Genomic DNA, 57,671 nt, shown 5'->3' with positions numbered 1-57,671 from the left:
CCGCCCTCTGGGGCGGCTGAATTTATGGTGAGCCGCGTACGACCGGCCGGATAGCAGCATGGCAGATAACGACAGCGACCAGGAAAAAACCGAAGAGGCCACCCCCAGGCGCTTGGATAAAGCGCGTGAAGAGGGCCAGGTTCCCCGCTCCCGAGAGCTGACCACTTTTATGCTGCTACTGGGAGGCGTGATAGGGCTTTGGAGCATGGGGCAGATGCTCTATGACCAGTTGGGAATGGTCATGGAGAGGGCGTTTTTGTTTGAGCGTCGTCAGGTAATGGAAAGCACTCCCATGCTGGTGAATGCCCTGGATCTTGGTCAGCGTACGCTGTTTGCCATGATTCCGCTGTTTTTACTCCTCGTGGTGGTGGCGTTGGTAGCGCCTGCGCTGCTGGGGGGGTGGCTGGTATCGGCAAAATCGATGCAGCCCAAACTTTCAAAGCTCAACCCTGTTAAAGGGGTGAAGCGCATATTCGGGCCTCAGGCACTGGTGGAGCTAGCCAAAGCGATTGCTAAATCGGTGCTGGTGGGAAGCGTCGCGGCAACCTTTTTGTACGTTAATATCGGCACGTTTATGGGGCTGATGGACCTGCCTATTCAGCAGGCGCTGGTCACTGCACTAAATATGGCCGCGTTAGCCGCTGGGTTAATTGTGTTATCGCTGATTGTGGTCATCCTCATCGATGTGCCTTTCCAGCTGTGGAGCAATGCTAAAAAGCTGCGCATGAGCAAGGAAGAGGTAAAGCGAGAGCATAAAGAGTCAGAGGGCGACCCCCATGTAAAAGGCCGCATTCGTCAGCAACAGCAGGCGATGGCGCGTGGCCGCATGATGAGTAAAGTACCAGATGCTGACGTTATCATTACCAACCCTACCCATTATGCGATCGCGCTCAGTTACCAGGAAGGCAGTATGGGCGCGCCTCGGCTAGTCGCCAAAGGGGCCGATGCGGTAGCGGCACGTATCCGTGAGATTGGTTTAGAAGCGGGCGTGCCACGATTGGAGGCAGCGCCCTTGGCCCGCGCCCTGTATCATCACGTGGACTTAGAAGCTGAGGTGCCTGCGGAACTGTATACCGCCGTGGCAGAAGTGATGGCCTGGGCGTATCGCCTAAAGCATGTTGCACAACAAGGAGGCGAGGTGCCCCCCACCCCTGATAATTTGCCGGTTCCCCCGGAAATGGATAGTCCCGGCCCCAAGGCCGGTGGCAGTGAGGCGCAGTCATGAAGGGCTTAGGCCAGTTGATCAATCAGCGCGATTGGATGGGCGACGTGCGCATGAAGCTGCTCGCTGGGCCGCTGCTGATTCTAATGATTTTGGGCATGATGATCCTGCCCTTGCCGCCCTTCGCGCTAGATTTGCTCTTCACCTTCAACATTGCCCTGGCCATTATGGTGCTGTTGGTCAGCATGTTTGCGCAAAAGCCGCTGGACTTCGCGGCGTTTCCGGCAGTGTTGCTGTTCACCACGTTGCTGCGCTTATCGCTCAATGTTGCCTCCACCCGGGTGGTACTCATGGAAGGGCATCAAGGGGGCGATGCCGCAGGTAAAGTTATCGAAGCGTTCGGCACCTTCCTGGTAGGCGGCAACTTTGCGGTTGGCTTAGTGGTCTTCCTGATCTTGGTTATTATCAACTTCATGGTTATTACCAAGGGCGCCGGGCGGATTGCCGAGGTTGGCGCGCGCTTTATGCTGGACGCCATGCCCGGCAAGCAGATGGCCATTGATGCGGACTTAAACGCGGGGCTAATTGGTGAAGAAGACGCTAAAAAGCGTCGAGCAGAAGTCGCCCAAGAGGCCGATTTTTACGGCTCAATGGATGGCGCAAGTAAGTTTGTGCGCGGCGACGCCATGGCCGGCTTGGTTATCATGGTGGTTAATATTATCGGTGGCCTGCTGATCGGCATGATGCAGCACGGCATGGACTTCAGCGATGCTGCCCGTACCTACACACTATTAACCATTGGGGATGGCTTGGTCGCCCAGATTCCAGCGCTGGTGATCTCAACTGCAGCGGGTGTCACAGTGTCGCGGGTAAATACCGACCAGGACGTTGGTCAGCAAATGATCAGCCAGCTGTTCGTTAACCCCCAGGTTATGATTTTAGCCGCCATCGTTATGGGGCTATTGGGCATGGTGCCCGGTATGCCCAACCTGGTTTTCCTGATTTTTACGGCGCTGCTTGCTGGGCTTGCATGGCTGTTGATCCGTCAAAAAGACCGGGCGCTGGTCAAGGAGGAGATTGCCGCGGCCCCTCCACCGCTTCAAGAAACCCCTGAAGCGAGCTGGGAGGATGTCCAGTTAGTGGATACCTTGGGTCTCGAAGTCGGACATCGCTTAATCCCGCTAGTGGATTCGCGCCAGAAAGGTGAGTTGTTGGGCCGGATTAAAAGCGTGCGCAAAAAGTTTGCCCAGGAGGTCGGCTTTTTGCCCCCTGTTGTACATATCCGCGATAACTTGGAGCTTTCCCCCAATACCTACGTGCTTTCGATGAAGGGCGCAGAGATTGGGCGTGCCGAGGCACAGCCAGGCAAGTGGCTGGCCATCGACCCAGGGCAGGTATCTGGTGAGCTGCAGGGGACGCCCACTCAAGAGCCCGCCTTCGGCCTTCCGGCTATCTGGATTGATGCCAGTCAGCGTGAACACGCCCAGGTGTATGGCTATACGGTAGTGGATGCGAGTACGGTCATTGCCACCCACTTAAATCACCTGTTGCACCGCCACTCGCCGGAAATGCTCGGTCGCCAGGAAGTGCAGAAGCTGCTGGATAAGCTCGGTGATGATCAAAAATCGCTGGTGGAAGAAGTCGTGCCAAAAGCGATCTCCCTGACGGTGCTTCAGCGCATCCTGCAGAACCTGTTGGATGAAGATGTTTCCATTCGCGATATGCGCACTGTGCTGGATACCCTGGCGGAGTTCGCGGGTCAGCAGAAAGACCCTAATGAGCTCACTGCGTTAGTGCGCATTGCGCTGGGCCGCGCTATCACTCAGCAATGGTTTGCCGGGCAAGAAACACTTAACGTGATGGGGCTGGATGCTCAGTTAGAACAAGTGCTTATTCAGGCGATGAACGGCAACGGCGCTATGGAGCCAGGCTTAGCAGATACCCTGATGAATCAGGCCCAGCAGGCGCTAGAGCAGCACGAAGCCAGTGGCGAAGCCCCAGTGCTGGTGGTGCAGCATTCGTTACGCGCTGTGTTGTCGCGCTTCCTGCGTCGCCGCATGCGTCATATGGTGGTGATGTCTCAGGCCGAAGTGCCCGATGACCGTACGCTGCGGGTGACCACCGTCGTGGGTGGGCGCTAGCCAGCGGACATAGCCATCAACGCCGATAAAGCAGTGGCAGCCATTCAAGCAGAGGCAAAAGGTAAAGCATGAGTGTTAGACGTTTTGTCGGAGCAAATAGCCGTGATGTGATGCGCCAGGTGCGCGAGACGTTGGGTGATGACGCCCTGATTCTTGCTAACCGGCGTACCGAGGGCGGCGTTGAGATTCTGGCGATGGCGGATGAAGCGGTCGATCATTTTGACCCAGCCCCCACGCCAGAGCCGCCACCCGCTTCTCCCCTCGCTTTTTCACTGCCTGCCTCCGACCCTCTTCAGGCCATGAGCGAGCGCTTGCTGCGTGAAATGCAGGATATGCGTGAGCTGCTGACCCGCCAACAGCAAGCACCTGCCGCTGCCGCAGCGGCGGATACGTCCACGCGGCTGCGCCAACTGCTAGCGCGCGTTGGTTTTAGCGATGAGTTAAGCAGCGAAGTACTGGCGGGCCTGCCGGAGTCACTGGTACTAGCCCCCGCCGACAGTAACCAGCCACTATTGTGGCTGCGCGAACAACTGATGGCGCGCTTACCGGTGCTTACTCAGGAAAACAGTTTTTTTGACCAAACGGGCATTGTCGCGCTGGTGGGCCCAACGGGCGTAGGTAAAACCACCACCACCGCGAAGCTTGCAGCACGTTTTGTGATGCGCCACGGTACGCGGCCGGTGGCGCTTGTCACCACCGATAGCTTCCGTATCGGCGCCCATGAGCAGCTGCGGATATATGCGCGTTTGCTCGATACGCCGATGTATGCCCTCGATGCGGAGCAGCCTATTGATGATCTGCTAGGCCGGCTACAGGGTAAACAGTGGGTAATCATTGATACGGTCGGTATGAGCCAGCGTGACCAGCGGGTCATTGAACAAATCGCTCACCTGCAGGGGGGGCAATCGACCGTGCGGTTAGTGCTGCTGTTAAATGCCGCCAGCCAACCGGAAACGCTCGAAGAAGTCGTACTACGCTATCGGCAAGCCGCCCGCGCGGCGGGCGCCGAGCTAGACGACTGTATTATCACCAAGCAGGACGAAGCCGGACGCTTAGCGCCGGTGCTTGATATTGTCATGCGCCATGGAATGCGTGTGCTGTTTGGCTCTCATGGGCAGCAAGTGCCTGAAGATATGGCCGTGGCGAACCCCGCGGCGCTGATTGACCAGGCGCTGGACGGCCAATCCACATTAGCCAGCCAGCCTGCTTCCGCGCCGGTAAGTCTGCCCCGCTGGTCAAGGGATGTGCTTGGCCAAGGGCGTCGTCTCTCATCGGTACTGACGCGCCTGCGCCAGCGAGTGGCGGGTTTTGCCCGCTTAGAGGCGGTATGGGATATCGCCGCCCTGCCTAGCGCAGTGCAGGATGGGCGGCTTGATCGTTTACTCGCTGATGCGCCCCCGACAGACAACCTACTAGGAATGGCATGGTCGCCCCGCCGCAATGAACGCGGCTGTGACTGGTCAATGCCAGATATTGGGCTAGACGCTAACGGGGCTTGGTCGGCGCTGCCCCGCCTGCAGCATCGCCAGCCCGCCGGTTGGCAGCCCCGTTTGGCAACACAAAGTGATGAACACGGCATCGCCGTCCATTTGCTGCCTACGCTCCCCGACACCGAAGCGCTGGCATGGTTGGAAGCCCAACACCTGACCTGGGTCAGCTTGGTGCCTGCCAGCCAGCGGGTATACTTCCAGGGCACGCGTTGTGCCCAGCGCCAGTTATTTATTGATAGCACGCTTACGCACCATATAAGCGTGCGTTTTCGTGGGCAGCCTATGCAGCTGTGGAGTGCCTATGCAGAAGTGACTGACGCGTCTGGCACTGCTCTATTGGCATGGTACGGAGAGGTTCGTGACCCCGAAAGCGCTAAGCGTATTGCTCGGCGTTACTGGTTAAGCCCTGCTCGATTAGGCGCTGATGCGCTCTCTTTACTGGCGACCCAGCTGCAAAGCGAAGGGGTCACCGCGCTGACGAAGCGGGCATGGCAGCAGCTTAAAGAAGCCGACAGTGGTGATGTCAGTGCTGAAATACGCCTGCTCATGGCCAGCGGCGTTGCCGCCGTAGCAGGGCATTTGGACAGTGCCGACGATGCTGCTGCCCTGGCCCTGCGCACCGACCTGATGCTGCTGCTAGGCACCCAGCGAAAACGGCGCGATACCGCCTTGCTCGACGGATTAGTGCATGCCTTTATGGCCCGCGATGCGATTCGTCAGCTAGGTAGCGTGAGCCGAGAGGGCATGCTATGAGCAGCCAAGACCAGGCAGCGGGGCTGCGAAAATGGGCGGATTTACAGCGTCAGCAGCGCGGAGACATACCCGAAGATACGCTACCGGATGAGCCAGCTCCCACAGAGCCAGTCTCAAAAAAAGCGGCTTCTGTTTATGCTGCATCCGCCATGGTGCCAACCGTAGAGGCGCCGCCCACGCCGAAACAGCCGCTGGTGGTGGTGGGCCTACCCACCCATCAGCACCAGGTTAACAAGGTAAGAAGCCGCCTCAGCCAGTGGTCGGCATTGGGGCGCCGCTGGGCAGGCGACCCAGATGACTGGGACATTCACCTGGTTGACCCTGCTACAGCTAATCTGCCATTACTGGTGGCGCGCTACCCGCGCTGGGCGTTGTGGGTAAGTAGCGATGCGGATGCGTTTATGCCGATGTACCGAGTTTTGCGGCAAGTGCATGACAACAAAGGTCCAAAGCGCCTGTTGGCGCTGCATGAGCCCCACTTGCCACGCCAAGGATTACTCGATAACTTGCGAGAAGCTGCCGCAGGTTATTTAGACACAGAACTGCTGCTGCTTGCCCGATAAGGGCTGCAGCGTTTACAAGCAAGCGGGTATTGGCAGAGAAGTACTGGCCACTATCTAGTAGCGTTACTGGGAGCACCCATGCAGCGACAAAGCAGGCAGGGCAGGAGCATCTTAAAGGTGGTCACGGTGAGCATTACGGTGTCGCTCATCGCGATGGGGTTGGCAAGTAGCGTACAGGCAGCACCTGGCAGTTGGAGCAGCCAAGTTCCCAGTGTCATGGTCGCCATGAGCGACCGGGTCAGCAGCAGCCAGCCCATCGTAGCGCCCAGCGCAGCGCAAGTGGGAAACGCAGTGATTGATCGGATACAGTGGCGGTATGAGGCGCCACCGGCGTCGCCAGTCAATGCTTGGCTATGTCACCCTGAACAGTGCATCCCACTTAACAGCATGCGGGGTTCCACTATGGCATTAGCCGGAAAGCACGCCGATGCGCCGCTGTACTTTCGTTTTGCCTTAACGCCCGGCCAGCGGCCGGTACGGGTACAGGGGCTGCAAGCCATCGTGAATTACCAGTAAAAAGTGTTTTAGCCGCGAGGCACGAGGATGTATACAGCACAAGGCAGGATCAAACAGAGTGAGCTGTTAACCCAATACATGCCACTGGTGAGACGTCAGGCCTTAACGCTGCAGGTGAGGTTGCCCGCGAGCATCGAGCTAGATGATCTTATCCAGGCGGGCATGGTGGGGTTGTTAGAAGCCCTTGGGCGCTTTGATGCGGCCCAAGGCGCGACATTTGCCACCTTTGCCAGCCAGCGAATCCGTGGCGCGATGATGGATGAGCTACGCACGCGCGACTGGCTACCTCGTAGCGTGCGACGTTCGGCCAGGGCGATGGATGAGACGGTGCGGCGGCTGGAGCAACAGCTAGGCCGCGCTCCCGAAGAGGGGGAAATCGCCCGTGATTTAGAAATGCCGCTAAGCGACTATCAGCAGCTACTCAATGACACCAACAGCGGCCAACTGCTGCCGTTTGAAGAGCTGGTGACAGAGGGTGGTGAGCCTAGTAGCGGCGCTGGCAATTTGCTCTTCGACCAGTTGTTGGACGCTCAGCAACGTCAAACCTTGATTGAGGCGATTGAGGCGCTGCCAGAGCGAGAAAAGCTGTTAATGGCGCTGTACTACCAAGAAGAGATGAACTTAAAAGAGGTGGGTGCTGTGCTGGGGGTTACCGAGTCCCGTGTCTCCCAGCTGCATAGTCAGGCCGTTAGCCGTTTACGCGCCCGTTTGCACGACGCCAATTAATCTCTCACTCACTTATTTGAACCCGGCGAGGAGCCGTTGATGAATCCATCTACGCTGATCGGTATATCTGCCAGCATTCTACTGCTGGTAAGCGTGCTGTTTTTTACCGCAGAGTCCCCAGAAAGCTTTCTTAACTTACCGGGGTTAGCGATTGTCATTACCGGTACGCTGGCCGCTACGTTTATCAGTTACCCGCTGAAAGAAGTACTTCGGGTAGTGCGCTTGGTAGGCTTAGTGTTTCGCCGTGAAAATACCTATGTTCGAGATGACATTAACGAACTCGTGTCGATGTCTCGGCTATGGTTTAAAGGCGATGTTCGGGCGGTGGAAAAAGAGCTTGAGCACACCCGTAACCCGTTTCTACGCACGGGCATTCAACTGGTCATTGCCAATACCAAAGAGGATGAAATCTTCGACATGCTGCGCTGGCGCATAGCGCGGTTAAAAGCGCGCGAGCATGCAGAAGCACAAATTTTCCGCACGATGGCCACTTACGCGCCTGCCTTTGGCATGATTGGTACGTTGGTGGGGTTGGTTAACATGCTTGAAGTCATGGATGCGGGTGACCTAGAAGTCATTGGCCCGCGCATGGCCGTTGCCCTGCTCACCACGTTTTACGGTATTTTGCTCGCCAACCTAGTGTTTAAGCCTATTGCCGTTAAGCTTGAGCGTCGTACCGAAGAGCGCCTCATTACCATGAACATGGTGCTTGAAGGTATATCGCTCATCACCAAACGTCGCCTACCGTCGTTTATTGAAGAAACACTCAACTCCTTTGTTGCCAACTACCACGACGAAATACGCGATGCTACTGTAAAGCCACGCACCACGCCTAGCCCCGCGACAAAAGGGTAGCGACATGCTGAACAGTGAAGCCCGTCATGCGCTGGAAATGCCCAATGCCGAAGGCGAGGGGGATGAGAGCTGGTTAACGAGCTATCTGGATGTATTGACGCTACTAATCACCCTGTTTGTCCTCCTGCTGGCGTTAACGCCGCCAGGCGGGGGAGAAGCGGCAGATAGCGATAGAATGCGCTCGGCCAGTGCGATTACTGCGCTGCCCCTGGCAACCTTAGCCACTGGTATTCAGCCTCGTCACCAGGGGCTAAGGCCGCAGATGGCGGGGCTAAATATTCCCGGGGTCAGTGTTTCCCAAGGCCGTGAAGGCCTTACCCTGCGTATTGATGATAGCCTTTTGTTTCCCAGTGGCGATGCCGTGCTAACGCCCCAAGGGCAGAATGTGCTAGAAAACCTGATAACGGCGCTTGAGGCCTTTGAAGGTCAAATTTCGGTAGAGGGGCATACCGATAATATACCCATTGCTACTCCTCGGTTCCCCTCGAATTGGGAGCTCTCGGTAGGACGCGCGATTGCGGTTGTGCGCCACCTTGAACGCCAGGGAGTCGCTGTTTCACGAATGCGGGCGGTCGGATATGCCGACACCCAACCCATGGAAAGTAACGCGACCGCAGAAGGGCGAGCAGCCAATCGTCGCGTTGAGCTGTTGCTAAAGCAGCAGTTTGAGGGTGAATAGATTTTTTTTCGAGGCTATTTCGTGCCGAAGCAACACCCTTTACTTCAGTCGTTTGGCGCTTTGCTGGTGTTGGATGCTGACAGTCGGCGCATTCAAGCTTTCAGTAGCAACCTCGCCGCACTGGTTGGCATGACCGTTACCGACGGGCGTGATCAGACGCTGTCGGAAGTGCTGGGCAAACGCCTAAGCCAGCGGCTACGTCACGAGCTACAGGGCCAGCAGCGCTTGGCCGGGCCGCTAACCTTTACCCGCCCGGCGAGCTCAACGCGCTTTCAGCTTTATGCCTACCGTTCAGGCGCCTACGTTGTGGTAGAAATTGAACCACTGACACCGGTTGGTAAACGGCGCTTGTTAGGCACGGTGAATGAGCGCTTGCTCAGGCTGACGGAAGCGAGTCATCAAGAGGAGTTGCTTGACTACCTAGTGCGGGCTGTTCAAGAGTTGACCGGTCACGATCGCGTCTCGATCTGCCACCTTGACAGCGACTGGCACGGGCTGATCGTCGCCGAAGCATGCGGCAGCGGCTTACCGTCACTGTTAGGTCAGCGTTTTCCCTCCAGCGACTTTCCCCTTTCCTTACGCCTCGCCTACGAGCGCCATCCGGTGCGCTTAATTGAGGATGTGGCAGCGCCCAGTGAATACTTAGTCCCCCGTGATTTCCCTGTGGCACTTAACGATAGTTTTCTGCGTGCCCCTGCCCCAGAGCGTCAACGCTATCTGCACCGTCTTGGCGTTCGCGGGGCGTTAAGCGTTGCTATGCAGAGCGATACTGGCCTTTGGGGGCTGCTGTTTTGTTATTCGGCGAAATCACACCCGGTGGCCCCTCCGGTGCGTGACGCAGTGCGCATGCTGGTGCAAATGGCGACTCAGCGCCTGCTGCTGCTGCGGGCACGCCAAGAAGCGCGCTATCTACAGCGCGTGCAGGATAGCTTGGCGCTTTCAACCAAAGCACGCGAAGAACCGCAAAGCCCCCAGCAACTTTTGGCTGAACAGGCGGATACCTGGATGGCACTGTTTCGTTCCCACGGCGTGGCACTATGGGCGAAGGGCAGCGTTTTTCAGTCTGGTAATACGCCGGCCCCAGAGGCGATTAGCCAGCTGGCTAGGCGCTTGGATAAAGCCCATGGTCATAGCGGGCCGTGGTGTACTCGGGATATCTCTAAGGAGCCGTTAACCACATCGCTGTCCATGCCCGAGCAGTGTGGTGTGCTAGCAGTGCCCCTGCCCGTGAACCTCGCTCAGCGCGGTTGGCTGCTGTTTTTCCGTCCTGAGCAGGTAGAAAGCTTCTATTGGGCGATGCAGCCTAAAGCTTTCCCTCAGGGGGCCGTCATAGCCACTCCTCCAGCGGCATGGCATGAAGAAGTGGTGGGTAAAAGCGAGGCGTGGCAGCGGGTCGAGCGCCTAGCAGCCGTGGACTTGGGGGAAGACCTAACATTGGCGATTTCAGCGTACGAAATCAGCACGCTCAATATGTACCTAGAGTGCGAGCGCAAAGCCCTGGCCGAAGCAAATCAGCGCTTAGAGCAGCTGGCGCATTTCGACCCGCTGACCCAAGTATGGAACCGCTACCGCATTGAGCAAGCCATCGACGCTGAGCTGGTGGCCGCTAAACGCTATGGCGCGGTCTTTGCAGTGTTGCTGTTCGATGTAGACCACTTTAAGCAGATCAACGATAGCTACGGGCATAGCTTGGGTGACGACGTGTTGGTATCGCTAGCGCGCTTGGTGGAAAGTTCTCTACGCGGTTGTGACCACCTGGGCCGCTGGGGCGGAGAAGAATTTGTGGTGCTAGCGACTCACTCCGACATAGAGGCGGCCGCTGGTCTGGCGGAGCGGCTGCGCCATCTTGTTGCCTCGCTGGAGGTAAATAAATTGCCACAGCCCATCACCGTCAGCGTTGGGGTCGCGGCATGGCGGCCCGGAGATAGCTGCAAAACGTTAGTCGCCCGCGCGGATATGGCGATGTACCAGGCAAAGCGGAGTGGGCGTAACCGTGTTGAAGTCGCCATCAAGGAACCATCTTGAGATATCAGAGTGAGAAATGGCGCCACCTCTCCCCTCGATGGGTAGGGCTCTTTGGCAGCTTATTACTGGCAGGTATCGTCATGCTGGTGGTGTGGGAGATGCGCACCTTCTATCTCAACCAGCAAACCTCTGCGCAGTCGCGCACGGGCGCTAGTGCTGATGTAGTAGCAGAGTGGTTAGGAAGTGCGCTGGAGACCTCACGTCACGCCCTTGAGAGCGTTGAGGCGCTCTATCAACTCACCTATGACGAGCGTATTGATACGACGTTGCTGGCGCACTATTTAGCGCAGCAGCGCGACCAGGTCGCACTTTGGGATGAAGTTGGCCTGCTTGATCCACAAGGCAATGTATTGGCATCAACACTACCGCTTCAGAGCACGCGGTTTGATGTTGGCGTGCAGGACGTTTTGTCTGGGTTAGTTGGTCAACGTGACCGCCGCGATGCCGTCTCGCGCCTTTACTGGTCAGAGCGCGCGGATGGGCTGCGCCTGCTCCACCTATTACGCGTAGAAAACAGCGTTGGTGAGCCGGAGGCATATATCGTTGCACGGTTAAATCCTGCTTATTTTGTGCAGCTGATGGGGCGTTTAACCCTAAATGAAGGCGCAAGTCTTGCGCTGTTAGATGCTACGCCCCGTGTCATCATGCAGCGCTCCCAGGGGGGCGTCGAAGAGCCTGCCGTGCTGGGCCGCGAGGTTAGTACCCCCGAACTGGCGCATTTTTTAGCAAGTGATCAACTTGCGGCTACGTGGGAGCGCGTCTCGCCAGTCGATGATACGCAGCGGCTGTTTAGCGCGCGGCGGTTGAGTGATGCTCCCTGGCTAGTCATCAGTGGTGAAGACACCACCTTTTATTTGCACGACTGGTGGCGGCGGTTTTGGATTATCTTGGTGGGGATAGTGCTGCTGGCGGCGTTAGGAGCGACGGCCTTTTATCACTACCGACGCCTCTATGCGGCGGAAAAAGTCCTGCGTGAGCACCGCCAACAGCTGACTCAAGAGGTGGCGGCCCGAAAAACAGCGCAGCAAGCCACTGAGCTTGAAGCCGCGCAGCTCAAAATTGCTGCAATGGCGTTTGAAACGCACCTGGGCATGTTTATTGCCGATGCGGATAACCGCATTGTGCAGGTTAACCACACCTTTAGTGAGATCACCGGCTACGACGAAAAAGAAGTAGTGGGCCTTACACCGGCGATGTTGAATTCTGGCCGCCACGATGCCACGTTTTATCGACAGATGTGGCTATCTCTCAATGAGCAGGATCGCTGGCAAGGCGAGGTGTGGAATCGGCGTAAAAATGGTGAGGTTTATCCTCAATGGCTGACCATTAGCGTTGTTCGTAATGATAACGGCGCCGTTACCCACTATGTGGCTACGTTAAGTGATATCACCCAGCGCAAAGCCGCTGAGCAGGAAATTCATCAGCTGGCGTTTTTTGATGCCCTGACCGGGCTTCCCAACCGTCGCCTCTTGATTGACCGCATTGAGGCCCGCCAGCGGGAGGCACGTCAGGAGAGTCACTACAGCGCGGTGATGTTTATTGACCTGGACAACTTTAAAACCATTAACGACAGCCTGGGCCACTACTTAGGCGATGCGTTACTGGTCTCCGTTGCCAAACGGCTCGCGGGTATTGTGCGTGATAGTGATACCGCTGCCCGGCTGGGAGGCGATGAATTTGTCGTTATGCTTCACGAGCTAGGGGACGATATCGCGGTGGCTGCGCAGCATGCAGAAGGTGTTGCTTATAAGCTACTGACTGCTCTCAGAGAGCCGTTGGTCATTGATGACCACCCACTCCAGATCTCTGGCAGTATTGGTGTGACGCTATTTGCTGGGGAGTCGGTAGGCGTAAGCGAAATTTTACAGCAGGCAGATTTGGCGATGTATCAAGCCAAAGCCTCTGGGCGCAATGCGCTGTGCTTTTTTGACCCCTTTATGCAAGCTGCGGTGAAGGAGCGTGCCCAGCTAGAGTCTGACCTACGCCACGTGATTGAACGACAGCAGCTATCGCTCTACTACCAAACCCAGGTGAATGAGCGTGGTCAGGTCGTGGGCGTTGAGGCGCTTGTGCGTTGGTTGCATCCCGAGCGCGGTATCGTGTCTCCGGGTGTCTTTATTCCGCTAGCGGAGGAAACGCACCTCATCGGGATGATTGGTGAGTGGGTGCTGGAAACGGCCTGTCGGCAGCTAGTGGTCTGGTCGCAGCAGCCGCATACCGCAGCGTTGAGTGCTGCGGTTAACGTTAGCCCTAACCAGTTCCGACAAGTAGGTTTTGTTGAACAAATAAAAGCTGTCTTAGCACGTACCGGGGCTAATCCGCAGCGGCTAAAGCTTGAAGTGACTGAGTCGCTGCTCATGGAGGACATTGCCGAGGTGCGTTGCCGCATGGAGGCGTTGCGGCAGTTAGGCATTCGTTTCTCCCTGGATGATTTCGGTACCGGCTATTCGTCGCTGGCCTACCTCAAACAGCTTCCTCTAGATCAGCTTAAAATTGATCAATCCTTTGTTCGAGACGTGTTGGAAGATCCGGCAGATGCCGCGATTGTGCGGACGGTGATTGCGTTGGCCCATAGCCTAGAACTAGAGGTTATTGCCGAAGGGGTCGAGACCCAGGCGCATCGCGACTGGCTCAATGCGCAAGGGTGTCTTGTCTATCAGGGCTACTTCTTTTCACGGCCTCAGCCGATTGAAAACTTACAGCTACCAGACACCGTATAGGGATTAATAGCCTGTCTCGGCAGCTAAGGGCGGTTCACACAGTGACTGCATGCGCCCAATGGCGCCATCAGCGCCTTCCAGACTAAACGTCATATACCACGGCGCATTCGCTTCCTGATCAAAGCCGATAAATAGCTGCTCGCCCTGGCGCATGTCGTCTATTAATGCAGACATTTCGCTGAGATAGAAGTGTGCGTAAAAGCCATCGTCGCCGCGCTCGGTAATAAATTCGGCCATGGTATCCACGATGGGTTGCTCATCAATACGCAGCCTAGCCGGTACGAGATTGACCGCTTTGCTTTCCCCTTGCTGCTGCTCAAGGGTAACGCGCATTTCCAGCCAAGGTAGATCACAAACGCCCTGAGTCGCGTTAAGGCTTAAGGTCGCATCTGAGTAGCTGTGAGTCTCCACTGCGCGCACGTGACGTTCGTCACCCAGAACAAGCATCATCGACTGCCAATGGCCATGGGCTTCGGGCTGCTCAATGTTAAACGTAGCCGCTGCGGCGAAGGGCGCGGCAACCCAAAGGGTGGCGCCCGCCATGGTGCTAATCACAAGCGTTGAGAGAGAGGTGTACGTTTGCATGATCAATTTCGCACAAGAAAAACCCTAGCCTATAGCGTGTTGGCGACCAACAAAAGCTAACGCGCTGATTTTCCTATATCTAGTAGTAGATGAGAAAATTAAGTGGCGTATATAGTGTGAAGTCAAGTCTATACTTCATTTCGATGCCACGTATAATCGCCGCATTTGAGTACTGTATTCACCCCGTTGTGAAGGAGTTTTGTCACATGAGCACCGCTGCTAAGGCTATGAAGACCTCTAATGATGTTCCGATGCAGGCGCCCTCGCGGGAGATCTGGGACGCTAAGTATCGCCTTAAAGATCGTCATAGCCGCCCTGTTGACCAGGATGTGGGGGCTACCTTTGAGCGGGTCGCGCGGGCGCTAGCGGCGGTGGAAGGTGATAAAGCGAACGAATGGCTGCCGAAATTCCGGTGGGCGTTGGAAAATGGCGCCATTCCTGCCGGGCGGATTCTGTCTAACGCCGGTGCGGAAGCTTACAAGCCAGCGGTGAGCCTGATTAACTGTACGGTATCGCGCACCATTCGCGACTCCATGCGAGATATCCTTGATTCCGTAGTGGATGCTGGCATGACGCTGAAGTCCGGCGCTGGCATTGGTTACGACTTTTCGACGCTGCGCCATAAGGGCGCCTTTGTATTTGGCGCAGGCGCCGGTACCAACGGCCCGCTGGCGTTCATGGATATCTATGACAAAATGTGTTTCACCGTCGCCTCTGCCGGTGGGCGTCGTGGTGCGCAGATGGGCACCTTCGATGTCGGTCATCCAGATGTGCGTGAGTTTATCCAAGCCAAGCGGGAAGCGGGCCGCCTGCGTCAGTTCAACCTTAGCCTGCTGATAACCGATGAGTTTATGGAAGCGGTGAAAAACAACGCCGACTGGCCGCTGGCGTTTCCGCTCCATCCCGGTGAAAAAGAGGACGTTAAGGCCGAGGACCTGATCTACCGCGACTGGCCCGTTATCGAAGAGGGGTATACGGTGGATGAGCAGGGCCGTGTGGCCTGCCGCATTGTTGAAGTGATCAAAGCCCGCGAGCTGTGGGATACGATCATGTCCTCCACCTATGACTACGCTGAGCCGGGTTTCATACTGATTGACCAAGTGAATCGTATGAACAATAACTGGTTCTGTGAAGATATCCGCGCCACAAACCCCTGTGGTGAACAGCCGCTACCACCGGAAGGCGCCTGCCTGTTGGGGTCTATCAACCTCACTCAGTTTGTTATCGAACCGTTCAGCGATAAGCCGCGTTTTGACTGGGAGCGCTACCGTAACGTGGTGGCTATTTTTACCCGCATGCTGGATAACGTTGTGGAGATCGCTGGGCTGCCGCTTCCCCAGCAGCAGCGTGAAATTGAAGCTAAGCGTCGCCACGGGATGGGCTTTTTAGGGCTGGGGTCTACGATGACGATGCTCAAAATCCCCTATGGCTCAAACGCGTCGCTAGCCTTCACTGAAGAGGTCAGCCGTCACCTTGCCCTGGAGGGTTGGAAACAAGCGTTAGAGCTTTCCAAAGAGAAAGGCATGGCACCGGTGCTAGCGCAGGAGCACACCATTACGCCGAAAATGATGCGTGAGCGCCCCCAGCTTGCAAGCGATGGTTACGAAGTAGGCGACAAGGTGCCGGGGCGTATTTTGCATGCCCGCTACAGCCAATATATGGCGAAAGTCGCCGAGTTAGAGCCTGAGCTGGTAGCGGCACTGGCCGAACACGGTGCGCGGTTCACCCACCACAGCTCGATTGCGCCCACTGGGACTATTTCGCTTTCCATGGGTAACAATGCCTCTAACGGCATTGAGCCGTCGTTCTCGCACCGCTACTTCCGTAACATTATCCAGTCGGGCAAGAAAACCAAAGAGCAGGTCGAAGTGCTGTCGTTTGAGCTGGCGGCCTACCGCCACTTTATCGCCGCTGATGCGGTGGAGAGCGATCTACCCGACTACTTTATTACTGCTGACTCGGTGTCGCCGGAGCAGCACGTGGCCGTGCAGGCAGCCGCTCAGCAGTGGATTGATTCGGCCATTTCTAAAACGGTGAACGTGCCTACCGATTTTCCGTTTGAAAAATTTCAGAACCTCTACCTGCAAGCCTACGAAAGCCGCTTGAAAGGCTGTACCACTTTCCGTTTTAACCCTGAAGCCTTCCAAGGTGTGCTGGTACGCGAAGACGACCTTAAAAACACCACCTATGTGTTCGAACTGGAAAATGGTGAAACCCTAGAGCTTACCGGCGATGAAACGGTGATTTACGACGGTGAAGAGCATAATGCCGCTAACCTGTTTGATGGCTTGAAAGAGGGCACCTACGGCAAATGGTAAGTGCGGGCAGCATCTTACTGACTAAACCACGCACACCTTTGCTAAGTGGAGAACGATATGGCTGTTGAAATTACTTCAAAAATAGTTGGTTATCGCATTAAGCAGCAGGAGCAGGCCGCGCCTGCCCCTGAGCTACCCGAAGAAGATCCGCTGACGGTTCGGATTCCCTCTCGCCCGGAAGGAACGCTGGAAGCCGTCTCTGAAAAGATTTCTTACGTAGGTGCTGAAGGGCGTAAAAAAGTCTACTTGCTGGTTTCCTTTATGCCCGTAGAGGGCGTGATGGGCGGTCGGCGAGTTGTGATTGAACGGCCCGTTGAGTTTTTCTTTCCCTCTGGCCAGCTCTCCAGCGAACACCAGTGGATCACGGCGACTATGCGCAGCCTGTCACTGGCCGCCCGTGGTGGCTACGTGACCCAGGCAGTTGCCGACCTTCGCAAGGTGGCCTGGGATAAAGGCTTGGTGCGCTGTGGAATGAACCGTTGGAACAAGCCGGTGTTTCACGACTCAGAAGTCGCGGCAATTGCCTGGTCGATTCAGCAAATTCTTTATCGCCGTGGCTTTCTTGATCAGGATGGCAACCAAGTGCCGGTAGAAACGCTGGTGGAGCGCTATGCGCACCGTATGCAGCACGGCCATGCCTGGCAGCCTGAAGAAGCAGAAGCCGCCTCGGTAGAGCAGGGCGCCGTAGAACCGATTGGCGGGTCAGGTGCATCGGTAAAAAAGCCTGAAGGCAGTGGCCCCCCCAGCGTAGGCAACTGCCCGGAGTGTCGCGGTGAGCTAATCATGATGGACGGTTGCCCCACCTGCTATGCAGGCTGCGGCTGGTCTAAGTGTGGTTAATAAAGGTGGGTGATTAAAAATAGGCAACTAACAAGCCGCGTGCCCTAGGCGCGCGGCTTTTTTATGCGGACTGCTCCAGCAGTGGCCTAACGCTATCGGTTAAGTAGCAGTCGTCAAACTCGCCTTCAGTGGCTAGGGCATCCAAGTCAGGGATTGTGACATGGTGACGGTCTCGGAAAACCAGCCCCTCTTCACTTAATGCACTAAAGGTACGGCTAACATGTACCGGGCTTAGCCCCAAAATATCAGCTAGCTGCTCCTGTGAAAGAGGGAGACGAAACTGCCCGCCAATATCACGGTTAGTTTGGCGCAGGCGAAGATACATTTCGTGGAGAAAGTGCGCCATTTTTTGCCTAGCAGTACGTCTGGCTATGTTGACGAGTCGTTCAGTCAGCAGAGCCTGTTGGCGGCTGCTGATGGCGAAAAGCACAGACGTCAAGGTGAGCGACTGGCGAAATATTTCAAGCATACGCCTATGGGGGAAGTGACACACCACGCCATCAGAAATCATGCGGACGCTATCTAACCGCTGTGAAAAAGCAAATTCACGCAGGCCAATAATATCGCCAGGCAGAAAGACCTCTAAAATCTGCCGGTCACCGTTCTCAAGATGGCGAAAAGAGTAGGCCCAGCCGCTTCTAATCGTGCAGAATTCGTCTGCTGACGCGCCCGCTTCCCACAGTAAGTCGCCAGCCTTGATAGTGGTCGGACTCTGCTCAAGGGAGTCTAACAACTGCTTCTCCTCTTCAGTCAGCGAGCAGTAGTGACTAAAGTGACGAATAATACAGCTTTTATCTTCGTCCACGGCTTACGTTCTCCTCAAGAGCTAACCATTGTAGTTAAGCTAGGTGCTACACAATATAAACATAACGTGCCAATGTTGCTCGCCCTTTTGGCTGGCTTAAACGTTGGCAGGGCAAGCGCTGGCGTGCCCTGTTTCATGGGGTTAGGCGGATTTAGCGGTACCTTTACCCCGGGCCAGTAGCGGGGCCAAGAAGCGCCCTGTGTGAGAAACTTTCTGCTTGGCGATTTGTTCGGGGGTGCCTTCGGCGATGATTTTTCCACCACCAGAGCCGCCTTCAGGCCCAAGGTCGATAATCCAGTCAGCGGTTTTAATGACGTCTAAATTGTGCTCAATCACCACAATGGTGTTGCCGTGATCGCGCAGCCGGTGGAGTACGGTCAGTAGTTGGCGAATATCTTCAAAGTGCAGGCCAGTGGTCGGCTCATCTAAAATATACAGCGTTTTGCCGGTATCGCGCTTAGCCAGTTCTCGGGCAAGTTTGACGCGCTGGGCTTCACCGCCGGATAGGGTGGTAGCGCTTTGCCCCAGGCGGATATAGGAAAGGCCTACATCCAGAAGGGTTTGTAAGCGGCGGGCAATAGCGGGTACTGGGCTGAAAAATGCTAAGGCGTCTTCCACCGTCATGTTTAGCACTTCATGGATGGTTTTGCCTTTGTAATGAATATCGAGCGTTTCGCGGTTGTAGCGCTTGCCCTTACACACGTCACAGGGCACGTAAATATCCGGCAGAAAGTGCATCTCTACCTTGATCATGCCTTCGCCCTGGCAAGCTTCGCAGCGCCCACCCTTCACGTTAAAGCTGAAACGGCCCGGCTTATAGCCCCGGGAACGCGCTTCTTGAGTGCCCGCAAACAGTTCCCGAATAGGGGTGAAAATCCCAGTGTACGTCGCGGGGTTAGAGCGTGGCGTACGGCCAATCGGGCTTTGATCAATATCGATCACTTTATCAAGTTGATCCAGGCCTTCAATTTTCTCATAAGGCGCAGCGGTCAGCGTGGTCGCGCGGTTTAATTCCCGGGCCGCAATCGGCATCAGCGTGCCGTTGATCAGGGTGGACTTACCCGAGCCGGAAACGCCCGTAATCGCGATAAACAGCCCCAGTGGCAGGCTTAAAGTGACGTCTTGCAAGTTGTTGCCCGTAGCACCGCGCAGCACCAGCTGCTTTTCCGGGTTGCCGGGAATCCGGTAGGGCGGTACTGCAATTGCCCGCGTGCCCGAAAGGTACTGGCCGGTGAGCGAGTTGGGGTTGTCCATCACGTCTTGGGGGGTGCCCTGGGCGACGATTTCACCGCCGTGAACACCGGCGCCAGGGCCAATATCCAGCACGTGGTCCGCGGCGCGAATGGCGTCTTCGTCGTGCTCCACAACGATCACCGTATTGCCTAAGTCGCGCAGCCGTTCCAGGGTTTTCAGCAGGCGGTCGTTATCACGCTGGTGAAGGCCGATGGAAGGCTCATCCAAAATGTACATCACGCCGACCAGCCCCGCGCCAATTTGGCTGGCCAAACGAATTCGCTGGGCTTCACCGCCGGAGAGCGTGTCGGCACTGCGTTCAAGGTTCAGATAATCAAGCCCCACGTTGACCAAAAATTCCAAACGGGCATGGATTTCACTGACGATTTTATCGGCAATTTCGCCTTTACGGCCCGGTAGGCTTAGGTCTGCAAAGTAGCGCCACGCCTCACCAATGGGCAGGCGCACAATATCGGCGATAGTGTGGTCATCGACATAAACGTGGCGGGACTCTTTGCGCAGCCGCGAACCGCTGCAGGTGGCACAGGGCTGCACGGCGATATACTTGGCTAGGTCGTCGCGCACCATGTTGGATTCGGTTTCTCGGTAGCGGCGCTGCATATTAGGCAGGACGCCCTCAAAAGCGTGTTCGCGGGTTACCTTGCGGCCACGGTCGCCTACATAGGTAAACGGAATTTGTTCGTCACCACTGCCGTTGAGGATAATCTCCTGCTCGTGGCGGGCAAGCTCGCTCCACGGCGTTTCCAACTCAAACCGGTAGTGATTGGCCAGCGCCTGTAATTGGGTAAAGTAGTAAATATTGCGCCGATCCCAGCCTTTAATAACGCCTTCGGCCAGCGAAAGTTCTGGATGGCTGATCAGCTTTTCAGGATCAAAATATTGCTGCACGCCTAGTCCGTCGCAGGTAGGGCAGGCGCCCGCAGGGTTGTTAAACGAGAACATACGCGGCTCAAGCTCAGAGAGCGAGTAGCCGCACACCGGGCAGGCAAAGCGCGATGAAAAGGCGAGATCTTCTTGCTCGCCATCCATAAAGTGAATCATTGCCGTGCCATCGGCGAGGTTGATGGCGGTTTCAAATGACTCGGCCAAACGCTGGGCGATGTCGTCGCGCACTTTAAAGCGGTCAACGACGACGCTGATATCATGCTTCTTGCGTTTATCCAGCGGTGCAATATCGTCTAATTCAAGCACTTGGCCGTCAATTTGCACGCGCACAAAGCCTTGGGCGCGAAGCTCGGCCAACAGCTGCAGGTGTTCCCCTTTACGGCCCTTCACCACCGGCGCCAATAGCATTAGTTTGGTGCCTTCGGCCAGGTTCATTACCTGGTCGACCATTTGCGAAATCGTTTGCGCTTCAAGGTCTTCGCCGTGTTCTGGGCAGCGCGGCGTACCGGCGCGGGCAAACATCAGGCGTAGGTAATCGTAAATCTCAGTAATAGTGCCAACGGTGGAGCGAGGATTGTGGGAGGTGGACTTCTGTTCAATGGAAATCGCAGGCGATAACCCTTCGATGTGGTCCACATCGGGCTTTTCCATCATCGAAAGAAATTGGCGCGCGTAGGTAGAGAGTGACTCCACATAGCGTCGCTGCCCTTCGGCGTAGAGCGTGTCAAACGCTAGCGATGATTTGCCTGAGCCTGAAAGCCCTGTAATAACAATCAGTTTATCGCGTGGCAGCTCCACATCGATCTGCTTGAGGTTGTGGGTGCGGGCACCCCTGACCAGAATGCTGTCCATCAACACCTCGAATCGCGTGGCAAAAGCGCAATTATACGTTTCCTGTACCCCTCCCGGCAAAACTGCCTGCAGCGAAACGGCGGCGCTGGGCGTTTCCAGCCTGGGTACAAAGCGCTAGAATGGGCGGTTATCTTAGGCCGTTCGGCCCATCCACCATACACAAGGGCATTATGCGCAAGGTTTCTGCACTGCTGATGGCCACTGAACGCCGTGCAATCAGCGGCTTGGCTGGCCTCTATGCGTCTCGTATGTTGGGGCTTTTCATGGTGTTGCCGGTATTGGCGCTGTATGCCGATACGCTTACAGGGTCGACACCGCTCTTAATAGGCGTGGCCTTGGGTATTTATGGATTAACCCAAGCGACGCTGCAAATACCGTTTGGTCTGCTCTCTGACCGTATTGGCCGTAAGCGTGTTATTGCCATGGGGTTAGTCATTTTTGCGCTAGGTAGCGTTGTAGCGGCGCTGGCGGACACCATTTGGGGGGTGATTTTTGGCCGTGCGCTGCAGGGCAGCGGGGCCATAGCGGCGGCGATTATGGCGCTTCTGGCTGACCAAACGCGGGAGCAGGTGCGCACTGTGGCGATGGCCACCATTGGTTTATCGATTGGCGTGTCGTTTGCGATCGCCATGGTAATAGGGCCGCTGCTAGCGTCTTGGGCAGGGTTATCGGCGGTATTTTGGTTTACGGCCCTACTGACCTTAGTGAGCTTGTTAGTGCTTTGGCGCTGGGTGCCTCCCGCGCCGCGGCGTCTACGTCACCGCGACGTAGGCATGGATCGTCAGCAGTTGAAAAGTGTCATTACCCGCCCTGATCTTTGGCGCTTAGATGTATCCATTTTTGCCCTGCATTTGGTGCTGATGGCCATTTTTGTGGCGATACCGTTTCGGCTACTCAGTGCTGGGGTGGCGGTTGAGTACCATGGTTTGGCCTATTTAGTGGTCATGGCGCTCTCTTTTGTGGCCATGGTGCCGCTGGTGATTGTGGCTGAGAAGCGCCAGCGGATGAAGCTGATGTGCCTGCTCGCCATCGGCGCTATTGTGGTTAGTCTGGCTAGCTTGGGGTTAACGCTCTCTCAGGGACACTGGCTGTTTGTATGGCTGTTTGTGTTTTTTACCGGCTTTAATTTGCTGGAAGCGACGCTGCCTTCGATGCTCAGTAAGCTAGCCCCTGCCGGTGCTAAAGGTACTGCGATGGGAGTGTACTCCACCAGCCAGTTTTTAGGAGCATTCTTGGGCGGCACGCTTGGCGGTGTGTTGGCGCATAACTGGGGCCTTAATGCGGTGTTTATCGGCTGCGCGTGCTTGGCACTGTTATGGTGGTTGGCCATGCTGCGTATGCCATCGCCGCCGCCGTTATCCAGCGAGGTCGTTGCGCTACACGACACGCAGCCCGACGCGTTAGACCTCTTAATGGAGCATCTGGCCGACGTCGTGGGGGTTGAAGATGTAATGGTGGTGCCTGAAGAGCGCCTGATGTACCTAAAAGTGAATCGACAGCAGCTTGATCGGGCGGCCTTAATAAAGCTGATTTCGCCGCCTAAGACTTAACCCTGCTAAGCTGCTCAAGTCGGGGCAGCCGGCAGTGACGCCGATGATACCGTCGTATCGTTGGTTGATTATTTTTATGACCGATTATTAAAGGAGCGAGCTATGGCGCGCGGAATTAACAAAGTCATTTTGATTGGTAACCTGGGGCAAGACCCAGAAGTACGTTTTACCCCGTCGGGCACCGCCGTGGCTAACTTGAACCTTGCGACCTCCGACACCTGGATGGACCGTCAGAGTGGTCAGCGACAAGAGCGTACCGAGTGGCACCGCATTGTGCTGTTCAATAAAACTGCCGAGATTGCCCAGCAGTATTTGAAAAAAGGCGCCAAGGTCTACATTGAAGGCCGCCTGCAAACCCGTAAGTGGCAAGACCAGAATGGTCAGGACCGTTACAGCACTGAAATTGTTGCCAATGACATGCAGATGCTTGATGGCCGCAGTGGCGACTTCCAAGGCGGCGGTGCGCCACAGGGTAATTACTCTCAAGGGAATAATCCCCAGAATAATTATGCTCAGAATAACTATGCCCAGAATAACGCCGCACAGGGTGGGCAGCCCCAAAACGCCCCGGCTCAACATGCCCCTGCGCAAAACAGCTATGGGCAAGGCAACCCAGGTCAGACGCCGCCTGCTCAAAACGCGCCTCAGCAGCCGGGTGGTTACCCACAGCAGGGCGGCGCCCAGCGTAGCCCGCAGCCTGCTCCGCAGCAAAATCAGCCTGCCCCCGCCAACCAGAACAGCAACTACGGCGCGCCTGATCCAGGTAACTTCGACGATTTTGACGACGAAATCCCGTTTTAAGCTGGTAAGTTACTAGCACGTTCTTGGGTTGAGGGAGAGGGTCTGCCGTGAAGCTGCTGATATTAGATGCCGGGCACTGCCTAAGCTTGGCACTGGCCCGCGAGGCGAGCCGCCGCACCGACGCGGAGCTTGTTATCGAACAAGGCACGACGGTAACGGCGGCGCAATTACAGGCAATTGCGCCTGATGCGGTCATCATACCGCCGCTGGCGCATCCACTAAGCATGACGCCAGCAGCGGTCAAGGCTCATGCAGATGCAGTGGATACCTGCCTGGAGGCCTGCCAAACCCAGGAGGCTGCGCTGGTATGGTGCGTTTCCGACCAACTTTACGAAGATGGTTTTGATGTGCCGATTGATGAGCACGTCGTACCCGCCCCGCGGGATGAGTGCTTACGGCGTCTAGTAGAAACCGGCGACCGTATTCGGGCGCAGTATCAACGACATTTGATTGTGCGGCTAGGGCCGTTGTTCGCCCTTGAAGGTAGTCGTGCGTGGTTAAGCGAAATTATCGACAGCCTGATTACGGGGCAAAATGTGCGCGCGGCTGAGGATGTTGTCTTTTGCCCCACCTCAGCGGATGCAGTGGCCATGGCCTTAATGGGTATGTTACAGCAGCAGGTCTGTGGCGCCGATGCCTGGGGAGCCTACCATTTGGCAGGCACGGAGCCGGTGAGCGCCTTCACATTTACGTCCATGGTGCGAACGCAGTTAGCTACTCACTTAGAGGGGCGTGGCGAGTCGATCATCCTTGGCGATGTGCAGGCGTTAAACCACCATCATGATGCCAAACTGCGTCGAGTTTTAAACTGTCGTCGCGTATTGGATGTGTTTGGTGTGCATCAAAAGCCGTGGCGCCTTGAAGTAGGTCGCATGTTGGATGCGTGGTGTTTGACACGTGAACAGCAGAGTGATGCTGAAACAGGAGAGACGGCTTGATCAATGTGGTTCGCAGCCTATTGTTTTACTTGGGTTACTTCTCCGCCATGCTGGTGATTGGCGTGCTTTTTTTGCCCATAGCACCGTTCCTACCGCTCGCTGCCCGCTATCGCTTGCTTAACCTTTATAACTACTTTTTGATGGTGTGGTTTAAGATCGCCTGCGGTGTGCGCTACGACATCCAGGGCCGTGAGCATATTCCCGAGGGGCCCTGCGTTATTCAGGCCAATCACCAGTGTGAGTGGGAAACGGTATTTTTGCAGGTGATGAAGCCGCCGGTGTGCACGGTGCTTAAGCAGGAACTATTGAAAATACCCGTGTTTGGTTGGGGGTTAAGGTTGCTGCGGCCCATTAGTTTAGACCGATCAAAGCCCGCTAGAGCCATGAAACAGGTGCTGACCCAAGGCGTAGCGCGTTTAGGAACTGGACTTTCGGTGCTGATTTTTCCGGAAGGCACGCGCGTTGATCCTGGTATCCGCAGGCGCTATAACAAAAGCGGTAGCGTAGTGGCGTGTCGCGCGGGAGTGCCGGTGTTGCCGGTGGCGCATAACGCCGGCGAACGTTGGCCGGGGCGTAACTGGGTGAAGCAACCAGGGGTGCTGCGGGTGCGAATTGGTAAACCGATTGAAACGGCAGGGCGCACCCCCGACGAGGTGCTGGTGGACGTAGAGGCGTGGATTGAAGGGCAGCTGCAGGAGATTTCTGATGTGCCAAGGCCCACTTCCCGTTAGCTTAGCTCACCTCGCTGCTTTTCATCATCTAGTGGGTAAAAACAGTAACGGCGCCTCATGGCGCCGTTACTGTTTTGTTTATGCGTCGACCGACGCATCTTGCTTTGCTTATATCAATCGTTAAAGCGCTGGAAAACCAAGCAAGCGTTGGTGCCGCCAAAACCGAAGCTGTTGGAAAGCACGCGCTCAATGGTTACGTCATCACGACGCTGGGTTACGATATCAAAGCCGTCAGCCTGTTCATCTAGGTGCTCAATATTGGCAGAGGCGGCAACAAAGCTATGCTGCATCATCAGTAGCGAGTAAATCGCTTCCTGAACGCCCGTAGCCCCTAACGAGTGCCCAGTGAGTGATTTTGTTGAGCTCATGGCGGGGGTTGAATTGCCAAACACCTCGCGGATTGCTTTGAGCTCGGCTACATCGCCAACGGGCGTTGAGGTGCCGTGGGTATTGATGTAATCAATATCACCCGATACGGTTGCCATCGCCTGGCGCATACAGCGCATAGCACCTTCGCCAGACGGTGCTACCATGTCGTGTCCGTCGGACGTCGCGCCATAGCCCACCAGCTCGCCGTAAATTTTGGCGCCACGCGCTTTGGCGTGCTCTAACTCCTCAAGCACCAGCATGCCGCCGCCGCCTGCAATGACGAAGCCATCGCGAGCCTGGTCATAAGGGCGCGAGGCCTTCTCCGGAGTATCGTTGTATTGGGTGGAAAGAGCACCCATAGCGTCGAATAAGCAGGAGAGTGTCCAGTGCTCTTCTTCGCCACCACCTGCAAACACCACGTCCTGCTTGCCCAGCTGGATTTGTTCCATGGCGCTGCCGATACAGTGGGCAGAGGTCGCACAGGCGGAAGAGATTGAGTAGTTAACGCCCTTAATTTTAAACGGCGTTGCCAAGCAAGCGGATACCGTGCTGCCCATGGTGCGGGTAACGCGGTAAGGCCCTACGCGGCGTAGGCCTTTTTCGCGCATAACATCAGCAGCTTCCACTTGGTTGGCGCTAGAAGCACCGCCAGACCCGGCAATAAGCCCGGTACGCTCGTTGGAGACCTGCTCTTCTGTTAGCCCTGCATCTTCAATGGCCTGGGCCATGGAAACATACGCATAAGCTGCTGCATCGCCCATAAAGCGGCGCAGTTTGCGGTCAATAAGAGTATCAAGGTCGATGTCAACGCTACCCGCTACATGGCTACGAAAGCCGCGTTCGGCGTACTCTTCCTTAAAACGAATACCGCTGCGCCCGCTTTTGAGCGCGTCTAAGACCTGTTGCTGGTCGTTGCCTAAACACGACACGATGCCAAGGCCGGTGACTACCACTCGTCGCATGGGAGCCTCCTGTTAGAAATTCGCAGTGGAGGTGAATAGGCCAACGCGCAGGTCATTAGCCTGGTAAATATCGCGTCCGTCGACGGACACGGTGCCGTCGGCGATGCCTAAAATAAGCCGACGGGTAATAATGCGCTTCACATTAATGTGATACGTCACTTTTTTCGCGTCGGGTAGAATTTGGCCGCTGAATTTGACATCGCCGCAGCCAAGCGCGCGGCCACGGCCGGGGTGGCCAAGCCAGCCCAGATAGAAGCCTACGAGCTGCCACATGGCGTCCAAACCCAAACAGCCAGGCATCACAGGATCGCCTGGAAAGTGGCAGTCAAAGAACCACAGGTCAGGCGTGATATCCAGCTCTGCAATCAGCTCTCCCTTGCCATGCTCACCGCCTTCTTTATGGATGTGCGAGATGCGATCAAGCATCAACATGTTAGGAGCCGGAAGCTGTGCATTTCCGGGGCCAAAGAGCTCGCCCCGCGAGCAGGCCAGCAGTTCTTCGCGATCAAAGGAATGTTGCTTGGTCACTGAATCGTTCCGAGTATCAAAATGGTTGTTAAGCCTAGTCTACTTCTCGAAACCGCTGAATGCACGCCGTAGGCAACTTATCGTGTATTTCTACAGCTTTTTGTTTAGCGGCCGATAACCAATAACAAGATGTTTTATTCCATAATTATCGAATTTGCACAATAAACGTCCTGTTGACGTAATATACAACACGCACGTTTTACTGAGCGACAAGGTGAGCGTGCCTGCTACTCATCTCCTATTTTGATCATTTATTAGGAAGCGATTAATTTTCATGTGGCTGCCTGTTTCTCTTAATCGACCGCTGATGTGGATAGCGCTGGTGGCTCTGCCTGCCTGTGTGTGGATCCCTGATGCTGCGCTGCGTATCGTCGCAGCATGCTTAGTGGCGTTGGGCTTATGGGATGCTTGGCGCCAAGTGCGTCAGCAGCGTTTGCGCCTGCGCCTAGCTCAAGATGCCATGGGGTTGGCAAGCGATGCGATGGTGATTAGCGATGCGGAGAATCGCGTTATTGCCGTCAACCCTGCGTTTACCGACATTACTGGCTACGAAAGCCAGGAAATGATTGGCCGTAAGCTCGAAACCTTAGCCGCACCACGTCACGACAAAGCCTTTTATCAAGCCTTTTGGAGTACTTTAAAGGCCACTGGCCGCTGGGAGGGCGAAATGTGGAATCGCCGTAAGCACGGCGATGAGTATCCAGAGTGGTTGAAAGTTAGAGCGGTTACCGATAAGCGCGGTAATGTCACTCATTTTATTAACCTATTTACCGATATTTCCGCACAAAAAGCCCGCGAGCATGACCTGCGGCGTATTGGCTATGAAGACCCGCTTACTGGGTTGCCAAACCGACGCCGTTTGCATGAATTAATGTCATCGCGGCTGCGTGGCTTACGTGCAGGAGAGAGCCTAGATATGGTGCTTCTCGATATCGATGGGCTTAAATCAATCAATGACAGTCTGGGAGTTGATCAGGGCGACCGTTTGCTAGCACGTTTTGGCCAACGGCTAGCAAGCTATATGGCGGGAAGCGTGGTGGGCAGGTTAGGGGGCGATGAGTTTATGGTGATCCGCACTACCACGTTTGACGATCACGATAAGTGGGTAGCCAACCTGCGTGACCACATGTGCCGCCCGTTTGAAATTAACGGACAGTCGCTGCGCTTAGGGCTTACATTTGGTACCTGTCGAGCGCCCGAAGATGGCCGCGACTCCGCCGTGCTGTTTCAGCGTTTAGAGTCCGCGCTGTATAGCGCCAAGCGGCTAGGCCGCAATAATAGCCAGCGGTTTCGCCCTGCGCTGGATAAACAGGATAACCCTCAGCTTGCCCTAGTAAGCGACTTGCGGGCGGCACTGGTATCAGGCGATCAGTTAGAGCTGCATTATCAGACCCAGCACCACCCTGGCAATGGCGAGTTAATTGGCATGGAAGCGCTGCTGCGCTGGCGGCACCCTAAAGATGGGATGATATCGCCAGGGGAGTTTATTCCCCTCGCTGAGCGTCACGGTTTAATGGCTGAACTTGGTAGCTGGGTGATCGAAAAAGCCTGTGCTCAACAGGCGCACTGGCAACATAGTGGCATGCCAAAAATTACCGTATGGATCAATATTTCGGCGCTCCAGCTCTTTCAAGGTGATTTGGAAACCCAGCTGGCCACTTGTTTAGAGCGCTACCGGCTTCAGCCGGCGCAAATTGGCCTGGAACTGACCGAATCGGTACTGCTGGACGAACGGGCGGGTGATATGGGGCCACGGTTACAAACCTTGCGCGGGTTGGGTTATGCCATTGCGATTGATGATTTTGGCACTGGCTACTCATCGCTTGGCTACCTAAAGCGCTTGCCGGTGGATAAAATTAAGCTGGATCGGGCGTTTATTCGCGAATTACCCAACGACCAGGCCGATGCAGCCATCGTCACGGCGGTACTTGCCATGGCTGAGGGGATGGGTCTTGAGGTGGTAGCTGAAGGCGTTGAAACTAAAGAGCAGTGCGAGTTTTTAGTTGATGCTGGCTGTACTCAGGTGCAAGGTTTCTATTTTGCACGGCCGCTACCCGCTTACGAGTTAGAGCAGCGTTGGGCGCCACTGCCACTCGCCGTCGGCGTTAACTGAAAAAAGCCCCATCTGAGCTAATTGCTAAAAAACTAAGCGCTAGAAAAGTCAGGTGGGCGGCGGATTGCGTAGCGGCTAATCCCAAAGCATAGAGCCGCCCAGATAACCGCCTGGGCAGGCAGTAGCCAGGGGGCTAGCCCCACGTCGGCAATCGCAGCGCCCCCTAGGTAAGAGAGCGGCCCGCTGATGGCGCCGCAGGCAGCGGCAATCAGCGGGTAGCGCCAGAGCCAGGCAAGGGAGTGAAACACCAGCGTTGCAAACAGCGGCCAGAGCATCCACAGCCACAGCGGCAGTAAGCCTGCTACTAGTGCATGTCCGCTAAAATCAAACCCTCCCGCTAAGTGCAAGCCACCATCAATAGCTAGCCCTAACAAGGCAAGAGTGCCAATAAAACGCCATTCGCTGGGTTTGGCGCAGCGCCAGAAATGCCAGCCTAATAATCCAGCGCCAGCGAAGGCTGCCACCCAAGATCCCCCTACCACGCATAACAGCCAGCCAGCCTCAAAGCGCAGTGCGTTGAACAGTAGGTCGCGCCAGCGCTGTGTGGCCACTTACAGCGCACCCATAAGCGGTACTGGCTTGGCGGCAGGCTTGGCTAACAATAGGTGACAGGTGCCAATGGAGCGCTCGATAAAGCCTCCCTCGCAGTAGCATAGGTAGTAGCGCCACATGCGGATGAAGCGCTCGTCGTAGCCCTGCTGCCGCACCTGTTCAAGGCTGGCCTCAAAGCGATGTCGCCACTCGCGCAGCGTGCGGGCATAGTGCTGACCAATTTCGTCTAATGCGACCACGTTAAGTGAGGTTTTGCGCGTTACGCTGGCGAGCATCGCGTGGTGCGAAGGTAGAAAGCCGCCGGGGAAAATGTAGCGTTTGATAAAGTCCATTTCCCGCTTGGCTTCTTCAAAGCGTTGATCACGAATCGTGATCGCCTGCAGCATGGCTTGACCATCGTCGGTCAGCAGGCTGTCGACTTTTTCCAGGTAGGTGTTGAGGTATTGGTGGCCGACGGCTTCGATCATTTCCACCGAGATCAGCCGGTCATAGCGCCCCTTTAAGGCTCGGTAATCCTGTTTGAGTAGCGTGATTTGCGCTTCTAACCCCTCTTCTTTAATGCGTTGGGCAGTGTGGGCATACTGCTCGTCAGAAATCGTTGTGGTGGTGACCCGACAACCGCGGGTTTTCGCCGCGTGGATGGCAAGCCCGCCCCAGCCAGTGCCAATTTCTAACAGGTGATGCTCGGGCTGAACATCAAGCTTTTCCAGCATGATATCGAGCTTATAGGTGGAGGCTTCTTCCAGGCTGGCTTCCGGATAAGGGAACACGGCGCTGGAGTACATCCAGTGGCGCTGGTCTAAGAATGTGGCGAACAGGTCGTTGCCAATGTCGTAGTGCGCCGAAATATTGCGCTTAGATCCCGTAACGCTATTGCGCTGGAAACGGTAGGCGAACCCTAACAGCCAGCGTGCTATGCGAGCGCTGCCGTTTTCCATTTTACCGTTCACTTGTTCCAAGTTAGCGGCAAATAGGCGTACCAGAGCGACGAGATCATCGGCATCCCAGTCGCCATCCATGTAGGATTCCGCAGCGCCTACCGTGCCGCCAAAGGCGAGGCGCTTCCAGGCGCGGGAGTGACGAATAACCACGGTGACCTGCAGCGGCCCTTCCTGCCCGAGATGGTGGCACTGTTCGCCCTCAATCAGCGTAATCCGACCGCCCCGAAAGGCGTTCAGCTGGGCCATTAAGCGAGGCTTAAGCCAGCGAGTAAAGCGGTCCTGACGAGCCGTTTTGCTAGTCGGGGGCGTGGTACGCAGGGTCGTCATTTTGAAGTCTCCTTGCGCTTGGGGTGGTTATAAACGGGGATGCGCTTAAGCCACAGGCGTAGCGCTTCAAAATGGATTCCCGCGACTGTTTTTATACTCATGAAGGGCTGCCGTGCCAGCGTTGCGAGTAGTACCCGACGGGTGGCGGGTGCCGCGTCTAACATCAACGTGGCGTCAAAGTGACGTGCTCCGTCTTGCCAGTTTTCCATGTGCAGGTAGAGCTTTTCGCCGGGGCGGTTAAACTTCCAGCGGTAGTCCATTTCCATCGGGTTAAACGGTGATACGTGCATCGCTTTTTGAAAGTGTGCCTGGTGGCTATGCCGTGAAGGCTCGACGCTGCAGGCGTAGCACGTGCGCTCACGCCAGGGCATGTTGGTGACCTCCCCAAGCACCGCCGCTAATCTGCCCGCGTGGTCGTAGGCGTAGTAAACCGAAATAGGATTGAATACGCTGCCTAACGTGCGCAGCTGGGTAAGCACAAAAATTCGACCGTCCGGCGCGCTGCCCAGTTGGCGGGTTAGCTCTTCGCGAACAGCGGTTCGCAAAGGACGGTCGGTGGGGGCTAGATAATCCTCACGACGAAAACGCGCCAGGGCTGGGCCGCGAGCGCTAAAGCCGGGTACCTTGTCGAACAGCGTTGGCAGCTCTTCGAGGTCAAGCCACGCCATCCATACGTGATAGTTAAAGGCGTGGTGTTGGGGCGTAAAGCGCCGGTGGCGCAGCGTGCCGCGATAAATGCGCGAGCGGGGCGCAGTAATCATCCCAGCCCCTCCCCAACGCTGTTGTTGGGCATTAGCTCCTGGGCAGGAAGCGCGCTGGGGCTTTCCAGCGGTGTGGCGGCTTCATCACAGCCTAGCGCTTGGGCAACCCTAAGTGCGCTCCATACGCCATCTTCGTGAAAGCCATTGCGCCAGTAAGCACCGCAGAAGTGGGTTCGCCTGGCGGGCGAGGAGATGTCTGAGTGGCGCTGCTGGGCTGCTTGACCTGCCAAGGTGAACTGAGGGTGGGCATAGGTATAACGCCCCAATACTTTGCCGGAGTCGATACTCGCAGAATCATTAAGCGTAACGCAGAACGTCGTGTCACTCTCCAGGCGTTGCAGGATATTCATGTTGTAGGTAACTGAAACACGCTCTTCAGCCCCGCGGCCATCCAGCCGATAGTTCCAGCTGGCCCATGCCCGCTGCCGACGGGGGAGCAGTGCCGTGTCGGTGTGCAGTACCACTTCATTATCCTGGTAGGGCATGGCGCCGAGAATGTCGCGCTCTGCGGGCGTCGGGTCGCCCAGCATGGCCAGCGCTTGGTCGGCGTGGCAGGCCAGCACCACTTGGTCAAAGTGCTGGGTACCTTGAGCGGTGGTAATCATAACGCCCGTATCGGAACGGATAATACGCGTTACCGGGGTGTTTAGGTGAATACGCGAGGCATAGGGGGCCGTGAGGTTCGGTATATAGCGCTTAGAGCCGCCGACCAAGGTGTACCACTGTGGGCGATGGTTGACCGACAATAGTCCGTGATTGCGGAAAAAGCGTACAAAAAAGGCCAGCGGGAACGCGCGCAGGTCACCAATGCTTGCCGACCAAATCGCGGCACCCATAGGGAGCAGGTAACGTCGCTGAAAGGCGTAACCGTAGCCGTTTTTATCCAGGTACTCGCCTAGCGTCATTTCGCTAGGCAGGCGCTGGCTCTCTAAATCAGCGGTGGCCTGTTTGTTAAAGCGTAAAATATCCCTGAGCAGGCGATAAAACGCCGGGCGCAGCAGGTTACGGCGCTGGGCAAACAGCGAGCCCAGCGTGTGACCGTTGTACTCAAAGTCGACATCAGTCTCATGCACTGAGAAACTCATCTCGGTGGCCTGGCTTGGCACGCCGAGCGTTTCCAGCAGGCGCTGAAAGTGAGGGTAGGTCCAGTCGTTAAAGACGATAAAGCCGGTGTCGATGGCGTAAGGCTTGCCGTCGACTTCAACGTCCATAGTGGCCGTATGGCCGCCTAAACGACTATCGGCTTCAAACAGGGTTACTTCGTGTTGGGCGGATAAATACCAGCCTGCCGCCATACCGCTGATGCCGCTGCCAATAATGGCGATGCGCTGGGATGCTGTGCCGCTCATTGCTGTTCCTCTTGGCGGCGCGTCATGCGAAGGCCGATATAGCGCCGTATTGCGGGGGGTAAAATGCCCAAAAATTTGACGATGTAGGTAAAGCGCCGGGGAAAATGAATATCCAGCCGCCCCTTAACAAGGCCTGCAATGATCGCATCGGCCGCTTCATCGGCGGAGACTTGCATGGGCATCGGAAAGTCGTTGCGATCGGTAAGCGGCGTTTTAACGAAACCTGGATGTATCAAGCTGACATCAATGCCTTCTTGGTCGAGATCCAAGCGCAAAGATTCTAAAAAATAACTAACCGCCGCTTTAGAGGCGCCGTACGCCTCTGCTCGGGGCAGCGGTAAATACGCTGACGCGCTTGAGGTGGCGGCTAGCCGTGCAGGCTTGCCCTCTTTCCGCGCTGCCCGTAATAGCGGCAGTGCAGCTTCCACGCCATATAGCGTGCCAAACACATTTGGCGCGAACACACGCTCTACGAGCGCCATATCAAAATGCTGCGCATTGAGATATTCACAGGTGCCGGCGTTAAATAGTGCGATATCCAGTGCACCTAGCCATTGTCGAATCTGTTCGCCAGCGTCAAGGACAGCCTGCCGATCACTTATATCAAGCGGTAGCGAGTAAGCATTGCTATGGCCGTCACATAGCGCATTAAGCGCTTCTTGATTACGCGCGCTGAGAACGACCTGGTGACCCTGAGCGATGAGCTTTTTGGCCAATGCCTCGCCGATGCCGGAGGTGGCGCCGGTCAGCCAGATACGCTGGGGCGTTTTCCATGTGCTCATCGTGCCTCTCCTGGTGCTCCCTGCTGGCACGAAAAGTGTGTGCTTAAGCAAAAGGGATGTTAATTAAGGCGATGTTTCAGCCAGCGTATGACCTGTCCCATGAGTGGCAAGTGCTCATAGAGCATTGCCCCGGCGTCAAAGTAGTCGCGGTGCTGGGTGACTCGCCCGTCATCAGCAAACGTTAAGGCGCTACACCCCGCTACACGAACCGGTTTGCCACGGGCTAAACGTGGGTGCACGAACTCCATGGTCCACGTTACAAACGCCTGCTTACCCTGTTGTTGCTGCGTGTGATAAGTAAATTGGCAGCGCTCGACGTTCTCGTACATCGTGGCGAAGTAGCGCGATAGCGCCTCACGCCCCTGAATGTGATGCAGCGGATCGTTGAAGACAACTTCCTCAGTATATACCTCGTATAGCTTTTCTGTACACGTTTTGTCTAGTTTGTTAAAAAAGGCACAGAAACGTGCCACGGCTTGCTCGTTAGGCATGGGGTTCTCCTTTCCTGTGGCACAGAGGTTCAGCCGCTATTTAGAGAGCGCTTTAAAAGCGTCCAGCGCACGCTGACGGGCGGCTTTGTGGTCAACGATAGGCGCTGGGTAGTCCAGCTGAGTAAGCATATCGCGTGGTGGAGCGTGGCGCGCTTTCGCTGGCAAGCTTTCCAGCGCTGGTAGCCAGTGGGCGATAAACTCCCCCTCTGCGTCAAAGCGGGTTGACTGTGTAGTGGGGTTAAAAATGCGGAAATAAGGCGCTGCATCGGTACCAGTAGAGGCCGCCCACTGCCAGCCGCCGTTATTGGCGCAGAACTCACCATCGACTAAATGGCGCATAAAAAATGCTTCACCACGGCGCCAGTCGATCAGCAAATGCTTGCTCAAGAACATTGCGGTGACCATCCTTAGCCGATTATGCATCCAGCCGGTTGCCACTAGCTGGCGCATAGCGGCATCTACCAGCGGGTAGCCGGTACGCCCTTCGCACCACGCCTTAAAGTCCTCGTCGTCATCACGCCACTGTAGCTGCTGGGTATGCGCTTGGAACGGCTGATAGCGGCACACTTGAGGAAACCCCACCGCCACGTGCTGATAGAACTCCCGCCAAATAAGTTCACTCACCCAGGTGGTTAGGCCCGCATCGCCATCGGCTAAATGGCCGCCGTTTTCGCTCATTACCGCTTGTAAGCATTGACGATAGGAGAGCATTCCCAGCGCTAGGTAGGGTGAAAGCTCGCTGGTGCCGTGTACCTTGGGCAGGTCGCGCTGGGCCTTATAGTGACGGCCACGAAAACGTAAAAAGCGCTCTAGGTTATCGCTGGCGGCGCTTTCGCCAGCTGGCCACAAGCGCGCATCCACTGGTTCGTCATCAAGCGTTGGTCGCTCGGGTAGCGGGTCGCTTTCGATGGCTAATGGCGTCTGCACGTTAGGGGTGTCGCGGAGCGCTAGCTGCTCGGCGGTAATCTGCTTGTGCCAAGCTTTGGAAAATGGGGTGAAAACGCCGTAATAATCGCCTTTGCCGGTTAATAGGCTGCCGGGGGCGAAGGCAATCCCGTCGTGGTGCGCTTGAACGTTAATTCCGTGCTGCTTGAAGGCCTCTCTAACGGCCCGATCGCGATGCTGCTCGTTCAACGGGTACTCAATGTTGAAGTGGAGCTGCTCTACGTTATGCTCGCGAGCAATATCCAGCAATACCTGTGGTGCCTCTTCGTACGCGTCAATATCGCGGTGCAGTAAGGGAATATTAAGCCCGTTAAGCGACTCTTTGATAGCCGCCACGCCGCGCGCCCAGAAGTCGATTTTATTAGCGCCATGGCCGTGGGATTGCCACTGCTTAACGCTGCGCAAAAAAATGGCGACAACCGGCCCCTTGGCCGCGGCAGCCGCGAGCGCTGAGTTGTCGTGAATACGCAGATCGCTGCGCAACCATACTAGCTGTACGTTCATAGCGGCTCCTGCAAAGGGCTCAAAATTGCGCTAAAAAATTGGCCGCTGCCCTATCGGGTAAGCGGCCATATTATTAATGCGACGTTACAAATACTTCAGCGACTTAACACCGCCACTTAAAGAATGCCAGATTCACGCAGCAGCGGGCGCAGCCGTGCGATCGCTTGGGGTAGATCATCCCCTAGCATGTGAACAGGGCCGTCGTTTAATTCACCCTCCCTTAACCTCGCTACTTCACCGCATACGCCAATGGGCACATTCAATGATTGAGCCGCCTGTGGCAGCGCCTGGCGAATATAGTCATCGCTTTCCCGCTGGCCGCTGGAGAGCAGCACCACGGAGGAGTGAAGCCGAGCCACCGCTTGGGGAAGGTCGGCCAGCGCCAGAGAGTGATCGAGCAGCTGTACGCGGTAGCCCTGTTCGCTGGCCATCAGCGCGCACATTAATACCCACAGCGGGCCTGGATCGTCAGGCATAGCACTGAGCAGAATCAGCGGCCCGCGAGTAGCCTGGTTGGCATAGTGGAGCCGAATACCGACCTGGCTGCGTAAAAAGGCTTCAAAGGTGCGGCGCACAAGATCATCGGGTTGTGATGCCCATTTTGCTTCCAAGGACAGAATAACCGGCTGCCATAGCTCATTAATGGCCACGCTAAGCGGGTAGAGTGCCAAGCTTTGGTAATACAGCGCTTCTAGCTTGGGCAAGTCAACCGCTTCAATGACTGACTGGAGCTGTTGACGCTGGCTGGTCCAGTCGCCTGCTGCTGGGGCGGGCGTTTCCACCGCTTCCGGCTGGTCAAGCAAATCCACGACCTGGCTGACGGGTACCCCACGGTTGAGCCACTGCAGAATGCGCTCGATACGGGTTATATCGTCTTGGGCATAAAGCCGATGGCCTTTGGGGGTGCGTTGCGGTCGAATTAAACCATAGCGTCGCTCCCAGGCACGAAGGGTGACCGAGTTCACACCCGTTAAACGGGAAACTTCCCGTATCGGATAGAGAGGGGTATCGGGTGGGTGGGTCGCCTTGTTGCTCATGGGCGCCATTGCCTCTTGGTTGCCTGCAGCCGGTGCCGCAGGGGTCTGTCTATAATTGCCGTAACAAGGTCATAACGCGGATAGAGCGTCTTGTCACAAAATCGGATAGCGAGTAATCGATTAAATAGTTGCACGCTATTATAGGCCCCTTTGTACAACTTGTAGCTAGTAGGTACAACCTTTGCTGTGCTTACTGATGAGTATGCTGGCCTTGCACTATTGAACCGACCGGGCTAATAGTGCGTGGGCTAACTCAAAACCAGAAAGCCAAGCACCCTCTACACGGCTGCCGCGAAAGCTGTCGCCGCAGAGCGCTAAGCCCTGCTCGCTGTATAGGTATGATTGCTGGCCAGCCTCTGCGGGCTGGGCATACCGCCAGCGGTGGGCGCCTAAGTCAATCAGTTCAGGCAACGCCGTGCCATTTGGAAAGAGCGCCGTAAAAGCCGAGAGCAGTTGCTGGGCCGCGACATCACTTGCCAATTCAATATTTGTATCGCTCCACGCCACTTGCGCCAGCAGGCTTATGCTCTCTGGCTGCTGTTCACGGCCAGGTTTGCTGCTATTGCGTGTCGCCAAGCGCAGCGCTTCATGGCCTGTCTCTACGGTGTGCCAATTAGGTACGACACCTTCAATAGGCGGGAGGGGAGAGGCGAAAATGGCCCAGCCTGCCCAGCAGCCGCGCTGTGGTTTGTCTTTGCAGGCCGCTGCCAGGGCGTCGTCCCAGTCGGCGACGAGCGCATAAGCCTGGGGCGGTGGTGCGCTGATGATCACTGCCGCGAACGGGCCGTAGGTGGCGCCGTGCTGATCGATGAGCTGCCAGCCGTCCGATGTTTTTTCAAAGGCTGCAATTGGGGTTTCAAAGGCCAGCGTGGTGTTGGGCAGTGAAGAGAGTGCTTCCGCCATATGGCGGGTAATGGCACTCATCCGAGGAGCCCCGGCGTAGCGCAGCTGATCATCGTTATGCGTTTGCCAACCGCTTGAGCTAGCCTGATAACGGTTGGCAGGCCAAAGCGCTGCGCAGCCAGCAAGCTGCCACTCTTTTACCGCTTGCGCAAAACGCGGGTCACGAACGGTAAAAGCTTGGGCACCCAAATCGAGCGTTGCCTGAGGCCGTCGCTTGCTAGACATACGGCCGCCGGGGCCGCGCGCCTTATCAAATAGTGAGACGCTAAGGCCCTTTTTTGCCAGTTCATGGGCGCAGACAAGTCCCGATACGCCTGCGCCAATAACGGCCACAGCGCAAGGCGCCGAAAGAGTAAGAAGCGACGGTGATGCAGCCATAAAACCTCGCAGCGCTAAAAATGAATAAAGCGATAAAGAGTAAGAAGCTAACGCCTGCTGAACGCTGAAAATCTTTTAAGTATTTGATTGTAGCACTTGTGTATAAATATCGTACAATAAGTTTGTGCGCTTAACCAGTGTTACGCCAGGCGGCGCCTACTTCCTTTCATCCACAGGAGCGACACGATGCGGGTACTAATAACTGGAGGCAGCGGCTTTGTTGGTCAACGACTATCCGAGCAGCTTGTAGCGGTAGGCCACGACGTTCAAGTGGTATCCCGCGCGCCTCATAACGTGCGGGACCGGCTGCCGGCGACCTGCGATATCCGCGATAGCGCTCAGGCGTTTGTGGATACGCCACCGGATGCGCTGGTCAACCTAGCGGGTGAGTCGATTGCTGCCAAACGTTGGAGCGACAGTCAAAAAAACGAGTTGATTCGTTCGCGGGTGGAGAGTACAGCGCAATTGGTGATGCTCTGCGAGCAGTTGCAAGCCAACGGCCAGCCACTGCCCAAGGTGATGGTGAGCGGCTCGGCGATGGGCTATTACGGTGACCAGGGTAGTAAGGTGGTGGATGAAGCAACGCCGCCAAATGACGAGTTTGCCCATCGGCTTTGCGAGCAGTGGGAAGCGGCGGCGAAGCCCGTGGAGGCGCTTGGCGTTCGCTTAGCGCTACTGCGCATTGGCCTGGTGCTGGATGCTGGCGGCGGCACGCTTCAGAAAATGGTGCCCCCGTTTAAGCTGGGGTTGGGGGGCCGCTTTGGTGATGGCAAGCAGTTTATGCCGTGGATTCACCGCGATGACTTGGTCGCGGCGATTATCTTCCTGCTGAATGAGTCGGCGCTCTCTGGGGCCTTCAACGGTAGCGCACCGCACCCGGTGACGAATGCGGCGTTTACCCAAACGCTGGCTAAGCAGCTGCATCGCCCCGCCATTTTTCCGGTGCCTGCCTTTGTGCTTAAAGCAGGTTTTGGTGAGATGTCGCAGCTGCTGCTCACCGGTGCAGATATGCGTCCCTCGCGCCTTGTCGAGGCCGGTTTTACCTTCCAGTATCCGACTCTCGACAAAGCGTTAGCCGCCATCTTCTAATCGCAGGCTGTTTTAGGAGACGTTAGGCATTGGGGTCAACGGTGATGACAACCCGCACGGAGTCCAGCCGTAAGCGAGTGTTCTCAATCGCATCGCTCAATGCCTGGCGCTCCTGTTTCAACGCCTCAAGCTCCTCGGTGCGCACCGCTGGGTTGTGCTCCGCCAAGGCGGTCAAGCGGGCAAGCTCACTGTCCAGCTGGGCGCGCATGCGGATTTCGGCCGCTTCTATAATGCTAGGCAGCTCACGTTCGGCTTCGCCCTCACCCTGAATCAACAGGTCGCGCAGCTGATCATGGCGGCTCTTGATCAGGTCCCGCGCCAGCGATTTATTAACCTTCTGCAGGTTCTTGCCAAGGCCCGTGAAGGAAATTTTGCTGGTTAGATTGGCGCCTGACTCATCCAGCAGCACGCGAATCGCCGTCGGCGGTAAGAAGCGGTTAAGGTGCAGCGATTTTGGCGCCGGACAGTGGGTGCGGAACACCAGCTCGGCCATTAGTCGACCGCTGGGGATCGCCGGATGGCGCAGCAGCGCCAGCGCGGTATTGCCCATGGTGCCATCTAATATGCGCTCCATCATTTCGCGCAGTAGTGGGTGCTCCCAGGAGAGCCGCTGTACGTCGTCTCGGGCCAGTGCCAGGGCGCGGCTGTAGGTCGCCGAGAAGCCCTCTTCGCCTTTCACTAGCCCGGGCAGGCCATCGAGCATGTGTTGGCTTGGCTGGAGGTAGAGCAGACCGTTGCCAATCTCTTGGCTGTCGACGCCAAAAATATCCAGCGCCCGTTCCACAAACTTGGGCAGTGCAGGGTCTTCATCAAGCTCGCGCACTGCGTCACTCACCTGCTTGGCGCGAGCAGGGCGACAGGCATTTAGCTCCAGCAGACGGTTGCGACCGGCGTCACGTTCGGCCAGTTTGGCGGTGAACATTTGCCGCGTCTCTTCGATGATTTCATCGAGCATTTCATCGTCAAGCAGGGCGTCGGCAAGGGCATCGCCAAACGCATCGAAGAGCTCGCTACCGATACCGTGGGGCGCGCTGAACGCGTCCATACCTTCGTGATACCAGCGCAGCAGCCGCTCGCCGGGGCTGCCAGTAAAGGTCGGCGCGTGAAGTTCGATAGCGTGGCGCTGGCCAATACGGTCGAGACGGCCAATGCGCTGCTCCAGCTGGTCGGGGTGCTGGGGCATATCAAACATTACCAAGTGGCGGCAGAACTGGAAATTGCGCCCTTCGGAGCCAATCTCCGAGCACACCAGCACTTGGCAGCCCTCCTCTTCATCGGCAAATGCTGCTGCGGCACGGTCGCGCTCCACCAGCGATAAGCCTTCGTGGAAGACGGGGGCCTGGTAGCCACCGAGTACGCGCAGCGCCTCGGCAAGCCCTTCTGCCGTTTCGCGGTGGTGGGCAATCACCAGTACTTTGTCGTTGGCAAAGCCCGTTTCGCTATCGTCGCTGAGCTTCTCAAGCAGCCAATTGACGCGTGGATCAATGTGCCACCAGGGCTCGCTGTTTAGCGGGTCGTTGCTTAATTCCCGGTACATGGCGTCTGGGTAGATCAGCACATCGGGATGATCCATGCCGGTTTCGATCAGCAGTTCATCCAGATAATCCTCATCGCGCTCAAGGCGGCGCACTACCCGTCGATAGGCGGAGGGCAGCTCAAGCGCTTCAAGGTGCATGCGGCGTTCGGGGAAGCCTCCCACATGACGACGGCTGTTGCGGAACATCACCCGGCCCGTGCCGTGGCGGTCAAGCAGCGCGTCGCGCAGCTGGGCGCGGGCGGCATCCTGCTGCTCGGCACTGGCTTCTGGGTTACATAGGGTCGCTAGCAGGGCTTGGCTGTCGCGGTCATCCGCGACGGCTTCTACGCGGCTGCGCGCTTGCGTGGCGCTGGGCAACTCATCCAGAGCATCAATGGCGCTGGCCACGCCAATGTAGTGACGCTCTTCGTCTTTGAAGCGCTCGATATCGTGGTAGCGCTCGGCATCCAGCAAACGCAGGCGGGCAAAGTGGCTCTCAACGCCCATCTGTTCTGGCGTGGCGGTGAGCAGTAGCAGGCCGGGAATCTCGGCGGCGAGCTGTTCAACGCACTGATAACCCGGGCCGCTTCCCTCGCTGCTCCAGTCCAGATGGTGCGCTTCATCCACAATCAGCAGGTCAAAGCGGCTGGCCAGCGCCTGGTCCTGGCGGTGAATGTTGGCAAACAGCCAGCCTTGGCTAGCCAGCACGATCTGGGCGCTCTCAAACGGATTAGCGCTACCGTGGGCTTGGCTTTGATGCTCGTCCAGCAGGCTGACGTTGAGCGAAAAGCGGCGTAAAAGCTCGACCAGCCATTGGTGAGTGAGGCTATCTGGCACCAGAATCAGCGCCCGTTCTATGCGGCCAGTGAGCAGCAGGCGGTGCAGAATCAGGCCAGCTTCGATGGTTTTACCCAGCCCGACTTCATCGGCCAACAGTACCCGAGGCGCGTGGCGGCCAGCGACTTCATCAGCGATATAGAGCTGGTGAGGAATCAAGTCGATACGTGGCCCGGCAAAGCCAAGGGCGCTGTGCTGTTCGATGCGCTGGTAGTGGTGCAAGGTACGAAAGCGCAGATCGAACCAGTCGTTGCGGTCTACTTGGCCGGTCAATAAACGGTCCCGGGCTTGATCGAACTGCATGGTATCGGCCAGCTTAGCTTCCGGCAGTTCACGCGGGTTACCTTCGCTGTCTTCGCCAATATAAGTGATTAAACCGCCAGACTCTTTGCTGTCATCCACCAGCATCTGCCAGCCATCGGCGGAGAGCACGCGGTCGCCGCTGCCGAACATCACGCGGGTTAACGGTGCTTGACGTGTGTTGTAGGTACGGGTTTCCTGGCTGGCACTGAACAAAATGGTAACGCTACGGGCGTCGCAGTTAAGCACGGTGCCGAGTCCAAGCTCAGCCTCGCCGTCACTAATCCAGCGCTGGCCGGGAGAAAAATCGCTCATGATGCCTCAGGGAAGTCTTCAAAACGGGGGCGCATGCCACCGGGAAGATTCACCGGTGGCAACACAGGGCGGGGGATTCTAACGCAAAGCAGCGGGGGGATTAAGGTCTATTGGCGTCAATCTTCCAACCAGCGGGCTAATTGCGTACGCGTGAGTTCGCCCACATGGACATCCAGCGTGTTGCCCTGTCGATCAAACAACACCGTGGTGGGTAAGCCAGGCGCCTGGAACTGCGCCATTAAGGTTTGGCTTGGGTCGCGCAGCGCGTAGCGAAATATTAGCCCCTGCTCATCCAGGTAGCGCACGATCGGTAGCAAATCTTCGCCCTGGTTCGCAATAACAACGCTGACGTCGTCACGTTGGGCGGCTTCTTCCAAAAGCGGCATTTCCCGCAGGCAGGGTGGGCACCAGGTGGCCCATAGGTTGACGATAATCAGGTCGCCGCTTTCAGTCAGCGATGGCAAATGCACCGGATTGCCGTCGACATCTTCTAGGGTGACATCCGGCAGCGCCTCAACGGCAAACTGATTGCCAAGGGGGGCGAGTGTTACCACCACAAGCCACAGGCTAGAAGCGCCGACGAGCATCGCTAGGGCGCCTATCATTGACAGCAGGTGTGCGCGCAGCGACCAGGCCGTCCAGAGTAATCCCGCGAGTAACCCGCCCAAACCGTGATAGCCGGGTTGCCACAGCTTTAAGGCGTCTAGCGGCACGGCGCTGAAACTTTCCCAGTTAAGCGCGACGTAGGCCGCCCGCGCGCCCACTAGCCACACTAGCATCAGCCCATTGAACCAGCGGCCGTGCTGGCGCGCCGATACGCCCAGTAAATAGCGGCTGGCCAACAGCAGCAGCAGCGCGCAGCCAATGGCATATAGCCGCGGCAGTGAGATGAGGAGTGGGCCGAGGGCAATCGCGTTCATGGTTTTCCCATTAAGCAGGTAGACTGGTGAACCATACCATGCACGTTAAACATTACGGAGATGTCTATGCCGCAATCCGCCTTTAACATGCTTCGGGCGTTGGCCAGCGGGCCGTAAGCGCCATATTTAATGCTGATTATTCCATTTGAGACCATGGCATTTCGCTAGCAAGACTTGGCTGGCGTAATCGCTTGCGACAACAGCAGGTACAGTGGTTTGCCGAGGTTTGGTTTGCCGATAGAGATGAGTTAAAAACGCTCACGCGAGCCGTTTTATTAAGGAGGTAACGACCATGGACGCGCCGACTAACGCCCTACGCTGGCAGCGACGCAAAATCACCGTAGGGTTGCTGGGCGGCCCCCTGTTAGCGGTGATATTGCTGGTGTTGGGCGCGCCCGACGGCATGCCAGTCGCTGCATGGCGTGTCGTCGCCCTTACGGCGTGGATGGCGGTATGGTGGATTCTGGAGCCAGTGCCGATGCCGGTGACCGCGTTGTTGCCCATAGCGCTATTACCGCTGCTGGGCGTGGTCGATGTGAATGCAGCGGCTGCCCCCTACGCAAACCCGCTGATATTTCTCTTTTTGGGCGGCTTTATGCTGGCGGAGGCGATACAGCGCTGGAACCTTCATCGACGGATTGCCTTGGGCGTGTTGACCGTGGCAGGCAAGCGCCCGGACCATCTAGTCGCCGGATTTATGGGGGCAACAGCGCTCCTTAGCATGTGGGTAAGCAATACCGCGACAGCGGCGCTGATGGTGCCGATTGGATTGTCGGTTCTTACGCTGCTTGAACGCAAAGGCAGCGCTTTGGATCAGCGCCCCATGGAGCTTTGTTTGCTGTTGGGTATTGCCTTGGCAGCCAATATTGGTGGAATGGGGACACTGATTGGTACGCCGCCTAACGCGTTACTAGCGGGCTTTATGGCAGATAACTACGACATCGAGATCGGCTTTGCCCAGTGGATGCTCGTCGGAGTGCCGCCTGCGGCGCTGCTATTGCTGGCTGGCTGGTGGCTGCTCACACGCTGGGTTTATCCTGTGCCGCGTTCACCGCTAGAGGGGATCGCTACAGTGCTGTCGCAGCAGTCAGAAGACCTAGGCCGGATGACCCGTCCTGAGCAACGCGTTGCCGCCGTATTTGCATTGGTAGCGTTGGCGTGGATGGGGCGTCCGGTGCTGGAAAACTTGACCGGCTTGCCGCTCAGCGATGGCGGTATTGCCGTGATGGGCGCGTTACTGCTGTTTGTGATTCCGGCCCGCTGGAGACAGCGCCAATTTTTACTCGACTGGAAAAGCGCGCAGAACCTCCCCTGGAGCGTGTTACTGCTGGTGGGCGGTGGGCTTAGTCTAGGCAGCGCCATCGAAAGCTCAGGGTTAGCCGAGGAGGTGGCTAACATGATGGCCATGTTTGCAGGCTGGCCTATTTGGGCGATGATTTTCATGGTGGTCGTCACCGTTATGCTGATGAGCCACGTGACCAGTAATACCGCCACCGCGGCTGCTATTATACCGCTAGCAGCCGCGCTGACGGTGAGTATGGAGCAAAGCCCACTCCTCCTTACCGTACCGGTTGCCATGGCCGCCTCTTGTGCCTTTATGTTGCCGGTCGCTACGCCGCCCAATGCCGTTGTGTTCGGCAGTGGTAAAGTGCAAGTGATTGATATGCTGCGTGCCGGGGTAGTGATGAGCTTGGTTGCCGTTGGGGTTATCTGTGTAGCGGTATTTGCGCTTGCAATGCCGGTATTAGGGTTTGGCTGGTGGCAGTAGCGACCTGTCGCGTTCAGGGTTATCCCGTTAAACAGGTACACTGGTCAACCACATTACGTACGTTAAACATGACGGAGATGTCTATGTCGCAACCCGCCTTTGACATGCTGCGGGCGCTGGCCATTGGGTCGCAAGCGCTGGGATTAATGCTGATTATTACCTTGGAAACGGTGATGGGCGATGCCGCCCGCCCCTGGCAGGGTGTTGTGCTTGCCATTATGGTGGCCGCCGCGCTGGCTATTGCGCTGGTAAGGCTTTACCGCCGAAATCGCCTGCGTAAGCAGCAGGCGCAGCGGCTTGCTGACCATGACGATGACTAACACTGGGCGCTGTTACCCCTGCTGCTGTTAGCTACTGGTGGCGATGGGGGCTGTCTTGATGGCGGGGTGCTCCTATGCGTGGGTTCGTCTTGATCAGTGGAGGCACGGGATACGTGGCAAGGCAAACGCGCTTCCCAGGCGTCAGCTTTAAGTAAATTGTAAATTAGCGTTAGAAACCGTTGCTTGTGTTTTTTGCGTTGCGGTTCCAGATTAAGAGGAGTCCCACGCTGGACGGTTGGGGCACTTAACATACTGGGAGCGACCAATAATATGATTAATAAGCGCGCATTAGCCACCGCCGTGGCGGCCTCATCACTGGCCTTAACGGGCATGGCCCAGGCGGAAGTCAAAGTTGGCTTCTTGGGCGGCTTTACTGGCGGTATTGAGAGCCTGACGCCACCGATTTTTGAAGGTGCTCAGCTTGCGGTGGCGCAGGTGAACGAGCAGGGCGGTATTTTAGGCGGCCAAACGCTGGTGATGCCATCAGGAGATACCACCTGCTCCGATGCTTCGGCGGCCTCTAACGCCGCCGATCGCATGGTGAACTCCGAGCAGGTCACGGCGATTGTAGGTGCACTTTGCACTGGCGCCACTATTGCAGCGGCTAATAACGCGGCAATTCCTGGCGGCGTGTTGATGGTATCACCGGCGTCTACTGCGCCAGCGGTCTCTGAGCTGGATGACAATGACCTGGTTTTCCGTACCGTACCTTCAGACGCTTTCCAGGGCGAAATGCTGGCCAAGCTGCTGCTTGATAAAGGCATCGACTTCGTCGCCGTCACCTACGTTAACAACGACTATGGCCGCGGCCTGTCGGATGCGTTTAGCGCTGCGTTTGAAGAGGGCGGCGGTGAGATCGCTGACAATCTCGCCCACGAAGATAACCGTGCGGACTACCGCTCTGAACTAGGGTCACTCTCCGTTAGCGGTGCTGATACTCTCGTCGTGCTGGCTTACGCGGATACTTCTGGCCAAACCGTGCTGCGTCAGGCCTATGAAAGCGGTATGTTTACCCAGTACGTGGGTGCCGACGGCATGGTGGGTGATAGCCTTATCAACGCCATTGGCGCTGACGTGCTGGACGGCATGATCGCTACCCGCCCCGGCAGCCCCGACTTGCCAGGTACCGAGATTTTCAATGAAGCGGCTGAAGCCGCCGGTATCGACCCCAGCGCAGTGTTTGCCGCCCAGGCATATGATGCTGCCTTCCTGGTGGCGCTGGCCATTGAGCAAAACGGTAGCGCAGAGCGCGAAGGGTTAAGCGAAGCGTTGCGCAGCGTCTCCAGCGCACCGGGTGAAATTATTTTACCGGGAGAGTGGGAAAAAGCGGTGGAGCTGATTGCCGCAGGTACCGAAATCAATTACGAAGGCGCCTCTGGCTCCCACGAGTTTGACGAGAACGGTGATGTGCCCGGCGTTGTGGTTGAAATGGTCGTAGAGAACGGCTCATTTACCAGCAAGGGCTTGGTTGAGCTCTAACTACTAACGAGTTGTTTTCTGAGCCCTTAACGCCGTAAGGCGTTAAGGGCTTTTTATTGCCTATCTTTTACTGTCTGTCTTTTACTGCCAATGTCAGCCCGTTTACTGGGTGTGTGCTTATGTCGCACAGACTTGATGAAGATCACCTGTTGCTCTTGTCAGGCGCGCTACTCTCGCGCTTCAAACAGAGCGTTGTCCCAACAACACGGACGATCTTGATCGGGGAAAAATAAAAATGAAGACAACACGGGGCCCACTGACCCGCCTATTTCACTGTATGGAAGGTAGCCTACAGTTCAAAATCATGCTGCTCGTACTCATGCCGCTGGTGCTCTCTTCTGGCTGCCTGTTGGTATTAGAGGGGGTTGATCGTTACCGCAACAATCAGGTGCAGGTTGAGCAGCAGCGTACCTTGCTAGTTGAAGCTAGGGAGCAGGGCGTTCGCAGTAGCGTTGAGTTGGCAAGCTCAATGATCCGAGAGATTCAGGCAACGGTAAGCAATACCCAGCGCGCTCAAGCGCAGGCTGTCCAGCTTCTTAGCAGCATGCGCTTTGAAAATGACAACTATGTGTTTGCCTATGAGATGGATGGCACGATGCTGGTGCAGCCGGCACTGCCTGAAAGCGTCGGCACGAATATGCTGGATGCGCGGGATGCAAGCGGGCGCGAAATGATTCGTGATATGGCGGTGCTGGCGCAGCAAGGGGGTGGTTTCTACCAGTACGATTGGCCGCACCCGGTGACAGGCAATGCCGAGCCAAAATACTCCTATGCCGAGGCCATCGATGGATGGGGTTGGGTGGTCGGTGCTGGTGTTTATGTGACGGATATTGATACGACGATGGCGGCGGTTGAAGCTGCGGCGATGGCTGATCTGAAAATGGCCTTTATTCGCCTTTGGATTATTGCCACGGTCATTAATCTTGCCATAACGGCATTGGCGATCTGGTTAGCGCGGCGCACGGTTAAACGGATCCGCCACACTTCTCATCACATCCAGGCAGTCGCTGCTGAGGTGGCTTCTGGTCGTGGCGATCTTACCCAGCGCCTACAGGTCACCAGCCGTGATGAAGTAGGTGTGCTGGCAGAGGATTTCAACCGTTTTTTAGCGCACATACAGTCCATGCTTAGCGATGTTAGGCACAGCGCCTTAACGGTTTATCAAGCGGCAGATAATATCGCGCAGGGTAGTGAGGAGTTAGCGACGCGCACCGACCAAGCAGCAGCCAGCTTGCAGCAGACCTCTTCGGCCATGGAAGAGATTACGTCAACCGTTGAGCATAATGCCGAGCATGCTCAAACAGCTGACCGAATGGTGCAAGACAGCGCTAGTGTTGTCACCCAGGGGCAAACAGCGATGGAAGATGTCGAGCGAACGATGGCCGATATCAAAGCCTCCTCTGGTCAAATCAGTGAAATTGTCACGCTCATTGATTCGATCGCTTTTCAGACCAATATCTTGGCGCTCAACGCATCGGTAGAGGCCGCCCGAGCGGGCGAGCATGGGCGAGGGTTTGCGGTTGTTGCCCAAGAGGTAAGAAAGCTGGCTCAGCGCTCTGCAGAGGCGGCTCAAGAAATTAAAACGCTGATCGCCACCTCGGTTGAGCACTCACAAAAGGGCAGCCAAATCGTGCAGCGGGCGGGTAACACAATGCGAGAGATTTTAGGCAGCGTGCATCAAGTGGCTACCGTCATCGCTGATATTAGCGCTGGCTCTAAAGAGCAGAGTGTCGGGGTGAGCGAAGTAAACACGGCTGTTGTACAGCTCGATGGCATGACTCAGCAAAACGCAGCGTTAGTTGAGGAGAGTACCGCCACCGCCAACCGCATGCGTCAGCAGGCAGAGCAGCTTAATACCTTGATAAGCGGCTTTGTATTGGGCGATGCCACTCCGACAGTGGGGCAGCTTCCCAACAATGGTCAGCCTTCGCGTAGTGCTCTTGCTGGCAATTCGCCTAAAAACGATTTGCTGCTCGCGGGCGATGACTTCTAGCCACTGAGCGCTTTTTGCCCCCTAATAGCAAAACGCCCTTAAGCCACTAGCTTAAGGGCGTTTTTTGGTTAGAGGTAAGTGCGATCGTTAACCGTGCTGCGATATTTTCTCAGGCAGCAGCCCTTTGGGGGCGAAGCGCAGCACCAGGGTAATGAGCAGGCCGATCACAAATACCCGTGCTTGGAGTGCTCGGCTTTCTAAGCCGCGCGGCGGCTCCCAGCCAAACCAGCCTTCGCCAATAAAGACCGCCATCTGCATTAGAGCTAATGCCAGCGGCTCCGACATGATCCAGATAATGTAGACCGCCACTGCGCCGAAAATGGTGCCTAAATTGTTGCCAGGGCCGCCCAGGATCACCATTACCAGTACCAAAAAGGTGTGGTTAAGCGGCAGATAGCCTTGAGGGTCGAACAGGCTATTAAACGTAGCCAGCATGCCGCCGCCAAGTCCCATCAAAATGCAGCCTAATACGAAAATTTCCAGACGGCGCTTATTGATATCTTTACCCATGGCCGCTGATGAGACTTCGTTATCGCGGATAGCGCGGATCATCCGACCCCAAGGAGCGTTATAGGCGCGGTGGAGCAGAAAGAAAATCACCGCGATCACCACCGCCGTAACCGATAGGTAGATTGCTCGCGACAGGGTGAAGCCTAGCTCAGCCGGGCCGGGGGTGGGCCAGGGGAGTGGGGAAACGGTGGCGGTACCGCGGGTTAGCCAGTCGGAGTTTTTCAAAAAGGCTTTGATGATCTCGGCAATACCCAAGGTGGCGATGGCGAGGTAGTCGCTACGCAGGCCAAGACACACATGGCCAATAAAGTAGCCAACCCCACCGGCTAACGCGCCGCCGACTATCCAGCCCGTCCAGGCAGGTAAGCCAAACCCACCCACGAACCCGGCTTGTGACTGAATTTGACTGGTCACATCGCGCAGTAAGCTGATGACCACTAAATAGAGCACCACTGCCAGTAATACGGCGATGATGGTACGCAAGGTTTTGGGAACGCCCAATCGGTGTAGCTTGGTAGCGCCGACTACCACCAGCGTCGCCGCGATGCCGTAAAGCAGTACGCGGCCCAGTTCGCCGGGTAGCTCGGTGCCCCAGAAAGCGTCATTCACCGGCACGCTGAACAGCATGGCGCAGAAGCCGCCTAACGCTACAAAGCCCATTACCCCTGCGTTGAACTGCCCGGCGTAGCCCCATTGAATGGTTAACCCCAAAGCTAAAATGGCATAGCAGGCAGCCTCTACCAGCATGCGCGTGCTGTAGGCGGCGCCCATTATGGCGTATACCGCCAGCACAGCGACCAATAGCGCACCAAACAGCATTAGCTCCCGCAGCGGAAAACGGCGCCCAGTGGTGGAGTCTTTGGGCGTGTAATCAGGGTTACGCGTTTGTGTGGAATGGCTCATTAGATCACCTTGCCCTTAAACAGTCCGGTAGGACGCCACACCAGGATGGCCACCAGAATAAAGAATGGCACCACTATCTTATACTCGGTGCCCACGAAGGCGAGATTGTTAGGCAGCTCAAGCCAAGCCGGGAAGCTGTCGCGGAAAGGGCGCAGCAGTACATTCCAGTTAAATACCGCCAGGGTTTCAGCAAAGCCCACCACAAAGCCGCCGGCAATGGCGCCATAGGGGTGACCAACGCCGCCTACAATGGCCGCTGCGAAAATCGGTAGTAGCAAGAAGAAGCTAAGGTCAGGTTTGAAGGTCACATCCAGTGAGAGTAGGGTGCCAGCAATGGCCGCGAGCCCCCCTGCAATTACCCAGGTGACGGCCACAATGGTGTTGGTGTTAATACCTGATGCCTGGGCGAGCTCGGGGTTGTCAGACATAGCGCGCATTGCTTTGCCCAGCCGCGAGCGGTTAAGAAACAGGTGCAGGGCGATGACGGCTACCAGTGTAATCACAAACAGATAAATTTGCGGTTCGGTGATCACGATCGGCGCTCGTACGCCTTCAAAGGGCAGCGCAATGCGGAAAATTTCCTTGCGATCATCCACGTAAAGGCTTTGCCCGCTGGTGCCTGCAAATAGGCGAATAAGCCCCTGGAGCATCAGCGTCACGCCCAAGGAGCCAATCACCATGACGATGGGCTTAACGCCGTGAGCGCGCAGTGGCTTGTAAAACGCCTTATCAATACCCACCGCCAGCGCTGCGGTTAATACCATGGCCAGTGGCAACATAACTAGCGCCGTAGGCACGCCGATACTGGCGCCTGCGGCAGGAAAGGCCGTGGTGAGCAGGAGCACCATAAAAGCGCCAAAGGTCATCATGTCGGCATGAGCAAAATGGGCAAAGCGCATAATGCTGAAAATCAGCGTCACGCCAATCGCACCAATGGCATAAATAGAGCCGGTGACACTGCCTGCAATCACCACGTTATTAATAAAAAAGACCAGTTCGTTCACGCGTTTATCCCCCGGGCTAGCCGCCCAAAAAGCTTTTAGCAACATCAGGGTTGGCAAGCAATGCAGCCCCGGTATCCGTAAAGCGGTTCTGGCCTGCCGCCAGCACAAAGCCTTTGTCGGCAATGGCTAACGCCTGCTTTGCGTTCTGTTCGACCATTAAAATACCCACGCCTGCGGCGTTGATTTTTTTCACCCGGTCGAAAATTTCGTTCATGTAGAGCGGCGAAAGCCCGGCAGTCGGCTCATCCAGCAGCAGCAGGCTGGGCTCGGCCATTAGCGCGCGGCCCATGGCCACCATCTGGCGTTGGCCACCAGAAAGCTCGCCTGCAGGCTGGTGGCGCTTTTCCACCAGTGGTGGAAAGAAGTCGTACACCTGCTCTAGCATACGCTTCACGTTTTGCGGCTTGAGGTAGGCGCCCATCTCCAGGTTCTCTTTAACGGAAAGGCTGGGGAAGACGTTTTTTTCCTGGGGTACAAAGCCCATCCCGCGTTCAACCAGCTGGTTAGGGGGAAGGTTATGGATCGGCTGGCCGTCGAGCAGTATCTCGCCTTGATTAACGTTTAACAGCCCAAATACGGCTTTAAGCATGGTCGATTTGCCAGCGCCGTTAGGGCCAACAATCACGCCCACTTCATCGGCGTACAGGGTCATATTAACCCCGTTTAAAATATTCATACTGCCATAGCCGCCGTGCACATCGCGTGCTTCTAGCAGTGGCTGTGATTGCGTTGAAGACATAGAAAGCGTCTCTGTGAGAGTGTCTCAGCAGTGCCGCCTACGGGATAACCAAGGCGACCGTGTTGTTTTGTTTATCGTTTAACGCGCTGTTTAGCCGTGTTATTTAAGCAGCATCGGTGCCGAAATAAGCCTCGATGACCGCAGGGTTATTCTGTATCTCTTCAATATGACCTTCTACCATGACGCTGCCCTGGGCCAGCACAATGACGGGGTCGCACAGCCGGGAAATCATGTCCATATCGTGTTCAATGACCAGGAAGGTGTAGCCCATTTCGCGATTAAGCCGCTCAATGTTGCCCATCAAGTCGCCTAGCAGCGTACGGTTCACACCCGCCGCAATTTCATCTAGCAGCACCACTTTGGCGTCGGTCATCATGGTGCGGCCAAGCTCTAATAACTTTTTCTGGCCGCCGGAAAGGTTGCCGGCCAGCTCGTTTCGCACATGGTGTAACCCGACGAACTCAATCACCTCCAGGGCGCGTTGGCGCACGTCAGCTTCCTGCTGGCGCACTAGCCCAGGTTTAAACCAAGTGTTGAATAAGCGCTCACCTGCCTGGTTAGGCGGCACCATCATGAGATTTTCCAGCGCACTCATCTGGCTGAACTCGTGGGCAATCTGGAAGGTGCGTAGTAAGCCCTTGTGAAAACGCTGGTCAGCACTTAGCGCCGTTATATCCTCGCCGTCTAACAAAATACGGCCACTGTCGGGAGTGAGGGCGCCCGCAATTAAGTTAAACAGGGTAGATTTCCCGGCACCGTTGGGGCCGATCATGCCAGTGATTGAGCCTTTTTCGACGCGAATTGAGCAGTCGTTGATGACCTGTAGCCCACCGAACGCTTTATTAACATGTTGTACTTCGATAAGCGGTTTCATGGTGTCCTCGCGCTGCAGGCGACTGTGCCGCCGCCTGCGTTATTCGTATTGTATTAGGAAGCCGAGTTGCGCAGCCGTTGGCTAAGCGCAAATGCACCGACAATGATGAGCGCCCCAAGTGTGGGGATGACGTAGCCTTCCACGTAAGGAATGGTGCGTAAAAAAACAAACGAGACGGCTGCCGGGCCAACAAAACGCACCAAAAACCGCCACACCATGAACCAGGTTTTATTGGTGCCCAGCTCTTTCATGACTTCGCTTTGGGTAAGCGCCCAGCCTGCAAAGAGCGCAATCATCAGCCCGCCCAGCGGCATAAAGATATTGGTTAATAGCTCAATGAAGTCAAACGCGCTGCGTCCAAACAGGGTGTGGAAGATAGTGCCCTCAGCCCATACGTTGAAGCTCACCACGGTGAGTAGCCCCATCGCCCAGGCCGCGATAACCATGATCGTGACCGCTTGGGGGCGAGTCATATCAAAGCGCTCGACTAAAAAGGCTGCCACCGGCTCAATCAGCGAGATAGACGAGCTGATCGCAGCGCCCAGCACCAAGATAAAGAAGACGCCGCCCACCAACGCACCAAACGGCATATCGGCAAAGGCCAGCGGTAGCGTGACAAACATTAGCCCCGGGCCCTGGCTAGTCTCAAGACCTGCACCAAATACCAGCGAGAAAATCGCCAGACCCGCCACCATCGCCACGGCAGTATCCACAAATGCGACGGCAATGGCGGTGCGGGTTAGCGAGGCCTCGCTGGACATGTATGCGCCATAAGCCATGATGGCACCCATACCAAGACTGAGTGTAAAGAACGATTGGCCCATGGCCTGTAGCCAGCCCTCAAGGCTTAGGTCGCTGATGTTGAAGGTAAACAGGAAGCTGGCTGCTGCGCCGACATCACCGTTAATAATCCCGTAGATAAGCACCAGAATTAAAATGGCAAACAGGGCTGGCATCATAATCCGCAGGCCCGCTTCAATGCCTTTGTGGATGCCCATGGCAACAATCAGGGCCGAGGCGGCAATAAATAGCGTGTGGTAGAGCGTCATTAACCCGGGTGACGCCAGCAGCGCATTAAAGCCGTCGCCAATGGTCTGTGCATCCGCCCCCACTAGCTCGCCTGTCAGCATCAGCCAAGTGTAGTGCAGTGCCCAGCCTGCAATAACCGAATAAAAACTTAGAATCAGAAAGGCCGATGCTGCCCCCAGCCAGCCAATGGATTCCCATGCGCGTGAGGTTTTATGGGTTTTGGTTAAGTGTCGCATGCCCATAATCGGGCTTTGGCGGCTGGTACGGCCGAGCATGGTTTCGGCAATCAAAATGGGTATGCCCACAGCAAAAATCGTTAAGGCATAAACTAAAATAAACGCCCCGCCGCCGTTTTCACCGGTGAGGTAAGGAAACCGCCAGAGATTGCCAAGGCCGACGGCAGAGCCAACTGCTGCCAATAAAAAGGTGCCTTTGTGAGTCCAGACGTTGTGACCGCTCATGTGAAGGTGTGCCCATGTGCTGGTGGTTGGATAGATGTCTTAAACCAAACACCTGTATGAATTGCAAGATGCCAGCGGGCCGGGGCCGTGCTGAAGTTAGCGCTACTTTGCGATAGAACGGATAAGCTTTCCAGCCCACTAGCGTTTAGGCTGCGTTAATTGAACTACTTGGCGTGGTATGGAAAAGCTAGGTGGGCAGGTAAATAGTCTATAAAAGAGAAACCCGCACTAAGGCGGGTTTCTGGGGGCTTTCTTAACGCTTATTTGCTAAAGATTATTTCTTGCTAGAACGCTTGCGCTCGTTTTCCGTCAAGTGCTTCTTACGCAGACGAATGTGGGTCGGTGTGACTTCTACCAGCTCATCGGAATCCAGGAATTCAATGGCCTGCTCAAGGGTGAACTTGATCGGCGGCGTCAGCACGATGTTTTCATCGTTACCCGTTGAGCGCATGTTATCGAGCTTTTTACCCTTGGTCGGGTTAACCACCATGTCGTTGGCACGGTTGTTAATACCGATAAGCATGCCTTCGTACACTTCGGTGGCATGATCGATAATCAGCTTACCGCGTTCTTGCAGAGCGTAAAGCGCATACGCCAGGGCTTTGCCGCCTACCATTGAGACCAAGACGCCATTGCGACGCTCGATAGACGCATCGGGCTTCAGCGGGCCGTAATGATCAAAGCGGCTGGTCAGAATGCCGGTACCTGAGGTTAGCGTCAGGAACTGGCCACGGAAGCCAATCAAGCCACGAGCAGGAATGATGAAGTCCAAACGAACGCGGCCTTTACCATCCGGGTTCATATTGGTCATCTCGCCTTTGCGGTAGCCAAGCTCTTCCATGATTGAGCCCTGGTGCTGCTCTTCACAGTCGATGATGACTTCTTCGTAAGGCTCTTGCTTAACGCCGTCGATCTCTTTGATGATGACTTCTGGGCGGCCAACGGCTAGCTCAAAGCCTTCACGGCGCATGGTTTCAATCAGTACCGACAGGTGTAGCTCACCACGGCCGGAAACTTTAAATTTCTCCGGGGTTTCGCCCTGCTCAACGCGAAGCGCCACGTTGTGAATAAGCTCTTGTTCCAGACGATCTTTAATATTACGACTGGTGACGAACTTGCCTTCTTTACCGGCGAACGGTGAATCGTTGACCTGGAATGTCATCGAAACGGTCGGTTCGTCAACGGACAGCGGCGGCAGTGCTTCAATCGCACTCGGGTCGCACAGCGTGTCAGAGATTGATAGATCTTCGATGCCGGTAACGCAGACGATATCACCCGCGGTGGCTTCGGTGGTTTGTACACGCTCAAGGCCCATGTGGGTCATAACCTGACCGATTTTGCCCTTACGCGTAGTGCCGTCAACGCTGATGACTGAAATCTGCTGGTTAGGCTTCACCGAGCCACGCTTGATGCGGCCAAGGCCGATAACGCCTACGTAGCTGTTGTAATCCAGGGCGGAAATTTGCATCTGGAAGGGACCGTCGATCTCAACTGCGGGCGGCTCAACAATATCAACAATTGCTTGGAACATGGGGTCCATGTTGTCGGCCAGCTCTTCCGGGTCCATGCCGGCGATACCGTTTAGTGCCGAGCAATAGATGATAGGGAAGTCGAGCTGCTCGTCGGTTGCGCCTAGGTTGTCGAATAGATCGAAAATCTGGTCAATAACCCAATCAGGGCGTGCGCCTGGGCGGTCAATTTTATTAACGACCACGATAGGACGAAGACCCTGGGAGAACGCTTTTTGAGTAACAAAACGCGTTTGCGGCATGGGGCCATCAACCGCATCGACCAGCAGCAGAACGGAATCCACCATGGACATAACCCGCTCGACTTCGCCACCGAAGTCGGCGTGCCCAGGGGTGTCTACGATATTGATGTGGTAATCCTTTCCGTTGCCATCTTGCCACTGAATAGCCGTGTTTTTGGCTAGGATGGTAATGCCGCGCTCTTTTTCCTGGTCATTGGAATCCATAACGCGCTCTTGGCCTTCGGCCTTGCGGTCGAGCGTGCCAGACTGGCTTAACAGTTTGTCTACCAGGGTAGTTTTACCGTGGTCAACGTGAGCGATGATGGCAATGTTGCGAAGATTATCAATTGACGGGGTAATGCTCATAGGGAAGCTCTATCGATTAGATTGGCACCTATGGATACATTTTTTAAGAGTCCCTAGGCGCGGTTAGGGAAAATGGGCGAGCATTGTACCTACTAACCTGCTGGCGGGATAGTTTCTTTGCATGTTCGAGACGTAGTTAGCGTTTTATATAAGCATAATATAAGCATAACAAGGGCATAGCGCCCTCTGGATAGTGATATCCGAGGGCGCTGTATCAACGTATATTCAGTGAGTTGGGTTAATCGTCAGACGGTACGCCACCCATGCGCTCTAGCAATTCGCGGTAGTTTTCTGACTGCGAGAAAAGCATCTCGGTGGCTTCTTCTTCGCCGCGGAAATGCACGGGCATCAATATCCGTTCTTCGGTGATTTCGATAAAGCGTTCGTCTTGTGTTGCCGCTTCAAGGGCTTCTGCTAGTCGTTCAACATGGCTGTCGGGTGTGTTTTTAGGAACGACCACAACACGAAAATCAGATGTGTCGATATCGTAGCCAGCTTCCATAACGGTGGGGGCGTCGGGGTAAGCGAATAAGCGCTCACCGTCCATGCTCAAGAGAACAGGCATTTCTCCGCTATCAGCGTAGCCCGAGTGGGTGCCGCCACTGTACGCAAAGTCAACGTCGCCAGACAGAATCAGCGGCGCCATGCCGCCGCCGCCAGCGGTGGGTACAATGCGTAGATCGAGTCCTTCCTGTTCCATGATGTACTCAATCACCAGCCTGTCCAGCGCGTGCTGAGTGGCGTAGCTGGTGCCTGGATTTTCCCGCGCGTATTCGATCAAGTCTTCCCAGCTGTCACCAAACGGACGATCTTTGCCCGTCACTAATGCATGTTGCACTGTCGTTATACTGGCAACGTAGCGAAAGTCGTCGAGCGTAAAGTCAGTGTCATGGGCATGCGGGGCAAACGTGAGCGTGCCATTTGTGCCAGCGTAGACAAAGGTATGGCCTTCATCCTGGTTGTGCATTAAACGCGTCAGCGAAATCGCACCGCCAGCGCCTGGTTGGTTAACCACGTTAACCGGTTGGCCAAGCTCTTCGGATAGCACATTAGCCAAGACGCGAGCCTGTATGTCGGTACTGCCCCCTGGGGCAAATCCGATCACCAGCGTAAGAGGGCCGGAAGGGAATTGGTTGTCAGCCTGGGCGGTGAAGCTCATCGTGAGTGCAAGTGTTGCAGTAGCAAGTGTTTTCTTATTAAACATTCCGCTTTCCCCTGATTGTTAATAGATACAAAAATGGTGGCGTAACCAAGTGCTTCATAACGATAAAATGGAGCTTGGTACCCTGGTTCTTATGATAGACATAAAGCCTAAAAAGACGACCCTTTCAGCAGGGGTTGACTTCGACGCTAAAAATAAAATCGAA

Annotated in this window: 45 protein-coding genes; 22 read left to right on the top strand and 23 right to left on the bottom strand. The window is 56.1% G+C overall.

Annotated features, from left to right (window positions below):
- Positions 1 to 58: 58 nt before the first annotated feature.
- From flhB to MOY_RS16665, 10 genes are all read left to right on the top strand, one after another.
- Positions 59 to 1,225 (top strand): flagellar biosynthesis protein FlhB, encoded by a 1,167-nt coding sequence (gene flhB / locus MOY_RS06300; protein WP_009097743.1) that lies wholly within the window; start codon positions 59 to 61, stop codon positions 1,223 to 1,225.
- Complete coding sequence (flhA, locus tag MOY_RS06295; RefSeq protein WP_009097742.1) at positions 1,222 to 3,303, top strand: flagellar biosynthesis protein FlhA; 2,082 nt, start codon at positions 1,222 to 1,224, stop codon at positions 3,301 to 3,303. The genes flhB and flhA overlap by 4 nt, the downstream gene beginning before the upstream one ends.
- Positions 3,304 to 3,371: 68 nt before the next feature.
- The gene (flhF, locus tag MOY_RS06290) at positions 3,372 to 5,546 is read left to right on the top strand and encodes a flagellar biosynthesis protein FlhF (protein ID WP_035540249.1); all 2,175 of its coding nucleotides are present in this window, start codon (positions 3,372 to 3,374) and stop codon (positions 5,544 to 5,546) included.
- Positions 5,543 to 6,109, top strand: a complete 567-nt coding sequence (locus tag MOY_RS06285) for a hypothetical protein (protein ID WP_009097737.1) — start codon at positions 5,543 to 5,545, stop codon at positions 6,107 to 6,109. Before flhF ends, MOY_RS06285 begins: the two co-directional genes overlap by 4 nt.
- 78 nt (positions 6,110 to 6,187) lie before the next feature.
- Entirely contained in the window at positions 6,188 to 6,625 is a 438-nt protein-coding gene (locus tag MOY_RS06280; RefSeq protein ID WP_050949556.1) for a flagellar protein FlhE, read from the top strand.
- A gap of 27 nt (positions 6,626 to 6,652) precedes the next feature.
- Positions 6,653 to 7,351, top strand: a complete 699-nt coding sequence (locus MOY_RS06275; RefSeq protein ID WP_009097732.1) for an RNA polymerase sigma factor FliA — start codon at positions 6,653 to 6,655, stop codon at positions 7,349 to 7,351.
- A gap of 39 nt (positions 7,352 to 7,390) precedes the next feature.
- Positions 7,391 to 8,206, top strand: a complete 816-nt coding sequence (locus MOY_RS06270; RefSeq protein ID WP_009097730.1) for a motility protein A — start codon at positions 7,391 to 7,393, stop codon at positions 8,204 to 8,206.
- Between the two features lie 4 nt (positions 8,207 to 8,210).
- Complete coding sequence (locus MOY_RS06265; RefSeq protein WP_009097728.1) at positions 8,211 to 8,885, top strand: OmpA/MotB family protein; 675 nt, start codon at positions 8,211 to 8,213, stop codon at positions 8,883 to 8,885.
- 21 nt (positions 8,886 to 8,906) lie between these two features.
- The gene (locus MOY_RS06260; protein WP_009097726.1) at positions 8,907 to 10,910 is read left to right on the top strand and encodes a sensor domain-containing diguanylate cyclase; all 2,004 of its coding nucleotides are present in this window, start codon (positions 8,907 to 8,909) and stop codon (positions 10,908 to 10,910) included.
- Positions 10,907 to 13,630, top strand: coding sequence for a bifunctional diguanylate cyclase/phosphodiesterase (locus MOY_RS16665; RefSeq protein ID WP_139029296.1), 2,724 nt, complete (start codon positions 10,907 to 10,909; stop codon positions 13,628 to 13,630). Before MOY_RS06260 ends, MOY_RS16665 begins: the two co-directional genes overlap by 4 nt.
- Before the next feature lie 3 nt (positions 13,631 to 13,633).
- Here MOY_RS16665 and MOY_RS06250 read toward each other — a convergent pair whose 3' ends face one another.
- A complete protein-coding gene (locus MOY_RS06250; protein WP_009097721.1) occupies positions 13,634 to 14,215 on the bottom strand; it encodes a hypothetical protein in 582 nt (193 codons plus the stop codon).
- A gap of 206 nt (positions 14,216 to 14,421) precedes the next feature.
- Between MOY_RS06250 and MOY_RS06245 the strand changes: the two genes are divergently transcribed.
- Together MOY_RS06245 and MOY_RS06240 are read left to right on the top strand one after the other, a co-directional pair.
- Entirely contained in the window at positions 14,422 to 16,533 is a 2,112-nt protein-coding gene (locus MOY_RS06245) for an adenosylcobalamin-dependent ribonucleoside-diphosphate reductase (RefSeq protein ID WP_009097719.1), read from the top strand.
- Positions 16,534 to 16,590: 57 nt separating this feature from the next.
- Positions 16,591 to 17,373 (top strand): hypothetical protein, encoded by a 783-nt coding sequence (locus MOY_RS06240; RefSeq protein WP_009097717.1) that lies wholly within the window; start codon positions 16,591 to 16,593, stop codon positions 17,371 to 17,373.
- Positions 17,374 to 17,434: 61 nt separating this feature from the next.
- On the opposite strand, the gene MOY_RS06235 is transcribed toward MOY_RS06240, so the two are convergent.
- The gene (locus MOY_RS06235) at positions 17,435 to 18,178 is read right to left on the bottom strand and encodes a Crp/Fnr family transcriptional regulator (RefSeq protein WP_009097714.1); all 744 of its coding nucleotides are present in this window, start codon (positions 18,176 to 18,178) and stop codon (positions 17,435 to 17,437) included.
- 141 nt (positions 18,179 to 18,319) lie between these two features.
- Complete coding sequence (uvrA, locus tag MOY_RS06230) at positions 18,320 to 21,169, bottom strand: excinuclease ABC subunit UvrA (RefSeq protein ID WP_009097712.1); 2,850 nt, start codon at positions 21,167 to 21,169, stop codon at positions 18,320 to 18,322.
- A 170-nt stretch (positions 21,170 to 21,339) separates the two neighbouring features.
- On the opposite strand from uvrA, the gene MOY_RS06225 reads away from it, so the two are divergent.
- The 4 genes from MOY_RS06225 (at position 21,340) to MOY_RS06210 (ending at position 25,189) form a co-directional block, all read left to right on the top strand.
- A complete protein-coding gene (locus tag MOY_RS06225) occupies positions 21,340 to 22,719 on the top strand; it encodes an MFS transporter (protein ID WP_009097710.1) in 1,380 nt (459 codons plus the stop codon).
- Between the two features lie 102 nt (positions 22,720 to 22,821).
- Complete coding sequence (gene ssb / locus MOY_RS06220; RefSeq protein ID WP_009097708.1) at positions 22,822 to 23,520, top strand: single-stranded DNA-binding protein; 699 nt, start codon at positions 22,822 to 22,824, stop codon at positions 23,518 to 23,520.
- A gap of 47 nt (positions 23,521 to 23,567) precedes the next feature.
- Entirely contained in the window at positions 23,568 to 24,458 is an 891-nt protein-coding gene (locus tag MOY_RS06215) for a sugar nucleotide-binding protein (protein WP_009097706.1), read from the top strand.
- Complete coding sequence (locus MOY_RS06210; RefSeq protein WP_009097704.1) at positions 24,455 to 25,189, top strand: lysophospholipid acyltransferase family protein; 735 nt, start codon at positions 24,455 to 24,457, stop codon at positions 25,187 to 25,189. The genes MOY_RS06215 and MOY_RS06210 overlap by 4 nt, the downstream gene beginning before the upstream one ends.
- Before the next feature lie 113 nt (positions 25,190 to 25,302).
- On the opposite strand, the gene fabB is transcribed toward MOY_RS06210, so the two are convergent.
- Both fabB and fabA read right to left on the bottom strand, forming a co-directional pair.
- A complete protein-coding gene (fabB, locus tag MOY_RS06205; protein ID WP_009097702.1) occupies positions 25,303 to 26,520 on the bottom strand; it encodes a beta-ketoacyl-ACP synthase I in 1,218 nt (405 codons plus the stop codon).
- 12 nt (positions 26,521 to 26,532) lie between these two features.
- Positions 26,533 to 27,048 carry a 3-hydroxyacyl-[acyl-carrier-protein] dehydratase FabA gene (gene fabA, locus MOY_RS06200; protein WP_009097700.1) on the bottom strand — a complete coding sequence of 172 codons (516 nt, stop codon included), beginning with the start codon at positions 27,046 to 27,048 and terminating at the stop codon, positions 26,533 to 26,535.
- 274 nt (positions 27,049 to 27,322) lie between these two features.
- Here fabA and MOY_RS06195 point away from each other — a divergent pair, with 274 nt between their 5' ends.
- Positions 27,323 to 29,161 (top strand): putative bifunctional diguanylate cyclase/phosphodiesterase, encoded by a 1,839-nt coding sequence (locus tag MOY_RS06195; protein ID WP_009097698.1) that lies wholly within the window; start codon positions 27,323 to 27,325, stop codon positions 29,159 to 29,161.
- Positions 29,162 to 29,193: 32 nt separating this feature from the next.
- Here MOY_RS06195 and MOY_RS06190 read toward each other — a convergent pair whose 3' ends face one another.
- The 9 genes from MOY_RS06190 to MOY_RS06150 all read right to left on the bottom strand — a co-directional run bounded on the left by MOY_RS06190 (position 29,194) and on the right by MOY_RS06150 (position 38,131).
- Positions 29,194 to 29,712: a DUF2878 domain-containing protein gene (locus MOY_RS06190; RefSeq protein ID WP_009097696.1), complete on the bottom strand. Its 519-nt coding sequence runs from the start codon at positions 29,710 to 29,712 to the stop codon at positions 29,194 to 29,196.
- Complete coding sequence (locus MOY_RS06185; protein ID WP_009097694.1) at positions 29,713 to 30,981, bottom strand: SAM-dependent methyltransferase; 1,269 nt, start codon at positions 30,979 to 30,981, stop codon at positions 29,713 to 29,715.
- Positions 30,978 to 31,742 carry a DUF1365 domain-containing protein gene (locus MOY_RS06180; RefSeq protein ID WP_009097693.1) on the bottom strand — a complete coding sequence of 255 codons (765 nt, stop codon included), beginning with the start codon at positions 31,740 to 31,742 and terminating at the stop codon, positions 30,978 to 30,980. The genes MOY_RS06185 and MOY_RS06180 overlap by 4 nt, the downstream gene beginning before the upstream one ends.
- Positions 31,739 to 33,091 carry an NAD(P)/FAD-dependent oxidoreductase gene (locus MOY_RS06175; protein ID WP_009097691.1) on the bottom strand — a complete coding sequence of 451 codons (1,353 nt, stop codon included), beginning with the start codon at positions 33,089 to 33,091 and terminating at the stop codon, positions 31,739 to 31,741. The genes MOY_RS06180 and MOY_RS06175 overlap by 4 nt, the downstream gene beginning before the upstream one ends.
- Positions 33,088 to 33,873 carry an SDR family NAD(P)-dependent oxidoreductase gene (locus tag MOY_RS06170; RefSeq protein ID WP_009097689.1) on the bottom strand — a complete coding sequence of 262 codons (786 nt, stop codon included), beginning with the start codon at positions 33,871 to 33,873 and terminating at the stop codon, positions 33,088 to 33,090. Before MOY_RS06170 ends, MOY_RS06175 begins: the two co-directional genes overlap by 4 nt.
- A 59-nt stretch (positions 33,874 to 33,932) precedes the next feature.
- Positions 33,933 to 34,364, bottom strand: a complete 432-nt coding sequence (locus MOY_RS06165) for a nuclear transport factor 2 family protein (RefSeq protein WP_009097687.1) — start codon at positions 34,362 to 34,364, stop codon at positions 33,933 to 33,935.
- A 36-nt stretch (positions 34,365 to 34,400) separates the two neighbouring features.
- Positions 34,401 to 35,813, bottom strand: coding sequence for a deoxyribodipyrimidine photo-lyase (gene phrB, locus MOY_RS06160; RefSeq protein WP_009097685.1), 1,413 nt, complete (start codon positions 35,811 to 35,813; stop codon positions 34,401 to 34,403).
- A 116-nt stretch (positions 35,814 to 35,929) separates the two neighbouring features.
- Positions 35,930 to 36,850: a MerR family transcriptional regulator gene (locus MOY_RS06155; RefSeq protein WP_009097683.1), complete on the bottom strand. Its 921-nt coding sequence runs from the start codon at positions 36,848 to 36,850 to the stop codon at positions 35,930 to 35,932.
- Positions 36,851 to 37,066: 216 nt separating this feature from the next.
- The gene (locus MOY_RS06150) at positions 37,067 to 38,131 is read right to left on the bottom strand and encodes an NAD(P)/FAD-dependent oxidoreductase (RefSeq protein WP_050949555.1); all 1,065 of its coding nucleotides are present in this window, start codon (positions 38,129 to 38,131) and stop codon (positions 37,067 to 37,069) included.
- Between the two features lie 186 nt (positions 38,132 to 38,317).
- Here MOY_RS06150 and MOY_RS06145 point away from each other — a divergent pair, with 186 nt between their 5' ends.
- On the top strand, positions 38,318 to 39,220 hold the full coding sequence (locus MOY_RS06145; RefSeq protein ID WP_009097679.1) for a TIGR01777 family oxidoreductase: 903 nt from the start codon (positions 38,318 to 38,320) through the stop codon (positions 39,218 to 39,220).
- A gap of 22 nt (positions 39,221 to 39,242) precedes the next feature.
- On the opposite strand, the gene rapA is transcribed toward MOY_RS06145, so the two are convergent.
- Both rapA and MOY_RS06135 read right to left on the bottom strand, forming a co-directional pair.
- Positions 39,243 to 42,188 (bottom strand): RNA polymerase-associated protein RapA, encoded by a 2,946-nt coding sequence (gene rapA, locus MOY_RS06140; protein ID WP_009097677.1) that lies wholly within the window; start codon positions 42,186 to 42,188, stop codon positions 39,243 to 39,245.
- A 116-nt stretch (positions 42,189 to 42,304) separates the two neighbouring features.
- Entirely contained in the window at positions 42,305 to 43,108 is an 804-nt protein-coding gene (locus tag MOY_RS06135) for a TlpA family protein disulfide reductase (protein ID WP_009097676.1), read from the bottom strand.
- 292 nt (positions 43,109 to 43,400) lie between these two features.
- Here MOY_RS06135 and MOY_RS06130 point away from each other — a divergent pair, with 292 nt between their 5' ends.
- From MOY_RS06130 to MOY_RS06115, 4 genes are all read left to right on the top strand, one after another.
- Entirely contained in the window at positions 43,401 to 44,876 is a 1,476-nt protein-coding gene (locus MOY_RS06130) for an SLC13 family permease (RefSeq protein WP_009097671.1), read from the top strand.
- 83 nt (positions 44,877 to 44,959) lie between these two features.
- Complete coding sequence (locus MOY_RS06125; RefSeq protein WP_009097669.1) at positions 44,960 to 45,196, top strand: hypothetical protein; 237 nt, start codon at positions 44,960 to 44,962, stop codon at positions 45,194 to 45,196.
- A gap of 270 nt (positions 45,197 to 45,466) precedes the next feature.
- Positions 45,467 to 46,675, top strand: coding sequence for an ABC transporter substrate-binding protein (locus tag MOY_RS06120; protein ID WP_009097665.1), 1,209 nt, complete (start codon positions 45,467 to 45,469; stop codon positions 46,673 to 46,675).
- Between the two features lie 235 nt (positions 46,676 to 46,910).
- The gene (locus tag MOY_RS06115; protein ID WP_009097663.1) at positions 46,911 to 48,668 is read left to right on the top strand and encodes a methyl-accepting chemotaxis protein; all 1,758 of its coding nucleotides are present in this window, start codon (positions 46,911 to 46,913) and stop codon (positions 48,666 to 48,668) included.
- Between the two features lie 87 nt (positions 48,669 to 48,755).
- On the opposite strand, the gene MOY_RS06110 is transcribed toward MOY_RS06115, so the two are convergent.
- From MOY_RS06110 to MOY_RS06080, 7 genes are all read right to left on the bottom strand, one after another.
- Complete coding sequence (locus tag MOY_RS06110) at positions 48,756 to 50,081, bottom strand: branched-chain amino acid ABC transporter permease (RefSeq protein WP_009097661.1); 1,326 nt, start codon at positions 50,079 to 50,081, stop codon at positions 48,756 to 48,758.
- Positions 50,081 to 51,085: a branched-chain amino acid ABC transporter permease gene (locus MOY_RS06105; RefSeq protein ID WP_009097656.1), complete on the bottom strand. Its 1,005-nt coding sequence runs from the start codon at positions 51,083 to 51,085 to the stop codon at positions 50,081 to 50,083. The genes MOY_RS06110 and MOY_RS06105 overlap by 1 nt, the downstream gene beginning before the upstream one ends.
- 16 nt (positions 51,086 to 51,101) lie before the next feature.
- Complete coding sequence (locus MOY_RS06100; protein ID WP_009097655.1) at positions 51,102 to 51,824, bottom strand: ABC transporter ATP-binding protein; 723 nt, start codon at positions 51,822 to 51,824, stop codon at positions 51,102 to 51,104.
- A gap of 103 nt (positions 51,825 to 51,927) precedes the next feature.
- Positions 51,928 to 52,698: an ABC transporter ATP-binding protein gene (locus MOY_RS06095; protein WP_009097654.1), complete on the bottom strand. Its 771-nt coding sequence runs from the start codon at positions 52,696 to 52,698 to the stop codon at positions 51,928 to 51,930.
- 53 nt (positions 52,699 to 52,751) lie between these two features.
- Positions 52,752 to 54,188: a sodium-dependent transporter gene (locus MOY_RS06090; protein ID WP_009097653.1), complete on the bottom strand. Its 1,437-nt coding sequence runs from the start codon at positions 54,186 to 54,188 to the stop codon at positions 52,752 to 52,754.
- Positions 54,189 to 54,462: 274 nt separating this feature from the next.
- On the bottom strand, positions 54,463 to 56,304 hold the full coding sequence (typA, locus tag MOY_RS06085; protein ID WP_009097652.1) for a translational GTPase TypA: 1,842 nt from the start codon (positions 56,302 to 56,304) through the stop codon (positions 54,463 to 54,465).
- 238 nt (positions 56,305 to 56,542) lie between these two features.
- On the bottom strand, positions 56,543 to 57,508 hold the full coding sequence (locus tag MOY_RS06080; RefSeq protein WP_009097651.1) for a tripartite tricarboxylate transporter substrate binding protein: 966 nt from the start codon (positions 57,506 to 57,508) through the stop codon (positions 56,543 to 56,545).
- Between the last annotated feature and the right edge of the window lie 163 nt (positions 57,509 to 57,671).

Source organism: Halomonas sp. GFAJ-1, from assembly GCF_000236625.2.
Taxonomy (GTDB): domain Bacteria; phylum Pseudomonadota; class Gammaproteobacteria; order Pseudomonadales; family Halomonadaceae; genus Vreelandella.
This window is presented reverse-complemented; position numbering and strand designations above follow the sequence as displayed.

Coding starts and splice junctions, on each gene's coding strand:
- phrB (WP_009097685.1), bottom strand. CDS start 35,813: ATGAACGTACAGCTAGTATGGTTGCGCAGCGATCTGCGTATTCACGAC.
- flhF (WP_035540249.1), top strand. CDS start 3,372: ATGAGTGTTAGACGTTTTGTCGGAGCAAATAGCCGTGATGTGATGCGC.
- fabB (WP_009097702.1), bottom strand. CDS start 26,520: ATGCGACGAGTGGTAGTCACCGGCCTTGGCATCGTGTCGTGTTTAGGC.
- MOY_RS06265 (WP_009097728.1), top strand. CDS start 8,211: ATGCTGAACAGTGAAGCCCGTCATGCGCTGGAAATGCCCAATGCCGAA.
- MOY_RS06285 (WP_009097737.1), top strand. CDS start 5,543: ATGAGCAGCCAAGACCAGGCAGCGGGGCTGCGAAAATGGGCGGATTTA.
- MOY_RS06225 (WP_009097710.1), top strand. CDS start 21,340: ATGCGCAAGGTTTCTGCACTGCTGATGGCCACTGAACGCCGTGCAATC.
- MOY_RS06125 (WP_009097669.1), top strand. CDS start 44,960: ATGTCGCAACCCGCCTTTGACATGCTGCGGGCGCTGGCCATTGGGTCG.
- MOY_RS06135 (WP_009097676.1), bottom strand. CDS start 43,108: ATGAACGCGATTGCCCTCGGCCCACTCCTCATCTCACTGCCGCGGCTA.
- MOY_RS06275 (WP_009097732.1), top strand. CDS start 6,653: ATGTATACAGCACAAGGCAGGATCAAACAGAGTGAGCTGTTAACCCAA.
- MOY_RS06170 (WP_009097689.1), bottom strand. CDS start 33,873: ATGAGCACATGGAAAACGCCCCAGCGTATCTGGCTGACCGGCGCCACC.
- MOY_RS06185 (WP_009097694.1), bottom strand. CDS start 30,981: ATGACGACCCTGCGTACCACGCCCCCGACTAGCAAAACGGCTCGTCAG.
- flhB (WP_009097743.1), top strand. CDS start 59: ATGGCAGATAACGACAGCGACCAGGAAAAAACCGAAGAGGCCACCCCC.
- MOY_RS06245 (WP_009097719.1), top strand. CDS start 14,422: ATGAGCACCGCTGCTAAGGCTATGAAGACCTCTAATGATGTTCCGATG.
- MOY_RS06270 (WP_009097730.1), top strand. CDS start 7,391: ATGAATCCATCTACGCTGATCGGTATATCTGCCAGCATTCTACTGCTG.
- flhA (WP_009097742.1), top strand. CDS start 1,222: ATGAAGGGCTTAGGCCAGTTGATCAATCAGCGCGATTGGATGGGCGAC.
- typA (WP_009097652.1), bottom strand. CDS start 56,304: ATGAGCATTACCCCGTCAATTGATAATCTTCGCAACATTGCCATCATC.
- MOY_RS06080 (WP_009097651.1), bottom strand. CDS start 57,508: ATGTTTAATAAGAAAACACTTGCTACTGCAACACTTGCACTCACGATG.
- MOY_RS06150 (WP_050949555.1), bottom strand. CDS start 38,131: ATGGCTGCATCACCGTCGCTTCTTACTCTTTCGGCGCCTTGCGCTGTG.
- ssb (WP_009097708.1), top strand. CDS start 22,822: ATGGCGCGCGGAATTAACAAAGTCATTTTGATTGGTAACCTGGGGCAA.
- MOY_RS06250 (WP_009097721.1), bottom strand. CDS start 14,215: ATGCAAACGTACACCTCTCTCTCAACGCTTGTGATTAGCACCATGGCG.
- MOY_RS06195 (WP_009097698.1), top strand. CDS start 27,323: ATGTGGCTGCCTGTTTCTCTTAATCGACCGCTGATGTGGATAGCGCTG.
- MOY_RS06100 (WP_009097655.1), bottom strand. CDS start 51,824: ATGTCTTCAACGCAATCACAGCCACTGCTAGAAGCACGCGATGTGCAC.
- MOY_RS06120 (WP_009097665.1), top strand. CDS start 45,467: ATGATTAATAAGCGCGCATTAGCCACCGCCGTGGCGGCCTCATCACTG.
- uvrA (WP_009097712.1), bottom strand. CDS start 21,169: ATGGACAGCATTCTGGTCAGGGGTGCCCGCACCCACAACCTCAAGCAG.
- MOY_RS06115 (WP_009097663.1), top strand. CDS start 46,911: ATGAAGACAACACGGGGCCCACTGACCCGCCTATTTCACTGTATGGAA.
- MOY_RS06090 (WP_009097653.1), bottom strand. CDS start 54,188: ATGAGCGGTCACAACGTCTGGACTCACAAAGGCACCTTTTTATTGGCA.
- MOY_RS06155 (WP_009097683.1), bottom strand. CDS start 36,850: ATGAGCAACAAGGCGACCCACCCACCCGATACCCCTCTCTATCCGATA.
- MOY_RS06175 (WP_009097691.1), bottom strand. CDS start 33,091: ATGAGCGGCACAGCATCCCAGCGCATCGCCATTATTGGCAGCGGCATC.
- MOY_RS06095 (WP_009097654.1), bottom strand. CDS start 52,698: ATGAAACCGCTTATCGAAGTACAACATGTTAATAAAGCGTTCGGTGGG.
- MOY_RS06280 (WP_050949556.1), top strand. CDS start 6,188: ATGCAGCGACAAAGCAGGCAGGGCAGGAGCATCTTAAAGGTGGTCACG.
- MOY_RS06145 (WP_009097679.1), top strand. CDS start 38,318: ATGCGGGTACTAATAACTGGAGGCAGCGGCTTTGTTGGTCAACGACTA.
- MOY_RS06180 (WP_009097693.1), bottom strand. CDS start 31,742: ATGATTACTGCGCCCCGCTCGCGCATTTATCGCGGCACGCTGCGCCAC.
- MOY_RS06240 (WP_009097717.1), top strand. CDS start 16,591: ATGGCTGTTGAAATTACTTCAAAAATAGTTGGTTATCGCATTAAGCAG.
- MOY_RS06130 (WP_009097671.1), top strand. CDS start 43,401: ATGGACGCGCCGACTAACGCCCTACGCTGGCAGCGACGCAAAATCACC.
- MOY_RS06165 (WP_009097687.1), bottom strand. CDS start 34,364: ATGCCTAACGAGCAAGCCGTGGCACGTTTCTGTGCCTTTTTTAACAAA.
- rapA (WP_009097677.1), bottom strand. CDS start 42,188: ATGAGCGATTTTTCTCCCGGCCAGCGCTGGATTAGTGACGGCGAGGCT.
- MOY_RS06110 (WP_009097661.1), bottom strand. CDS start 50,081: ATGAGCCATTCCACACAAACGCGTAACCCTGATTACACGCCCAAAGAC.